At 61.8% G+C, this 56019-nt stretch carries 57 protein-coding genes and 2 tRNA genes (2 of these 59 only partly in view); 38 read left to right on the top strand and 21 right to left on the bottom strand.

Annotated features, from left to right (window positions below; all coding sequences use genetic code 11):
• Both ACP2YP_RS37055 and ACP2YP_RS37050 read right to left on the bottom strand, forming a co-directional pair.
• On the bottom strand, positions 1-455 hold the 5' end (the start) of the coding sequence (locus tag ACP2YP_RS37055; RefSeq protein WP_426421237.1) for an O-acetylhomoserine aminocarboxypropyltransferase. 841 nt of this gene lie to the left of the window's left edge; only the first 455 of its 1296 coding nucleotides appear in the window; it begins with the start codon at positions 453-455; its stop codon lies off the left edge, out of view.
• A gap of 140 nt (positions 456-595) precedes the next feature.
• Positions 596-1603, bottom strand: a complete 1008-nt coding sequence (locus ACP2YP_RS37050; RefSeq protein ID WP_426421236.1) for an LLM class flavin-dependent oxidoreductase — start codon at positions 1601-1603, stop codon at positions 596-598.
• A gap of 278 nt (positions 1604-1881) precedes the next feature.
• Between ACP2YP_RS37050 and ACP2YP_RS37045 the strand changes: the two genes are divergently transcribed.
• From ACP2YP_RS37045 to ACP2YP_RS37030, 4 genes are all read left to right on the top strand, one after another.
• Positions 1882-2385 (top strand): Twin-arginine translocation pathway signal, encoded by a 504-nt coding sequence (locus tag ACP2YP_RS37045; protein ID WP_426421235.1) that lies wholly within the window; start codon positions 1882-1884, stop codon positions 2383-2385.
• Positions 2386-2396: 11 nt separating this feature from the next.
• Entirely contained in the window at positions 2397-3017 is a 621-nt protein-coding gene (locus ACP2YP_RS37040; RefSeq protein ID WP_426421234.1) for a ferric reductase-like transmembrane domain-containing protein, read from the top strand.
• Positions 3018-3150: 133 nt separating this feature from the next.
• Positions 3151-3636, top strand: coding sequence for a Crp/Fnr family transcriptional regulator (locus ACP2YP_RS37035; protein ID WP_426421233.1), 486 nt, complete (start codon positions 3151-3153; stop codon positions 3634-3636).
• An 801-nt stretch (positions 3637-4437) separates the two neighbouring features.
• Positions 4438-4872, top strand: a complete 435-nt coding sequence (locus ACP2YP_RS37030) for a DUF4279 domain-containing protein (RefSeq protein WP_426421232.1) — start codon at positions 4438-4440, stop codon at positions 4870-4872.
• A 140-nt stretch (positions 4873-5012) separates the two neighbouring features.
• Here the strand turns inward: ACP2YP_RS37030 and ACP2YP_RS37025 are convergent, their stop codons facing one another.
• The gene (locus tag ACP2YP_RS37025) at positions 5013-5891 is read right to left on the bottom strand and encodes a DUF2971 domain-containing protein (RefSeq protein ID WP_426426407.1); all 879 of its coding nucleotides are present in this window, start codon (positions 5889-5891) and stop codon (positions 5013-5015) included.
• 777 nt (positions 5892-6668) lie between these two features.
• Positions 6669-6743: transfer RNA gene (locus tag ACP2YP_RS37020), tRNA-Thr, on the bottom strand.
• A gap of 330 nt (positions 6744-7073) precedes the next feature.
• On the opposite strand from ACP2YP_RS37020, the gene ACP2YP_RS37015 reads away from it, so the two are divergent.
• The 5 genes from ACP2YP_RS37015 (at position 7074) to ACP2YP_RS36995 (ending at position 11094) form a co-directional block, all read left to right on the top strand.
• Positions 7074-7259, top strand: a complete 186-nt coding sequence (locus ACP2YP_RS37015; protein WP_426421231.1) for a hypothetical protein — start codon at positions 7074-7076, stop codon at positions 7257-7259.
• Positions 7260-7316: 57 nt separating this feature from the next.
• Positions 7317-9023 (top strand): FAD-dependent oxidoreductase, encoded by a 1707-nt coding sequence (locus ACP2YP_RS37010; RefSeq protein WP_426426406.1) that lies wholly within the window; start codon positions 7317-7319, stop codon positions 9021-9023.
• Positions 9024-9234: 211 nt separating this feature from the next.
• Complete coding sequence (locus ACP2YP_RS37005) at positions 9235-9543, top strand: EthD family reductase (RefSeq protein WP_426421230.1); 309 nt, start codon at positions 9235-9237, stop codon at positions 9541-9543.
• A gap of 191 nt (positions 9544-9734) precedes the next feature.
• Positions 9735-10244, top strand: coding sequence for a hypothetical protein (locus tag ACP2YP_RS37000; protein WP_426421229.1), 510 nt, complete (start codon positions 9735-9737; stop codon positions 10242-10244).
• Between the two features lie 25 nt (positions 10245-10269).
• The gene (locus tag ACP2YP_RS36995; protein ID WP_426421228.1) at positions 10270-11094 is read left to right on the top strand and encodes an alpha/beta fold hydrolase; all 825 of its coding nucleotides are present in this window, start codon (positions 10270-10272) and stop codon (positions 11092-11094) included.
• Between the two features lie 12 nt (positions 11095-11106).
• On the opposite strand, the gene ACP2YP_RS36990 is transcribed toward ACP2YP_RS36995, so the two are convergent.
• On the bottom strand, positions 11107-11760 hold the full coding sequence (locus ACP2YP_RS36990) for a TetR/AcrR family transcriptional regulator (RefSeq protein ID WP_426421227.1): 654 nt from the start codon (positions 11758-11760) through the stop codon (positions 11107-11109).
• Positions 11761-11843: 83 nt separating this feature from the next.
• Here ACP2YP_RS36990 and ACP2YP_RS36985 point away from each other — a divergent pair, with 83 nt between their 5' ends.
• The 9 genes from ACP2YP_RS36985 to ACP2YP_RS36945 all read left to right on the top strand — a co-directional run bounded on the left by ACP2YP_RS36985 (position 11844) and on the right by ACP2YP_RS36945 (position 17918).
• On the top strand, positions 11844-12782 hold the full coding sequence (locus ACP2YP_RS36985) for an SDR family oxidoreductase (protein WP_426421226.1): 939 nt from the start codon (positions 11844-11846) through the stop codon (positions 12780-12782).
• Positions 12783-12808: 26 nt separating this feature from the next.
• Positions 12809-13468 (top strand): NAD-dependent epimerase/dehydratase family protein, encoded by a 660-nt coding sequence (locus tag ACP2YP_RS36980; protein ID WP_426421225.1) that lies wholly within the window; start codon positions 12809-12811, stop codon positions 13466-13468.
• 82 nt (positions 13469-13550) lie between these two features.
• On the top strand, positions 13551-14000 hold the full coding sequence (locus tag ACP2YP_RS36975) for a DUF2948 family protein (RefSeq protein ID WP_426421224.1): 450 nt from the start codon (positions 13551-13553) through the stop codon (positions 13998-14000).
• A 188-nt stretch (positions 14001-14188) separates the two neighbouring features.
• Positions 14189-15484: a histidinol dehydrogenase gene (hisD, locus tag ACP2YP_RS36970; protein ID WP_426421223.1), complete on the top strand. Its 1296-nt coding sequence runs from the start codon at positions 14189-14191 to the stop codon at positions 15482-15484.
• Positions 15481-15978 (top strand): UPF0262 family protein, encoded by a 498-nt coding sequence (locus tag ACP2YP_RS36965; protein ID WP_027530339.1) that lies wholly within the window; start codon positions 15481-15483, stop codon positions 15976-15978. Before hisD ends, ACP2YP_RS36965 begins: the two co-directional genes overlap by 4 nt.
• A gap of 71 nt (positions 15979-16049) precedes the next feature.
• Positions 16050-16517, top strand: coding sequence for a low molecular weight phosphatase family protein (locus ACP2YP_RS36960; protein ID WP_426421222.1), 468 nt, complete (start codon positions 16050-16052; stop codon positions 16515-16517).
• A gap of 158 nt (positions 16518-16675) precedes the next feature.
• On the top strand, positions 16676-17305 hold the full coding sequence (locus tag ACP2YP_RS36955) for a Maf-like protein (RefSeq protein ID WP_426421221.1): 630 nt from the start codon (positions 16676-16678) through the stop codon (positions 17303-17305).
• Between the two features lie 157 nt (positions 17306-17462).
• Positions 17463-17645 (top strand): DNA gyrase inhibitor YacG, encoded by a 183-nt coding sequence (gene yacG / locus ACP2YP_RS36950; RefSeq protein ID WP_426426404.1) that lies wholly within the window; start codon positions 17463-17465, stop codon positions 17643-17645.
• Positions 17646-17842: 197 nt separating this feature from the next.
• A tRNA-Phe gene (locus ACP2YP_RS36945) sits at positions 17843-17918 on the top strand.
• A 124-nt stretch (positions 17919-18042) separates the two neighbouring features.
• Here ACP2YP_RS36945 and ACP2YP_RS36940 read toward each other — a convergent pair.
• From ACP2YP_RS36940 to ACP2YP_RS36920, 5 genes are all read right to left on the bottom strand, one after another.
• Positions 18043-20040 (bottom strand): alpha-glucosidase, encoded by a 1998-nt coding sequence (locus ACP2YP_RS36940; protein ID WP_426421220.1) that lies wholly within the window; start codon positions 20038-20040, stop codon positions 18043-18045.
• Between the two features lie 11 nt (positions 20041-20051).
• On the bottom strand, positions 20052-20807 hold the full coding sequence (locus ACP2YP_RS36935) for an SDR family NAD(P)-dependent oxidoreductase (RefSeq protein WP_426421219.1): 756 nt from the start codon (positions 20805-20807) through the stop codon (positions 20052-20054).
• Between the two features lie 37 nt (positions 20808-20844).
• The gene (locus tag ACP2YP_RS36930) at positions 20845-21699 is read right to left on the bottom strand and encodes a carbohydrate ABC transporter permease (protein WP_426421218.1); all 855 of its coding nucleotides are present in this window, start codon (positions 21697-21699) and stop codon (positions 20845-20847) included.
• Positions 21696-22643, bottom strand: a complete 948-nt coding sequence (locus ACP2YP_RS36925; protein WP_426421217.1) for a carbohydrate ABC transporter permease — start codon at positions 22641-22643, stop codon at positions 21696-21698. The genes ACP2YP_RS36930 and ACP2YP_RS36925 overlap by 4 nt, the downstream gene beginning before the upstream one ends.
• Before the next feature lie 82 nt (positions 22644-22725).
• Positions 22726-23958, bottom strand: a complete 1233-nt coding sequence (locus tag ACP2YP_RS36920; protein WP_426421216.1) for an ABC transporter substrate-binding protein — start codon at positions 23956-23958, stop codon at positions 22726-22728.
• 125 nt (positions 23959-24083) lie between these two features.
• On the opposite strand from ACP2YP_RS36920, the gene ACP2YP_RS36915 reads away from it, so the two are divergent.
• The 5 genes from ACP2YP_RS36915 to ACP2YP_RS36895 all read left to right on the top strand — a co-directional run bounded on the left by ACP2YP_RS36915 (position 24084) and on the right by ACP2YP_RS36895 (position 30534).
• Positions 24084-25331, top strand: coding sequence for a LacI family DNA-binding transcriptional regulator (locus ACP2YP_RS36915; protein WP_426421215.1), 1248 nt, complete (start codon positions 24084-24086; stop codon positions 25329-25331).
• A 467-nt stretch (positions 25332-25798) separates the two neighbouring features.
• Complete coding sequence (locus ACP2YP_RS36910; protein WP_426421214.1) at positions 25799-26431, top strand: DUF1326 domain-containing protein; 633 nt, start codon at positions 25799-25801, stop codon at positions 26429-26431.
• Between the two features lie 68 nt (positions 26432-26499).
• A complete protein-coding gene (locus ACP2YP_RS36905) occupies positions 26500-27264 on the top strand; it encodes a DUF2182 domain-containing protein (RefSeq protein WP_426421213.1) in 765 nt (254 codons plus the stop codon).
• A gap of 289 nt (positions 27265-27553) precedes the next feature.
• The gene (locus ACP2YP_RS36900; protein ID WP_426421212.1) at positions 27554-30190 is read left to right on the top strand and encodes a bifunctional diguanylate cyclase/phosphodiesterase; all 2637 of its coding nucleotides are present in this window, start codon (positions 27554-27556) and stop codon (positions 30188-30190) included.
• A 164-nt stretch (positions 30191-30354) separates the two neighbouring features.
• A complete protein-coding gene (locus ACP2YP_RS36895) occupies positions 30355-30534 on the top strand; it encodes a DUF2182 domain-containing protein (protein ID WP_426421211.1) in 180 nt (59 codons plus the stop codon).
• 195 nt (positions 30535-30729) lie between these two features.
• Here ACP2YP_RS36895 and ACP2YP_RS36890 read toward each other — a convergent pair whose 3' ends face one another.
• Entirely contained in the window at positions 30730-31641 is a 912-nt protein-coding gene (locus ACP2YP_RS36890; RefSeq protein ID WP_426421210.1) for a sigma-70 family RNA polymerase sigma factor, read from the bottom strand.
• A 483-nt stretch (positions 31642-32124) separates the two neighbouring features.
• The gene (locus tag ACP2YP_RS36885; protein ID WP_426421209.1) at positions 32125-32757 is read right to left on the bottom strand and encodes a glutathione S-transferase family protein; all 633 of its coding nucleotides are present in this window, start codon (positions 32755-32757) and stop codon (positions 32125-32127) included.
• A gap of 312 nt (positions 32758-33069) precedes the next feature.
• Here ACP2YP_RS36885 and ACP2YP_RS36880 point away from each other — a divergent pair, with 312 nt between their 5' ends.
• The 6 genes from ACP2YP_RS36880 to ACP2YP_RS36855 all read left to right on the top strand — a co-directional run bounded on the left by ACP2YP_RS36880 (position 33070) and on the right by ACP2YP_RS36855 (position 38323).
• Positions 33070-33369 (top strand): hypothetical protein, encoded by a 300-nt coding sequence (locus ACP2YP_RS36880; protein ID WP_426421208.1) that lies wholly within the window; start codon positions 33070-33072, stop codon positions 33367-33369.
• 56 nt (positions 33370-33425) lie between these two features.
• Positions 33426-34304 carry an SDR family oxidoreductase gene (locus ACP2YP_RS36875; RefSeq protein ID WP_426421207.1) on the top strand — a complete coding sequence of 293 codons (879 nt, stop codon included), beginning with the start codon at positions 33426-33428 and terminating at the stop codon, positions 34302-34304.
• A gap of 29 nt (positions 34305-34333) precedes the next feature.
• The gene (locus tag ACP2YP_RS36870; protein WP_426421206.1) at positions 34334-35545 is read left to right on the top strand and encodes a serine hydrolase domain-containing protein; all 1212 of its coding nucleotides are present in this window, start codon (positions 34334-34336) and stop codon (positions 35543-35545) included.
• Positions 35546-35685: 140 nt separating this feature from the next.
• The gene (locus ACP2YP_RS36865) at positions 35686-36012 is read left to right on the top strand and encodes a YciI family protein (protein ID WP_426421205.1); all 327 of its coding nucleotides are present in this window, start codon (positions 35686-35688) and stop codon (positions 36010-36012) included.
• Positions 36013-36131: 119 nt separating this feature from the next.
• On the top strand, positions 36132-36782 hold the full coding sequence (locus ACP2YP_RS36860) for a glutathione S-transferase family protein (RefSeq protein ID WP_426421204.1): 651 nt from the start codon (positions 36132-36134) through the stop codon (positions 36780-36782).
• A 134-nt stretch (positions 36783-36916) separates the two neighbouring features.
• Positions 36917-38323, top strand: a complete 1407-nt coding sequence (locus tag ACP2YP_RS36855; RefSeq protein ID WP_426421203.1) for an MFS transporter — start codon at positions 36917-36919, stop codon at positions 38321-38323.
• Between the two features lie 245 nt (positions 38324-38568).
• On the opposite strand, the gene ACP2YP_RS36850 is transcribed toward ACP2YP_RS36855, so the two are convergent.
• From ACP2YP_RS36850 to ACP2YP_RS36840, 3 genes are all read right to left on the bottom strand, one after another.
• On the bottom strand, positions 38569-40104 hold the full coding sequence (locus ACP2YP_RS36850) for a sensor domain-containing diguanylate cyclase (protein ID WP_426421202.1): 1536 nt from the start codon (positions 40102-40104) through the stop codon (positions 38569-38571).
• Between the two features lie 383 nt (positions 40105-40487).
• Positions 40488-41402 (bottom strand): complex I NDUFA9 subunit family protein, encoded by a 915-nt coding sequence (locus ACP2YP_RS36845; protein WP_426421201.1) that lies wholly within the window; start codon positions 41400-41402, stop codon positions 40488-40490.
• A gap of 32 nt (positions 41403-41434) precedes the next feature.
• Positions 41435-42331 carry a DUF2189 domain-containing protein gene (locus ACP2YP_RS36840; protein WP_426426403.1) on the bottom strand — a complete coding sequence of 299 codons (897 nt, stop codon included), beginning with the start codon at positions 42329-42331 and terminating at the stop codon, positions 41435-41437.
• Between the two features lie 339 nt (positions 42332-42670).
• Here ACP2YP_RS36840 and ACP2YP_RS36835 point away from each other — a divergent pair, with 339 nt between their 5' ends.
• The 7 genes from ACP2YP_RS36835 (at position 42671) to ACP2YP_RS36805 (ending at position 47665) form a co-directional block, all read left to right on the top strand.
• The gene (locus tag ACP2YP_RS36835) at positions 42671-42883 is read left to right on the top strand and encodes a hypothetical protein (protein ID WP_426421200.1); all 213 of its coding nucleotides are present in this window, start codon (positions 42671-42673) and stop codon (positions 42881-42883) included.
• 38 nt (positions 42884-42921) lie between these two features.
• Complete coding sequence (gene coxB / locus ACP2YP_RS36830) at positions 42922-43755, top strand: cytochrome c oxidase subunit II (protein ID WP_426421199.1); 834 nt, start codon at positions 42922-42924, stop codon at positions 43753-43755.
• A gap of 73 nt (positions 43756-43828) precedes the next feature.
• Complete coding sequence (locus tag ACP2YP_RS36825; RefSeq protein WP_426421198.1) at positions 43829-45604, top strand: cbb3-type cytochrome c oxidase subunit I; 1776 nt, start codon at positions 43829-43831, stop codon at positions 45602-45604.
• On the top strand, positions 45601-46305 hold the full coding sequence (locus ACP2YP_RS36820; RefSeq protein WP_426421197.1) for a cytochrome c oxidase subunit 3: 705 nt from the start codon (positions 45601-45603) through the stop codon (positions 46303-46305). Before ACP2YP_RS36825 ends, ACP2YP_RS36820 begins: the two co-directional genes overlap by 4 nt.
• A 16-nt stretch (positions 46306-46321) precedes the next feature.
• Positions 46322-47044 (top strand): heme-copper oxidase subunit III family protein, encoded by a 723-nt coding sequence (locus ACP2YP_RS36815; protein WP_426421196.1) that lies wholly within the window; start codon positions 46322-46324, stop codon positions 47042-47044.
• A gap of 9 nt (positions 47045-47053) precedes the next feature.
• Positions 47054-47455, top strand: coding sequence for a cytochrome C oxidase subunit IV family protein (locus ACP2YP_RS36810; RefSeq protein WP_426421195.1), 402 nt, complete (start codon positions 47054-47056; stop codon positions 47453-47455).
• A gap of 15 nt (positions 47456-47470) precedes the next feature.
• Positions 47471-47665 (top strand): hypothetical protein, encoded by a 195-nt coding sequence (locus ACP2YP_RS36805; protein ID WP_426421194.1) that lies wholly within the window; start codon positions 47471-47473, stop codon positions 47663-47665.
• 177 nt (positions 47666-47842) lie between these two features.
• On the opposite strand, the gene ACP2YP_RS36800 is transcribed toward ACP2YP_RS36805, so the two are convergent.
• Positions 47843-48655: an SDR family oxidoreductase gene (locus tag ACP2YP_RS36800; RefSeq protein WP_426421193.1), complete on the bottom strand. Its 813-nt coding sequence runs from the start codon at positions 48653-48655 to the stop codon at positions 47843-47845.
• Between the two features lie 89 nt (positions 48656-48744).
• Here ACP2YP_RS36800 and ACP2YP_RS36795 point away from each other — a divergent pair, with 89 nt between their 5' ends.
• Positions 48745-49632 carry a LysR family transcriptional regulator gene (locus ACP2YP_RS36795; protein WP_426421192.1) on the top strand — a complete coding sequence of 296 codons (888 nt, stop codon included), beginning with the start codon at positions 48745-48747 and terminating at the stop codon, positions 49630-49632.
• Positions 49633-49710: 78 nt separating this feature from the next.
• Here ACP2YP_RS36795 and ACP2YP_RS36790 read toward each other — a convergent pair whose 3' ends face one another.
• Positions 49711-50463, bottom strand: coding sequence for an alpha/beta fold hydrolase (locus ACP2YP_RS36790; protein ID WP_426421191.1), 753 nt, complete (start codon positions 50461-50463; stop codon positions 49711-49713).
• Between the two features lie 110 nt (positions 50464-50573).
• Positions 50574-51104: a hypothetical protein gene (locus tag ACP2YP_RS36785; protein ID WP_426421190.1), complete on the bottom strand. Its 531-nt coding sequence runs from the start codon at positions 51102-51104 to the stop codon at positions 50574-50576.
• A gap of 200 nt (positions 51105-51304) precedes the next feature.
• Here ACP2YP_RS36785 and ACP2YP_RS36780 point away from each other — a divergent pair, with 200 nt between their 5' ends.
• Positions 51305-51901, top strand: coding sequence for a TetR/AcrR family transcriptional regulator (locus tag ACP2YP_RS36780; protein WP_426421189.1), 597 nt, complete (start codon positions 51305-51307; stop codon positions 51899-51901).
• 146 nt (positions 51902-52047) lie between these two features.
• Here ACP2YP_RS36780 and ACP2YP_RS36775 read toward each other — a convergent pair whose 3' ends face one another.
• The 3 genes in view from ACP2YP_RS36775 to ACP2YP_RS36765 are tightly spaced (at most 21 nt apart) and all read right to left on the bottom strand, a layout consistent with a single transcriptional unit that may run on beyond the window.
• Positions 52048-54360, bottom strand: coding sequence for a TIM-barrel domain-containing protein (locus ACP2YP_RS36775; protein WP_426421188.1), 2313 nt, complete (start codon positions 54358-54360; stop codon positions 52048-52050).
• 21 nt (positions 54361-54381) lie between these two features.
• A complete protein-coding gene (locus ACP2YP_RS36770) occupies positions 54382-55461 on the bottom strand; it encodes an ABC transporter ATP-binding protein (protein WP_426421187.1) in 1080 nt (359 codons plus the stop codon).
• Between the two features lie 18 nt (positions 55462-55479).
• Positions 55480-56019, bottom strand: the 3' portion of a protein-coding gene (locus tag ACP2YP_RS36765; protein ID WP_426421186.1) for a carbohydrate ABC transporter permease. 516 nt of this gene lie beyond the right edge of the window; 540 of the gene's 1056 nt are visible here — the last part of the coding sequence; its start codon lies beyond the right edge, outside the window — the gene reads right to left on this strand; it ends in the stop codon at positions 55480-55482.

Genomic DNA, 56019 nt, shown 5'->3' with positions numbered 1-56019 from the left:
AGTTTTGTGTTCGGCTTGATCGCTTTCCGGAACGCATCGAGATCGCGCGGCTTCACGAAAGTCGTGGTGATGCCGAAGCGCGGCAGCGTGTGCGCCAGCAGATTGATGGTGCCGCCATAGAGCGAGCTCGACGCTACGATGTGGTCGCCGGCATTCAAGAGCGTGGCGATGGCGAGATGCAGCGCGGCCATGCCGCTCGCAGTGCAGATTGCGCCGACGCCGCCTTCCAGCGCCGCGAGCCGCTCTTCCAGCACGCCGGTGGTGGGGTTGGAGATGCGCGTATAGATGTGGCCGGCGCGCTCCAGATTGAACAGCGCCGCCGCGTGATCGGAATCCTGGAACACGTAGGACGTGGTTTGGTAGATCGGCACTGCGCGGGCGCCGGTCGCGGGATCCGGATGCTGGCCCGCATGCAGGCTCAGGGTCTCGAAGGCAGGCGGTTTTGGCGCGGGCATGCGTGGCCTCGTTGGTCGATCGGCGATGGCGGCCCTTGTGCCACAAAAACGCGCGCCACGTCAGCCCATTGACAGCGTCGCGTGACGGCTCGCAGCGATGACGTGTGATGCGGGTATGAAAGCCGAGCGCCCAGCGCTTCTCACACCGCCGTCCGCCTCGCCAGCCGATCCCGCACCTCGGCCGCGATCTCGAACGAGCGCAGCCGCGCGGCGTGGTCGTAGATCTGTCCTGTGGTCATCAGCTCGTCCGCGGCAGTGTCGGCGATGATTGCCTTCAGCTTCTCTTCGACCACTGACGGCGTACCGACGGCGGAGATCGCCAGCGATTGCGCGACGCCGGCCTTCTCGGCCGGCGACCACAGCGCGTCCATGTCGTCGACCGGCGGCGGCAGCTGGCCGGGCGTGCCGCGGCGCAGATTGATGAACTGCTGCTGCAGCGAGGTGAACATGCGCTGCGCTTCGACATAGCTGTCGGCGGCGAACACATTGACGCCGATCATCGCATAGGGCTTGTCGAGCTGCGCCGACGGCTCAAACCGCGCGCGGTATTCGCGCAGCGCCGGCATCATCATCTGCGGCGCGAAATGCGAGGCGAACGCGAACGGCAGCCCGAGCATGGCCGCGAGCTGCGCGCCGAACATGCTGGAGCCGAGGATCCACAGCGGCACCTTCGTGCCCATGCCGGGCACGGCGCGGATGGCCTGGTTCGGTTGCGCGTCGCCAAGCAGCGCCTGCAATTCCAGCACGTCATGCGGAAAATTCTCGGCGGCAGTCGCGAGATCGCGGCGCATCGCCCGCGCGGTGAACTGGTCGGTGCCCGGCGCGCGACCGAGCCCGAGATCGATCCGCCCGGGATAGAGCGACTCCAGCGTGCCGAACTGCTCGGCGATCACCAGCGGCGAATGGTTCGGCAGCATCACGCCGCCCGAGCCAACGCGGATCGTCTTGGTCCCGCCCGCGACATGCCCGATCACCACCGACGTCGCCGCGCTCGCAATGCCCGTCATGTTGTGATGCTCGGCCAGCCAGAACCGCTTGAAGCCCCAGGTTTCCGCATGTTGGGCGAGATCAACCGAATTGCGAAACGCCTGCGCGGCGTCGGAGCCCTGCTTGATGGGAGCGAGGTCGAGCACGGAGAAGGGGATCATAGGTGGGGCACCGGAATGGAGGACTGCGCGTCAGAGAGGATGACATGTAATGTCACCGCGTAGGATGGGTAGAGCGCTTGCGAAACCCATCATGCTTCGTCATCGAAAGGTCCTGATGGGTTTCGCTTCGCTCTACCCATCCTACGAAGCTGTTCGAGCTCCACCCCCGTTCACAACCCTGTTATTCCAGGCTGTTGCGCCCTTCGTCTCAACTGGGCGTTTCGCTCGTGTTGTTGTATCCTCCGTAGAACCACCGCACCGCGCCAGGAGGAACCGACATGACCAACGTCGTACTCAGCCGCCGCAACCTCCTCGCCGCCAGCGGCTCCGTCCTTGTATCAGGCGTTCTGACCGCCGGGGCTTCCGGCCTGCTGCTGCCGGTCCGTGCGGATGGCCTTGCGCCGACCGAGTCGATGACGGGCGGGGCGAACAACTACCGCAAGGGTGCGCCGATCGTGGAGCGGATCGGCAAGGGCGGCTTCTTGATGAGCGGCACCGTGCGCCGCGCCGGCGACGGGGCGCCGCTTGCCGGTCAGCGCATCCAGATCTGGGCGCACACGGTCGAAGGGCAGGAGCACGAGCCGCAGAGTCACGGCGCGACGCTCACCGACAAGGACGGCGCATTCCGGCTCGAGATGCCGCAGATCATTCCCATCTTCGGCCAGCCGCACGGTCACCTCGCCTATGACAGCGGTGAGTTCAAAACCGTCTTTCTGCGGCCGATCATGCGGAGCGCAAAGGAAACCAGCCTCGAGGCGCACTTCGTGCTTCAGCCGGCCTGACCGCGTTGCAAGTGAAGGGGTGGAGATCGGCGCGGGTGCCCCTGATCTGGGCCGCCCTTGTTCTGGCCATTGGCGTGCCGATCGCGCTCGCAGCAGGAAGCGAGCAGCTCGCATGGCGCGGTCCGGTCTACATCCTCGCCGGATTCACCGGCATCATTGCCCTCGGCCTCGTGCTGGTTCAGCCCCTGCTGATCGGCGGATATCTGCCGGGGCTGTCGGCCTATCGTGGACGGCGCGCGCATCACTGGATCGGCGGCGCGCTGGCCATCGCGGTGGTGATCCACGTCGCCGGCCTCTGGATCACCAGTCCGCCCGACATGATCGACGCGCTCACCTTCTCGTCGCCGACACCGTTCTCCCCCTTTGGCGTGATCGCCATGTGGGCCATCTTCGCGGTCGCGCTTCTGGCTGCATTGCGCCGGCGGTTGGGACTGCGACTGCGAACCTGGCGCATCGCTCATATTCCGCTCGCGATCGTCATCGTCGCCTGCAGCGTGGCCCATTGCCTGCTGATCGAGGGCACGATGGAGACGATCTCGAAGGCGGTGCTTTGTGCGCTTGTCCTCGCGGCAACCATCAAGCTCATGGTTGACCTCTGGCAAAAGCGGATGGTGCGCGGCGAGAGGGCGTAGGTAGAGCGCAGCGAAACCCATCATCGCTCCACCAGGAAGCCGATGGGTTTCGCTTCGCTCTACCCATCCTACAGGCTTGAACTCATCCTGCGGGCTGATTGCCGCTGATGGCGACGGCAGGTATGTTTGTATGATGACCACGAGTTCCCCCGATCTGAAAACGTTCCTGCTCGCGACGCCTTTCTTCGGTGGTCTCACGGATGCGAGTCTCGACCTGCTGATCTCGATGCTGGTCGAGTGCCGCTTCGATGCCGGCGCGACCGTGGTGGCGGAGGGCGAACCGGGACGCTCGATGTTCATCGTCAAATCCGGTCGCCTCGCGGTGAGCAAACGGGCGAATTCCGGAAGCGCTGTCCCGATTTCCGTTCTGGAGCCCGGCGATTTCTTCGGCGAGATGACGCTGATCGAAATGCAAAACCGCTCCGCCACGGTGATCGCGGAGAGCCCGACGCTGCTCTACGAGTTGACAGCCCAAAAGCTCTACGCCTGCTACAAGGCCGACATCCACGCCTATGTGATCGTCCTGCAGAACATCAACCGCGAGCTGTGCCGCCGGCTGCGGCGGGCGGACGAGCGGCTTGCCGGGCATCAGGTGGGCGACACAATTGATCGTACGTAGTGCGTAGGATGGGTAGAGCGCAGCGAAACCCATCATGCTTCGGCACCGAACAAGCTCCCGATGGGTTTCGCTTCGCTCTACCCATCCTACGAGTTGCGAAATGCTGTTGCTCCTGACCTTAGCTTTCGCTCGCGCGATGTCAGTGACCCACAACAGACTTTACGTTTAACAACCGCGCCTGTATCCCTCGGGCCATGTCGACGCTCTTAACCGGCTCATTCATTTTCGTCGGGCTCGCTGTGGCAGCGTTTTGCCTCGGGCAAAGTGCCAAACGGCGCTTCCCAAAGACCTATGCGACCGTTGACAAGATTTTGTACAGTATCGACCTCATTTTAATAGCGGCGTTTTTTATGCTGCTTTATCTCACACATTAATGAGCAAGCTTCGGTCCTATCCACTTCGCTATTTGGCCGCTGGAAGGCTGCTACTGCTACAGCAACGCCATAGAGTGCAGCGAGTTTCGATGAAAGCCGAAGGCAACCAAGCCGGAGAGAAGCAGCGCAGTCCCAGTCACGATCAGGCAAAACGCAATCACTATTGGAGCCCCTTGTTCGTCACGAATGACAAAGACGATAATAGATAAAATTTTACCGACAATCGAAAGGAAGAATTAACCTTACTTACGCGACCCGAGGGGTGGTGCGTAGGACGGTTGAGCGCAGCGAAACCCATCGTGCCTAGTCACTGAACGAGCCCTCGATGGGTTTCGCCGTGCTCTGCCATCCCACGAATACGAGCCGCAACCGGAAATTGACGTTTGAGTGATCGTCCACTAAGCACGACTAAATTGTGGAGCTTGCGGTGACCCATCGCTCATCAGGAGATGCAAAGACGCAACGATTTCATCTCGCACTGTTCGTTGTGCATCCAACATTGGTTCCTGAAGAAATCAGCAAGGCCCTCGGAATGGAGACTCATCACGCCCATTGCGTTGGCACCCCCCGAAAAACTCCCAAGGGCACCCCTCTTTCGGGAAACTATGCTGATACTCGATGGAGGCATAGCGTCGAACACATCGTCGCAAATCAATGGTTCGTGCCGGAAGTGACGAGGCTGGTCGACAGGCTTGAACCTCACAAAGCATTTTTCGCCGATATCAAGTCGACCGGCGGAACGGCGACCATCGTCATTCAATTTATGGACGGCTTCCTCGCGGATGAGATTCCTTGTGCGACGCTCGCAAAGCTTGCGGACTTAAATTTATCGCTTGGGATCGAGTGTTTCGCTGGTCTTTAGAGAAAGTTCAGCCCGCGGGTAGAGCGCAGCGAAACCTATCATGCCTCATCACCGAACGGGCCCCCGATGGGTTTCGCTTCGCTCTACCCATCCTACGCGCTAACAAGCGAAGCTGGACGGCGGCGCGGAAGCGCTACGGGCTACGCCACACGGATTTTGCAGTTAGAATCTGTGATTTCATATCTAACAAATCCGTGCGACCTCAGAGCTGCATCGACTTCGTCTCGCGTCAACGTACAGTCCGGCCCCAAAATCACGCGCTCAATTGCTCCGTTGTGCTCGACTGAGCCGTTTAGGCGTCGTCCAAACGGAAATGCCACATAGCAAACATCGCCGGAAATGCCGCGACGTTCTAGAGGCTTTCTCCAAGACAATCCTGTGCCGTCTTCAAAGTAGTCCATCGGGATCGAGGCCGCTTCGCCTTCCGGTGCATCCTTGACCTGTAAGTAAACTAGCCGCACCTCCCGTTCGTAGTTCCATGTACTGTGTTTTAATGCTGTGACTGCTGCGAAGACTGAAGCAGCCGAATTGATCCAATAAATTTCGTCTTCGGCTTCTGGATCAATCTCTGTTGCTATGGTCCGAACGAGGTCCCGAAATCCTTCGCCGGTGTTCTCATCTAAGTACGTTACTCGTTGCAGGCGACCAGGCATCGGCAGAATTGCTGTGGGACGAAATCCGATAGCTAGACCCGAGTGGTTGCCGCCGTAGGCTCCCCACATTGGTAGCTCATCTTTTGCCAAAGAAAAGCAGCAGCAAAATGCGTGCTGCTCCTGCCGAGCACGAGATAGCTCCTCGCTGAGTTTCTCTAACGCGCGACGGAGGCTACCTTTGGATTCGTTGCTGACGGATTTAATAGCCTCAAGGACGTGCTCATAGCCAAGGTGAATTTCGCGGGGGTCATTCGCGCCGGCGAGGTCGGTATACCAAAGGGTCTTCGATTGCAGAATGCCATTGAATGCCGCTGCCGAGCAGTATTGGTACAAGGTAGTTCGTGGATAGAACTCCATAAATGGCATGATCTGCAAACCCTGTCTCGAGGAATGAAGGTAGTGATATTGCGTCGATTCGCGAGCTGTGACGAGCGTTAGGATTGCTAACCCGCCGGGCAAAACACCCACCTCCCCGCAAAACCCCGTCAACCCTTTCCCGCAAAAATATTCCACTTTACCGAAATTCGGATTTGCGGCATGATCCCGCCATCCCGACCCGGGGAGAGGGGCGATCGTACGTCGTCACGAACGTGGGTTGGGGTGCGGTGGACGCGGCAGCGCCGGCGCGGATGTGGGAGCAGGGCGGGCAGAGGATTGAGCCGAACCCCGTGAGCTCGCCGCAAGCCGTGTCGAACGAACGGCGCCTGTATCCGACGACGCTTTGGGCTTGAGTCGGGCTTGTCCCGGCGAAGCCCGCAGGGCGGAGACGGAATCGCTGCGTACGGCTAAACCGTGTGGTCCTGGCTGTCGTTGCTACAGCCAAGCTTCCGCGACGACGTATCGCCCCAACCGGGCGCGGTGCGTCACCTGGTCGCGAAGTGACGGTGACAACAGGAACTCGTCGCCGGGGAGAGCGCGGCATACGCCGTCAACCCATCGCGCAGGGAAGGCCGAGTGTTCGGCGTCACCTGTATGCTGCTGTGCGGTTTCCTTGCGCTACATTTTCGCGCAGCGGACCGCGGGTGCCCGTCGGCACCCGGTCTTCCCTGCGCCCTCTTCACAGAGGAGGGCGAAACAGGAAAGCAAAACTCGGGCGTTTCTTGCCGCGAGAACGCTGATCCATGTGCATTTCTAGAGATGGAATGGTGCTGCCAGACAGGATTGAACTGTCGACCTCTCCATTACCAATGGAGTGCTCTACCACTGAGCTACGGCAGCATGTGCTGGGATAAGAATCGGCCGCCCGAGGGGCCTACCAAGCGGGCCGATATCTGCCACAGGCCTCCCCGCTGTGCAAGCTTGCCGGACCCGCCAATACGAGAAAATCGGGGCGATATCGGGGGTATAATACGGCTGTTTGGGCCCGAAACGACCGACTTCCCGTCGATTTTGCCGTCGATTTTGGTTCCGCTTCCCCGGCCAACTGGCCAGTTGGCCCGTGAAGCGGATTCCAGCCATTTTGAGTTTCGCACGATCGGGACCGCGCGGGCCTCTTGAGCTGCCGCATTCTCCGGGCATGTTATCGCCAACCGCTGGATGGACCCGGAAATGGCTGACGAGACCGACAAGAGCGCAAGGCAGACGAGGGCATCGCGGGACGACCGCCTGAAATCGGCGCTGCGAGAAAACCTGAAGCGGCGCAAGATGCAGGCGCGCGAACGCGCCGCAAGCGCCGACCCCTCGCAAGTCGACGATGGTTCCCTAGATGAGGGGACCGCCGGCAAGACCGATTAGATAAGACCGACGACCAGAAGACGAGCGGCTAGAATTTTTGGAGTGCATGCAGTGACCATGGGGCAAGACGATTCCCACCGAACCGATCGCGACGCGGTGATGTCGCGTTTCACCCGGCCCGAGCAGACTTTTCCCGCGCTGACATCCGCCGAAATCGAGCGCATGAGGCAGTTCGGCGAGCTCCGCACCTATAGAGACGGCGAGCTGCTGTTCGAAACCGGCAAGCCGGGGCCGGGCATGTTCGTGGTGCTGAAGGGCCATGTCGCCATCACCCAGCGCGATGGGCTCGGCAATATCACGCCCTTGATCGACCAGGGGCCGGGACAATTTCTGGCCGAGCTGAGCCAGCTCTCCGGCCGTCCGGCGCTGGTAGACGGCCGCGCCGAAGGCGAAGTCGAGACGCTGCTGCTGCCGCCGGAGCGGCTGCGCGCGCTGCTGGTTGCCGAGGCCGAGCTCGGCGAGCGCATCATGCGCGCGCTGATCCTGCGCCGGGTCAATCTGCTTCAGGCCGGGGTCGGCGGCATCGTGCTGATCGGTCCCTCGCATTCGGCCGGCGTCGTGCGCTTGCAGGGCTTCCTCACCCGCAACGGCCAGCCGCATCATCTGCTCGATCCGGAAAGAGATCGCGACGCCGCAGAAATGATTACGCGCTATTCGCCCAAGCCCGAGGACTGGCCGCTGGTCGTTACCTCCGATGGCGCGGTGCTGCGCAATCCCGGCGAGACCGAGCTGGCGCGCGCGATCGGCATGATCGGCGGCCCGCGCAATGACCGCATCTACGACGTCGCGATCGTCGGCTGCGGGCCGGCCGGGCTCGCCACCGCCGTGTATGCGGCGTCCGAAGGCTTGTCGGTTGCCGTGCTCGACACCCGCGCCTTCGGCGGCCAGGCCGGCGCCAGCGCGCGCATCGAAAATTATCTGGGGTTTCCGACCGGTATTTCCGGCTTGGCGCTGACGGCGCGCGCCTTCAACCAGGCCCAGAAATTCGGCGCCGAGATCATGATTCCCGTGACGGTGAAGTCGCTCGACTGCACGCGCAAGGATGGTGCGTTTGCAGTGGCGCTCGAGGGCTGCGAGCCCTTGCGCTCGCGCGCGGTCGTGGTCGCGAGCGGTGCGCGCTATCGCCGGCCTGACATCGAGAACCTCGACAAGTTCGAGGGACGCGGCGTCTGGTACTGGGCCTCGCCGGTCGAGGCGAAGCTGTGCGCCGGCGAGGAAGTGGCGCTCGTGGGCGCCGGCAATTCGGCGGGGCAGGCGGCCGTGTTCCTGTCCGGCCACGCCAGACGTGTGCTGATGATCATCCGCGGCGGCGGCTTGGGGGCCAGCATGTCGCGCTATCTGATCGAGCGCATCGAGGCGACGCCGAACATCGAATTGCTGTTCAACACCGAGATCTCGGCGCTCGAAGGCGACGAGGCCTCGCTGCTGCGGCGGATTCGGCTGAAGAGCCGGCTGTCGAACGACGAGGAGGTTGCCGACATCAAGAATCTCTTCCTGTTCGTCGGCGCCGATCCCGCCACCACCTGGCTCGACGGCTGCGGCGTCACGCTCGATCGCGGCGGCTTTGTCGTCACCGGCGCGCAGTCTGAGCTGAACCAGGGTAAGCTGGTGGCGCCGCTCGAGACCTCCGTGCCCGGCGTCTACGCCGTCGGCGACGTCCGCTCCGGCTCGGTCAAACGCGTCGGCGGCGCCATCGGCGAAGGCGCGCAGGTCGTGGCCTCCCTGCACGGCTATCTCGGCGACGCCGCAAAACCGGCGCTTTAGTCAAGCAGAAGACAAGCAGACGGCAAGTCGATTGTGACTTGCCATTGCGCATTCTGGTGCAGACTATCCCCTCATCCAGAGGAGCCGCGACAGCGGCGTCTCGAAGGATGAAGGCCCGACTGCCAAAGCCGGGCCTCTATGGTTCGAGACGGCGCTCGCGCGCCTCCTCACCATGAGGGTCTAAAGACAACAAATTTAACGGGAGGATTAAATGGCCGAACTCGTCGTGCTCTACAAGACGCCCAAAGACGCCGCCGCCTTCGACAAGCATTATGCCGAGACCCACATTCCGCTTGCCAAGAAACTTCCCGGCCTGAAAAAATATGCCGTCAGCACAGGGGCGGTCGGCTCGCCCGCCGGACCATCAGGCGTTCACCTCGTCGCCATTCTCAGCTTCGACAGCGTGGGCGACATCCAAAAGGCATTCGGCAGCGAGGCGGGCAAGGCCGCCGCAGGCGACGTGCCGAAATTCGCCAGCGGCGGTGCCGACATGCTGATCTTCGACACCAAGGAAGTGTGACGTCCCGCTTCAACTTTCGTCGAAAGCTGCCGTCGTTTATGACAGCGCTGCAAAAAATTCAGCCATGCGTTTGTCGATTCGCACGATGACGCATGGCTGCGTGCGCATGTGGGACATCAGCGCAGGTAGCAATCCGATGAGGAGCGTAATATCAATCACCTGATCTCAATGCAGAGAATAGGAGAGATGTCATGGTTCTTGGGTTGAGCCTGCCCGCCTTCACACTGGTCCATGTCATCATCAGCCTGATCGCCATCGCCGCCGGCCTCGTCGTGATGTTCGGCTTGCTCGGCTCGAAGCCGATGCCCGCCCTCACGGCGATCTTCCTCATCTTCACCATCCTGACCAATGCGACCGGCTTCCTGTTTCCGTTCAAGGAGCTGCTGCCCTCGTACATCATCGCCGGCATCTCGCTGGTGCTGCTCGCGATCGCCTGCATCGCGCTCTATGGCATGAAGCTAGCGGGTGCGTGGCGGCCGATCTACATCGTGACCGCGATGATCTCGCTCTATTTCAACGTCTTCGTGCTGATCATCCAGTCGTTCCTGAAAGTGCCGGCGCTGGCCGCGCTCGCGCCGGCCGTGCCGCCGGCGCCGCCGTCGGGTCCCGTGTTCGCCGTGGTGCAGGGCATCGTGCTGCTGTTCTTCGTGCTGGTGACCATCGGTGCCTGGCGCCGCTACAAGCCGATGGCGTTCGCCTGATCGTTCTTAACTAAAGGAGTCCCCCATGCCCACCATCACCACCAAAGACGGCGTCGAGATTTTCTACAAGGATTGGGGCTCGGGCCAGCCGATCGTGTTCAGCCATGGCTGGCCGCTGTCGTCCGACGACTGGGACGCGCAGATGATGTTCTTTGTCACCCGCGGCTATCGCGTCGTCGCCCATGACCGCCGCGGCCATGGCCGCTCGGCACAGGTCGCCGACGGCCACGACATGGATCATTATGCCGACGATCTCGCGGCGGTGACCGCGCATCTCGATCTCAAGAACGCCATTCATGTCGGCCATTCCACCGGCGGCGGCGAGGTCGTGCACTACATCGCGCGCCACGGCGAGTCTCGCGTGGCGAAGGCCGCGATCCTCTCGGCAGTGCCGCCGCTGATGGTGCAGACGGAAGCCAATCCCGGCGGCCTGCCGAAGAGCGTGTTCGACGGTCTTCAGGCCCAGCTTGCCGCCAGCCGGACGGACTTCTACCGCGACCTCCCCGCCGGTCCCTTTTATGGCTACAACCGCCCCGGCGCAAAGCCGTCGGAAGCGGTGATCCAGAATTGGTGGCGCCAGGGCATGATGGGCGGCGCGAAGGCGCATTACGACGGCATCGTCGCGTTCTCGCAGACCGATTTCACCGAGGATCTGAAGAAGATCAACGTGCCGGTGCTGGTGATGCACGGCGACGACGACCAGATCGTTCCTTACGCCGATTCCGGTCCGCTGTCGGCCAAGCTGCTCAAGAACGGCACGCTGAAGACCTACAAGGGCTTTCCGCACGGCATGCCGACCACGCACGCCGAAACCATCAACGCCGACCTGCTGGCGTTCTTCAAGGAGTGAGGTCGAAGGACCTCACTCCAATATCGCCCTGATCGCATCGAAGGTGCGTTTGACGAAAGCCTCCGGCCTGTCGCGCGTGCCTTCGCTGAGCCAGCTCTCGCCGCCGACGCGCATCGCGCCGGTGGCGATCATGGCGACGAGCCGGGCTTTCAGCCGGTCCGATTTGCGCCCCGAACGTTGCGCAAGCCCGTCCGCCAGCGCGCGCTCGAGCTTTTCGTATTTGAGCTGGTCGCGGGCCTGAAGCGTGGGATTGTCGCGCTTGAGCCGCGACATCGCGGCCGCCTCGGTCGGATCGATTCGTTTGACTGCGGCAGCGATCGCGTTCTCCGCCGCCGTCAGCATGGTTTCGTCCGCAGGCCGCGCGAGAATCTCGGCGACCAGCGCGGCGGCTGCATCCTCCTGCCAGGCGGCGACGACGTCCTCTTTGGACGCGAAATAATGAAAAAAGCTCCGCCGCGACATGTCGGCCGCCGCCGCGATGTCGTCGATGGTCGTGGCCTCGAAGCCGCGTTCAAGAAACAGCGCCATCGCCGCGCGCTTCAGCCGCTCGCGGGTTTCCTGCTGCTTGCGCTGGCGCAGGCCGGGGCTGGCAGCGAATTTTGCTCCTGTCGGCAATGACTTGGCGGCCTTCCTGACTGATTTCCCGGCGGACTTCGAAGCCTTCAAATTTTTCACCTCTTGCAAACTTGCACTCGGTGCACATTTAGACCCGTCGCGGGCCTCATTCCAGCCCCGAACGGAGATATGGCATGACCGACTGGACCACGGCAGACATCCCCTCTCTCAGCGGCAAGACTGTCGTCGTCACCGGGGCCACCGGCGGCCTCGGCTACGAGACCGCGCTGGCGCTGGCAGGCGCCGGAGCCATCGTCATACTCACCGGGCGCAACGACGCAAAGGGGCTGCGGGCGATCGAGGGCATCTGCGCGCAATTTCCTAACGCCCTGATCGCCTATGAGCGCCTCGACCTCGCCAGCCTGTCGTCGGTCGCCGATTTCGCCCGGCGTTTTGCCGCCAGCAACGACCAGCTCGACCTTCTCATCAACAATGCCGGGGTGATGGCGCTGCCGAAGCGGCAGCAGACCGAAGACGGTTTCGAGATGCAGCTCGGCACCAATTACCTCGGCCACTACGCTCTGACCGCCCGGCTCTTGCCGCAGCTTCGACGTGCGAAGGCTGCGCGCGTGGTCAATCTCTCGAGCCTCGCGCACCGGTCGGGCGCGATCAAGTTCGACGATCTTCAGAGCCAGCGGTCCTATCGTCCCTGGCGTGCCTACTGCCAGTCCAAGCTCGCGATGCTGATGTTCTCGCTCGAATTGCAGCGGCGCAGCGATGCGGCCGGTTGGGGCCTGCGTAGTGTGGCCGCCCATCCCGGCTACGCGCGCACCGATCTCATTCCGAACGGGCCTGGCATCAACACCTTGCAGTGGCGAGTGGGCCGGTTGCTCCAGCCTCTCATCAGCCAATCCGCGGCTGAAGGCGCGCTGCCCACGTTGTTCGTTGCGACCTCGGCGGGCGCCGAGCCCGGCAGCTATTACGGCCCGAACGGGTTCTACGAATTGAAGGGGGCACCGGCGCCGGCGCGGATCATGCCGCAGGCGAAGGATTTCGCGTCGGCTGCGAGGCTTTGGGATGTCTCGGCGACGCTGTCCGGTGTATCCTTCGACGAGATCGCGGCCGCCGCATGAGCCGCGACTTCGGTGGGGACGTCCCGATGCGTGTCATCATTTTTGGCGCGACCGGCATGGTTGGGCAGGGTGTGTTGCGCGAGTGCCTGGTCGATGCCGGCGTTGAGCACGTGCTCGTGGTCGGGCGCAGTTCGACCGGCGTGCGCAACGCCAAGCTGACCGAGATCATCCACGACGATTTCACCGACTATTCGGCGATCGAGGCGCAGCTCACCGGTTATGACGCCTGCTCCTTCTGCCTCGGCGTTTCCTCGATCGGCATGAGCGAAGAGCGCTACCGCCATCTCACCTACGACATCACGCTTGCCGCGACGACGACGCTGGCGCGGCTCAATCCGCAGATGACTTTCACCTATGTCACCGGCGCCGGCACCGATTCCACCGAGCAGGGCTCGCGGATGTGGGCGCGCGTCAAGGGCAAGACCGAGAACGATCTGCTCAAGCTGCCGTTCAAGGCGGCCTACATGTTCCGGCCCGGCGCGATCCAGCCGTTGCACGGGATCCGCTCGAAGACGGCCTGGGTGCAGGCGGTCTACGACGTGACCTGGCCGCTGTGGTCGGTGCTGCGCCGGATCTCGCCCGGGCTCGTGACCTCGACCGAGCAGATGGGCCGCGCCATGATCCATGTCGCCAGGGTCGGCTATCCCAAGAAGGTGCTGGAGATGAAGGATATCAATAGCCTCTAGTCCGTGCAGTCGCTAGTTTGCGCGGAAATTTCGGCAGCCCTGCGCGTTGAGCCGGATCAGCCCTCGAGAAGAAGTGTCGGTGATGTCTCCCCAGCTCAAACTGATCGCGCTCGACGCCGACGATCTCGCGGTGATCTCGACCCATGTGCAGGATGCCCACGTGCAGCCTTCCGACATCATCTGGCGGCAGGGCGAGAAGCGCCTGGTGGTCGGCATGAGCCGGCTGGACTGGGAGCAGACTCTGGCGGGCGAGACCGAGCCGCGCCGGCTGGTGTCAGCGCTTCGCTTCGACCGCGTGCTCGCCTGCAAGTCGCGCAATATCGATCTGGCGACATCCGAGGCGGTCCTGGACCTCGTCGGCATCGAGTTTCATCCCCAGGACGGCCGCGATGAGGAGCCCGGCGGCAGCGCGCTCTTGCTGTTTGCCCAGGGCGGCGCCATCCGCCTCGACCTCGAATGCCTTGAGTGCGAGCTGACCGATCTGGGGGCGGACGAACTGGGAACGGGGCTGAGAATCGAGGGAGAGGGGTAAGGTTGCCTGTATACCAGCCGAACCGGCTCAGGTCCTCGCCGGAACGGTAGCTTCCAAGCGTTGGCTTCCAAGGGTTGACTGTCAAGGGTTGACTGCCAAGGGTTGACGCAGCTTCCCCGCCGCGCCATTGAGCAGGGGGCCGGTGAGCCAGACTGCTCCCCCCTCAACCAGCAGAAGCCAAGCCCAAAATGCCCGTTCGTCTCGACCGCAGCAGCGCCGATTTTGACCAGCGATTCGCGGCCTTCCTCGCCGCCAAGCGCGAGGTCTCGGCTGATGTCGAGGCGGCCGCGCGCGCCATCGTCGATGATGTCGCCAAGCGCGGCGATGCCGCTCTGCTTGAGGCCACGGCAAAATTCGACCGGCTGACGCTGGATGCATCCGGCCTGCGCGTGTCGGCCGCTGAGATCGAAGCTGCGACAAAGGCCTGTGATGCCGCGACGCTGGATGCGCTGAAGCTCGCGCGCGACCGCATCGAGACTTACCATCGTCGCCAGCTGCCGAAGGACGAGCGCTTCATCGACCCGCTCGGGGTCGAGCTCGGCTGGCGCTACACCGCAATCGAATCCGCCGGCCTCTACGTGCCCGGCGGCACCGCGGCCTATCCGTCCTCAGTGCTGATGAACGCGGTGCCGGCCAAGGTCGCGGGCGTCTCGCGCCTGGTGATGGTGGTGCCTTCGCCCGACGGCAAGCTCAATCCGCTGGTGCTCGCGGCGGCCTCGCTTGGCGGCGTCTCCGAGATCTACCGCGTCGGCGGCGCGCAGGCCGTGGCGGCGCTCGCTTATGGCACCGCGACGATCGCGCCCGTCGCAAAGGTCGTCGGCCCCGGCAATGCCTATGTCGCCGCCGCGAAACGGCTGGTGTTCGGCAAGGTCGGTATCGACATGATCGCGGGCCCCTCCGAGGTGCTGGTGATCGCCGACGACACCGGCAATGCCGACTGGATCGCGGCTGATCTGATGGCGCAGGCCGAGCACGATGCCAGCGCGCAATCGATCCTGATCACCGACTCGGCGCGGCTTGCCGCCGATGTCGAGAAGGCGGTCGAAGCGCAATTGAAGACGCTGCCGCGTGCAGCAATCGCAGGTCGCTCCTGGGCCGATTTCGGCGCCATCATCATGGTGAAGACCCTCGCCTACGCCATTCCGCTCGCGGACGCGATCGCCGCCGAGCATCTCGAGATCATGACTGATGATCCCGACGCGCTCGCTGCAAAGATCCGCAATGCCGGCGCGGTCTTCCTCGGCGCGCATACGCCGGAGGCGATCGGCGATTATGTCGGCGGCTCCAACCACGTGCTGCCGACGGCGCGCTCGGCGCGATTTTCCTCAGGGCTCGGGGTCGCCGATTTCATGAAGCGCACCTCGATCCTGAAATGCGGCCCGGACCAGCTGCGTGCGCTGGGCCCGGCCGCGATGACGCTCGGACAAGCTGAAGGGCTGGACGCCCATTCGCGCTCGATTGGATTGCGCCTCAATCTGTCATGACAAAGCCGCCCGAACAGGACGACTCGACCAATCGCATCGTCGCGGTCACCCTCGACGAGGACTCGATCGGCCGTTCCGGGCCCGATATCGAGCACGAGCGCGCGATCGCGATCTACGATCTGATCGAGCAGAACCTGTTCGCGCCCGATGGCGCTGACGGCAAGGGGCCGTTCACGCTGCACATCGGCATCACCGGCAGCCGGCTGATGTTCGACATCCGCCGCGAGGATGGCACGCCCGTGGTCGCGCATCTGTTGTCGCTGACGCCGTTCCGGCGGATCGTGAAGGACTATTTCATGATCTGCGACAGCTACTATCAGGCGATCCGCACCGCGACCCCGGACAAGATCGAGGCCATCGACATGGGCCGCCGCGGCATCCATGACGAGGGATCGCGCACGCTGCAGGAGCGGCTCAAGGGCAAGGTGCGGGTCGATTTCGAGACCTCGCGCCGCCTGTTCACGCTCATCACTGTTCTTCACTGGAAGGGCTAGGGCATGGCCCGGAAAAGTGTGCAGCGGTTTTCCGACAAGGCCATGCCCTCTATCAAAAGGGCCTAACCGCGATGGCGGGTCCGCCACGCGCACGCGATCCGCAATCGGTGCTGTTCGCCTGCGCGATGAACAGCGTGCGCTCACCGATGGCCGAGAGCCTGCTGCAGCACATGTTTCCGCAGGGGCTCTACGTGAAATCGGCCGGCGCCCGAAAGGGTGAGCTCGATCCGTTCGCCATCGCCGTGATGGCCGAGCTCGGCCAGGATATCTCCACCCACAAGCCGCAAACCTTCGAGGAGCTGGAGGACTGGGAGGGGTTGAATTTCGATCTCATCATCACGCTCTCGCCGGAAGCGCACCACAAGGCGCTGGAACTGACCCGCACGCTCGCGGCCGACGTCGAGTACTGGCCGACGCAGGACCCCACCACCATCGAGGGCAGCCGCGACCAGAAGCTCGCCGCCTATCGCGAGGTCTGCGACCAGCTCCTGATGCGGATCCGCCGGCGTTTCGCCAAGGTGGGCGCCGCGAGCGGGTAGTATGGGGCAAGCGTAACACCTGCGTCACAGACTAAGGGCACACGCATGTTGGACGCCCCGAATCACCAAAGTCAGGGTTCCCGGGTTGTGAAACCAGCCCCCTTCCGATAGGTTCCGCGCGCAATTCACCCCCTGCCTCGTCTCCCAAAAATCACCTGATGCTCGGCCGCCCCAAATTCGTTCTTGCCTCCGGTTCGCCGCGGCGCCTGTCGCTGCTCAACCAGGCCGGCATCGACCCGGACGCGCTCCGGCCGGCAGATGTCGACGAGACGCCGAAGCGGGGCGAGCTGCCGCGCGCCTGCGCCAATCGCCTCGCGAGGGCCAAGGCCGATGCGGCGCTCAAATCGGTGCAGCTCGACGATGAGCTCCGCGGCGCCTTCATCCTGTCCGCCGATACGGTGGTGGCGGTCGGCCGCCGCATCCTGCCCAAGGCCAATCTCGTCGACGAAGCCGCCCAGTGCTTGCGGCTGCTATCGGGCCGCAACCACCGCGTCTACACCGCGATCTGCCTGGTGACGCCGCGCGAGGCTTTTCGCCAGCGCCTGGTCGAGACCCGCGTCCGCTTCAAGCGCCTGTCGGAAGACGACATCCAGGCCTATATCGGCTCGGGCGAATGGCGCGGCAAAGCCGGCGGCTACGCCGTGCAGGGCATCGCCGGCTCGTTCGTGGTGAAGATGGTGGGATCCTACAGCAACGTGGTCGGCCTGCCGCTCTACGAGACCTCCACGCTGCTCGGCGGCGAAGGCTTTCCGATCCGCTTCGGCTGGCTCAACGCCACCGCCGTGTGAGCCAAAAAAAACCACCTCAAAACCACTCCGACAAAAACCTCGAAAACAACCCCATGCACAGTAGAATCGGTCGGCGGGCATCCTGCGCCTCCGTCGGAGGAACCCGTTTGCCGAGAGGCTCTTGAACCTCGTCACCTCGTGTAGACTGCCGCCACCCATGAACGACCACGCCAAGAAGCCCGCCGGGCCGCTCAAAACCTGCCCGATCTGCGGCAAGCCGCAGGCGCAGGCCACCCGTCCGTTCTGCTCGTCGCGCTGCCGCGACGTCGACCTGAACCGATGGCTGAAAGGGTCCTACGTCATCCCCGGTCGCGACGACGAGGTGGATGACGTCGAATAATTAAATGATATCAGTCGCTTGCTCGCGCGGCCGTTGTGCCGCGCGCCGATCGCAGCAAGCCCGCCCCACCTTGTGCACAGCCGGGCCGCGCCCGGCGCAGCCTCTTGGCGAAGCCGGGTAGACAGGCCGCTGCGAGCCCACTATAAACCGCCCGCTCGATGGGCCTTGACCTTCTCTTTGGGTCCTTCCCTCAGCACGCCCAGGTAGCTCAGTTGGTAGAGCATGCGACTGAAAATCGCAGTGTCGGTGGTTCGATTCCGCCCCTGGGCACCATTCGTGCGATTTTCCACGCCAAATTACGATTTTGCGCGATTTCCTCCACGAGACGATGGCGCTCGTATTGCTACCGTTCGAATAGGTCCGACGCCGCGATGGCGATCCGTTCGATGCTAGAGCGCTACACGTCCCTCAGACCGCGGAACAGCGCGCCAAACGCGGAGTCCGCCCTGTAGAAGACCGCCGGCTGGCCCAGTGGAGCGCTGACCGTAATTTCCTCGCCGCCGGCGAACGACTGGCCTGACCAGACGTGGACCCAATCGGTTCCGGTTGGCAGATACAGCGTCCGTTCTCCCTCGGATGGCCGCCAGACTGGCGCCACCAGCAGGTCAGGACCGTACAGATAGCTGTCTTGAATGGTGTATGTCCGGCGATCGGCTTCGTGATGCAGGAACAAGGGGCGCTGCACTGGAAGGCCCCGGCGGGCCGCCTCCTGCGACAAGATCTCAAGGTATGGTGCGAGATGAACGTAGATTGCCGTCATCCTCGCAAAATGCCGCAACACCTCGCCATCGCCGTCGAGCTGCAAATTGTCATGCGGCCGATTGCCCTCATGACTGCGCATGACCGACGTGAATGCAGCCATCTCCGCCCAGCGCATGAGCAACTCGGGTGTACGGACATTGCCGAACAGGCTCGTATAACCGCCGATGTCGGAATGATGAAACGCGTTGCCGAGCAGGCCGGAGGACAAGGCGGCGCAGATCACCGTCACGAGCCCGTCGTGGCGCGAGAAGTCGACCGACTGGTCGCCGGCCCAAAGCAAGGGGCAGTGCTGCTGCACGCCTGTAAAACCGGACCGCATGAAGAACAGCGCTTCGCCGGTCTTGCCTCGGCTCGCCACCGCCTTTGCGTTCACCTCCGCCCAAAGTGTCGGCCATCGATTATGCATCAGCTTTGCATCCACGCCATTGGCGAGACGCACGTCGGTCGGCAGGTACTCACCAAAATCGGCCATCCAGCCGGATAGACCGTAGTCGAGCATGCCTGCGCCGATGATGTCTTCGCAGAACCATGCGGCCGCGTCCTTGTTGGTGAGATCGACAATGCCGCAGTGAAATTCACCGAAATCGATCAGCGCGGTTCGCCCCGAGCCGTCCTTGACGAAATAGCCCGCGGCTTCAGCCGCAGCGAACAAGGATCCATCGTTGCAAAGATAGGGGTTCACGTAGCCGAGAAAGCGTATGCCATCGCTGTTCAGTTCGGCGATGCGCTGGCGAAGGCCTGGATATCGCTGCTCGCTCGCCTGCCAGTTCCAGAACAGCCGCGCACCAAACGCAGTCGGCCGGATTCCAACCCAGTCTTCGCACCAGAGGCCTGCAACCTTGACGCCGGCTTCGCGCATCCGCTCAAGGCGCTTGAATGAGGCCGCCCCATCCTTCAATCCGACGATCGCGCCGTTGTAGATCCAGTCCGGCAGCGGCGGCTGACGCCCGAAGCGGCCCGACAGGATTTCGACCAATTCGATAAACGTTTCCGCCGCAAACAGCTCGATACGCTCCGGAACGGCCCAAACCTCGATCTCGTGAAACGCATCGTCGCGAAAATCGAAAGCGCAAAAGGCAGAGGTCGCGACGTGAAGTGCATAATGGGCAGAGGAAACATAGGTCGGCTGCGGATAGTAGGTGTGGAAATAGTCCCCGCCCGCCTTGTCGATGGCGTCCGCCTTGAATGTGATCTCCGTCGTCTTGTCACGCCCAACGCCGGGCTCGGAGCTCCACAGTGGAAACCGCCGGCCGCGCAGATCGAAATAGGAAAACTGCTCGCCGCCACCCCAGACGTGCTCGTCCTGATCAGCCGCGATCCGAATCCAAAACCTGTTCATGGACGGATCTGTCGCCTGCAGCACGAGCGCATTTTCCTCGAGCCAAAGGATCAACCGCGGCGCCTGCCCCTTGCCGGGCGCAAGCCGGATGCGCCCGCCGTCGATCTCGGCATGTGCCAGCGGACAGCGCTCGACGAGGCGGTCTTCGATCTCGAAACGACCGCGGTGCATCGCGATGCGATCATCACCGCGTCCGACAAAGATGCACGGTTTTGCGGCGCTATGCCTGAGAACCGGCCGGCGATTGATGGAGACTATGAAGCCCGCAGGGGTGGTTTCGAGTTTCGCGCTCATTCCTTCGGCTCTCAGGTTAGGCCTGCATCGACAATGAAGTTCGCCCCGGTGCATCCGGCGCTCTCGTCGGAGCCAAGAAACAACGCGACGCGCGCCACATGCGAGGCATCGAGCCGGAATTTGAGCGCCTGGCTGTCGATGAACTTTTGGTTGCTCGCGGGCGTCGCCCAGAGCCGCTGCTGCCGCTCGGTGACGATCGCGCCGGGCACGATGCAATTGACGCGGATGCCTGCCGGGCCGAGCTCCCGGGCCAGCGTCTTGGTCATGCCGTTGATCGCCGCCTTCGCCGTCGTATACCCCACCATTCCTGGTATCCCGCGCATCCAGGAGACCGAGCCGAACATGATGATTGCTCCTCTGCCTACCTCGATCATTCTCTTGCTCACCGCCTGGCTCGCGAAGAACTGGTGATCGAGGTTGAGCGACAGCACGCGCCGCCAAGTCTCAGCCTCGACATCGACCATGGCATGGCGATCATCGCGGGCGGCGTTGTTGACCAGCACCGAGACGGGGCCTCGCTTGTCTTCGACGCGCGCAACTGCGCTACGGAGCGCGGCGATATCGGTCACGTCGCAAACGATGAACTCCGCCCCGGTCGAGGCCGCTGTCGTGGCCCCGGCCTGCTCGTCGATGTCGATGAATGATACGATCGAACCCTGCGATGCAAACGCCTTGACCATCTCCGCGCCGATGCCCGCGGCCCCACCGGTGACCAGCACGTTGCGGCCGGCCAGCGAGCCATAGCGAACGGAATCATAGCTTGTCATCTCGGGAACCTCGGAATGCCTCTCGACACGTGACTCCTCACCCCTTGACGCCGCCGGCCGTCAGCCCTGAAACCACGCGTCCCTGGAAGATCACAATCAGGGCCGCAATCGGCACGATGCCCACGACGAGCGCGGCTGATATCACCGGCCAGGGGAATGCAAATTCACCCTGGTAGAGCTGGATTCCGACCGGCAGCGTGCGCAACGCCGGATTGGAATTGAACGACAGGGCCAGCAGAAACTCGTCCCACGAGTTGACAAAGGCGAGAATGCCGGCGGTGAAAACGCCGGGCGCCGACAACGGCACGACCACCCTGAACAGCGCGCCAAGTCGCGTGCAGCCGTCGATCATGGCGGCGTTTTCCAGATCGCGCGGAATACTCTCGAAAAACGACGTCAGCACCAAGATACAGACCGGCAGGCTCAGCACCGTGTAAGGCATGATCAGCGCCGTCCAGGTGTTGAGAAGATCGAGCGCCCGCATCGTCTCGAACAGCGGCACCAGGAGCGTGACCAGCGGAAAGGTCGAAACCGCGATGATCAGCGACATGATCAGGCCGCGAAATCTGAGATTGAGCCGGGCGAGCGCATAGGCGGCAAGGACGGAGACCAGCAGCGTCGACGCTGTCGACAGCAGCGCGACCATGAAGCTGTTGAACAGGAAGGTGAGCAGCGGCTGGTCGGAGAACGCCTGCATATAGTTCTGCAGCGTCGGCGCGCGGGGCAACCAGGTGATCGGCTTCAGGGTCAGTTCCGCCTCGGTCTTGAACGAGGTGATAAGAATCCACAGCGCCGGAAACAACCCGTTGACGATGAGGATGAGCGCCGCCAGCACGCGTAGCGGTTTGCCCGACAGGAGCGATCCGGGTCTTGAAATGGCGTCCGTGGTCATTCGACGCCCTCGCTGCCGCGGATCATGCGCAGATAGAGCGCCGTCACAGCCATGGAGAGAATGAACATCACCACGGCAAGCGCCGACCCGTAGCCGAGATCGAGAAACGAGACGGTGTTTTGATGGATATACATGGCGAGCGTCACGGTCGACGTGCCCGGTCCGCCGCCCGTCATCATATAGGGAATGTCGAAGGTCTGCAGCGCGGTGATGGTCCGAAAGATCAGCGCAACCACGATCGTCGGCTTGAGCAGCGGCAGCGTGATCAGAAGAAGCTTCCGCACGCGGCCTGCTCCATCGACATCCGCCGCCTCATAGAGCGATCGGGGAATGGTCTGCAGGCCAGCGAGAATGATCATCGCCATGAAAGACGACGTCTTCCAGATGATGGCGAGGCAGATCGCGGCAAATGCGAGCCGCGGCGAATTGAACCAGATGATGCCGGACAGGCCGAACCTCTGCAGCACGTCGTTGACGACGCCATATTCAGAATGAAAGAACCACGCGAAGATCAGGCCCGCGAAGGAAAGGGGTAGCGCCCACGGGACGAGCAGCGAAAGCCGCGCTGGCCAACGCATCTGAAACGGAAGGTTGGCGAGCAGCGCAAGGCCGAGCCCGACGATCAGCGCGCCGGGAACCGTGATCAGCGCAATGAGGATGGTGTTCCGGGCCGCCTGCCAGAACACCGGATCCTCGATCATCTCCTGGAAATTCGCGAGCCCGGCAAAGCGCGCCGGCACCCCCGACGTGAGCGACAGGTCGAGGAAGCTCGTATAAATGAGTCTGCAGATTGGATAGCCGATCACCACGGCGAGCAGAATGGCGGTCGGCGCAAGCAGCAGCGCGCCGAGCGTCGCCTCGTCGGGATCAAGCAGGCGCGACAACCGTGCGCGAAGCGGTTTGGCGCGACCCGTTGCCCGCGCGAGTGGGACTGATGTCGTCATGAAATCCGATCCGGGTTGCCGAAAAGCGCGGCGCAGCTTGTGGCGGCAGCATGCAATGTGTGAACGAAGGAACGAACCAGCCCTAATGGAAGATCCGCTTCAGGCGGCTCTCGATCTGGCTGGCGCCCTCCGCCGGTGTCGCCACGCCCGCCAGCACCGCGTTCACGGTGGTTCGGATCACCTCGCTGACTTCGTTGTAGCGGGGCGTGACCGGCCGCGCCCTCGCCGTCCCCACCACGGGCACGGCATCAGCAAACCAGGGAGCAGCCTTGGTGACCTCGGAATCCGTGTAGAGCGCCGGATAGGTCGGTAACAGCGAGCCGTTGATCGCCATGAATTTGGATATCTCAGGGCCGGACAGAAATTCAGCGAGCTTCTTGGCCTCATCCTGATGCTTGGAATAGGCGGAGACGCCCCATTCCCAACCACCGAGACAGGTCGACTGTTCGCCCCCGGTAACGGCGGGCAGCCGCGAGACTGCTACCTTGCCGACGACAGCCGACCCTTCGCCTTGGAAGAGAGCCCAGGCGTAGCCCCAGTTCACGGCAAAGACCACGTTGCCTGCCTGAAACTCCTTGCGGGTGTCGTCGGTTGCGACTTCGGAGATGCTCTTCTTGGCAATCCCCTTGTCGACAAAGCTCTTCCACAGCGCCAGCGCCTTGATCGCCGCGTCGCGATCGAAGATCAGCTTGCCGTTTTCGACGACCGTCTTGCCTTGACTCCAATAGGGAAGCAGGAACGTACAGACCGCCCCCTCGATCGCTTTGCCCTGGAAAGAAAGCCCCTGCAAATTCTGATTGTGCTCGCCGTCCGTGATCTTTTGCGCCGCAACGGCCAGTTCTTCCCACGTCTTCGGCGGCGGGATGTCGTATTTGTCGAGCAGATCCTTCCGATAGTAGAGGAACATGGCGTCGGCAAAAGCGGGCAACGCGACCACCTTGCCCTCGACGGTATTGGCCTCGGCATAAGGGCGAAGGTAAGCGAGCAGGTCCTTCTCAGGGAATGGGGAAAGCCAACCGGCGGCTGCGAATTGGGCCGGACGAATGACATCGAGAATCAGGACGTCCAGCGACGGGTCCTTCGCCGACATCACCGTGTTGAGATACTGCGCCTGCAGGTCGGACGTCGCGCCGCCGAGTTCGATCATGACCTTGATGCCAGGATTGCGCACTTCGAATTGATCCAGCGCTTTCCGCCAGACAGCAGGCTGACCCTGACTGGAGAGATAGACCTTCAACTGCGTTTCAGCGGATGCCGGGCCCGAGGCCAGCGCAGCGCTCAACAACAGCAGACTTGCAAGCCTCGCAAGGTTCATCGTTTCCTCCCGGCTGATATTTTGCCGCTTTTCCGCGTGCAATATCCTGGCGCCACTCACTGAACAATGCGCTCGGTCGAAGCATCGAAAGGCGAAGCTTCTTCGGATCGCGCGCAGATCCTGTCATGACTGCGCTGTCTCAGCTACCTTCGCAGCGCTATGATTTTCAAGGTTACACAGATCGCTGTCAAGCCGATTCCCATTGCAGACTCCAACTGCACAAACGATCGATATTTGCACCATTTTCCGCTGGTACCATGAGATCAGATTGCTTTCTGACAGCCGATCACCTACGCTTCGTCGCTGATAATAGCGCTACTATTTCAGGGTCGATGCCTTCATCAAAGCCCACACGTGCCCGGCGCAAGATGCAGCGGGTCACGATCATGGATGTGGCGGCGCGCGCCGAGCTCTCGCCATCCACCGTGTCTCTCTACTTCCGGAAGCCCGGCGCGGTTTCGGCCGCGGCAAGCCGGTCGATCGCACGTGCCATCGAGGCGCTCGACTATGTGCCGAACCTGATGGCAGGCGGACTCGCCGCGGCCTCATCGCGCGTCGCGAGCATCATTGTCCCCTCGGTCCGCAACGCGTTCTTTGCCGAGACCGTTGCCGCGATACAGTCCGAGCTCGGCAAGCAACGGTTCCAGGTGATGCTCGGGCATACCGAATATGACGAGCGCGACGAGGAAGACCTGGTGCGGACGGCCCTGTCCTGGGCGCCCGCTGCGATCATCCTGACCGGCCTCTCGCACAGCGCCGTCACACGACGGCTGTTGCGCGACAGCAGGGTGCCGGTTGTCGAGATCTGGGAGCTCGGCCGCCAGCCGATGGATATGGCCGTAGGCTTCCATCACACTCAGGTCGGGAGCACCGCTGCGTCACACCTCATGCAGCGCGGGCGCAAACGGCTGCTGTTTCTTGGGGCTCGCCTGCAAGAGGATCAGCGCGCTGCGCAGCGTGCGCAGGGTTTCATCGAGACCGCACGGAGCGTGCTGAATGTCAGTGCGGAGATCATCCGGCATCCGGCGCCTGCAACCGCCGAGGTGGGCGCCATGCTGCTTGCGGAGGCCTTGCGGCGCTTCCCCGACGTCAACGGCATTGCCTGTTCCAATGATCATATCGCGCTGGGCGCGATTTTCGAATGCCAGCGCCTCGGCGTCGCGATCCCCGAGCGTTTGTCGGTGGTCGGTTTCGGCGATTTGAGCTTCAGCGCAGCATGCAATCCGTCAATGACCACGATCCGTCCGCCGGGCGATCTCATCGGTAAGGAAGCAGCCCGGCTCATCATCGCAAGGATTGCAAGCACTGACGGCGAGACCGAGCGGGCTGTGATCGACACTCGTTTCTCTCTGCTCCACAGGCAAAGCAGCTGATCTGGCATCACCTCTCCGCGAGAGCCGAGGCCGAGCATCACTCGGGCGCGGCTGCAAACCCTCACGCGAAGGATCGAAGGAGATATCGCTGGTTTGTAGGGTGTGCGGAAAGGCGGCAGCGCTCCTCCGCCACCATGCCAAACGCTCACGCCGCCATACTAAGGACAAACAGCGGTTCGTCGTGTCGGTGGTTGGGTATGATTCCCTCCCTGGGCACCATTCCTCTCAGTGTCGAACGTCCTGCAGACCCGCTTGCTCCGCCGCAATCATTCGCTGTACGTGCCCGGCCACGGCTGATATGCTTTTCGCCATTGGGACGGTAAACGGCAGCTCGCCAACCGACTTTTCTGCGAGGCGGCCTTCTGATCGGATCTCGATCCCGCTCGCGGTTCTACGCATTGCTTCGACATAACGCTAAAAAAATCGTCCATGGCTGCCGCGTCCCCCCTCACATTGGGAGATGTGCCATGGCTGCATCGGACTGGCGTCTCGAAGGCGAATGGATGAAGAATTGCACTTGCGCATTCGGCTGCCCCTGCGATTTCAACGCGCCGCCGACCCAAGGCTATTGCAAGGGGCTGGTCGCTATGCGCATCGCCAAGGGACATTTCGAGGGGACCAGGCTTGACGGTCTCTGCTTCGCGATCACGGTCGATTTCCCCGGAGCGCTGCATGAGGGCAACGGGACGATCCAACCCATCATCGACGAACGCGCCACGCCGGAGCAGCGCCAGGCGTTGTTCGATATCTTTTCGGGCAAGCATTCTGCCGAGGGCACGCTATTCCAGATCGTCAGCCTGATCGTCACCAAGATCCACGATCCGGTGTTTGCACCGTTCGAGTTCTCCTTTGACAAGGACGGGCGCGTCGCCCGGCTTGTCGCCGGGGGCGTGCTCGAGACCGACGTCGAGCCGATCAAGAACCCGGTGACGGGTACTCCGCACCGCATTCAGGTCGTGATGCCCGAGGGCTTCGAGCATAGGGCGGCCGAGATCGCGTCCGCCAGCATCCGCTCGACCGGCGCGATTCCGTTCGAAACCCGGGACACGCACAGCTCGCTTGCTACCGTCGTGCAAACGCCCGACGGCGTCGCGGCGTGATGCTGCGCTGAAATCGAGAGGTCAACTCGGCCACCTCAGCGGCGGGCAAGCCCATGCGCGGGCACTTCATGCTGGAACACCTGCTTCACCGCGACCGCCTGATCGTTGCGATCGGGACCGCTGCCGTGGCGGCGCTCGCCTGGGCCTATCTCGCCAGCGGCGCCGGCATGGACACCGAAATGATGGCCGACATGCCGGACATGGCGCCGATGCCGTGGACGCCGCTCTATGCCGCGCTGCTGTTCGTGATGTGGTGGGTGATGATGATCGCGATGATGGCGCCGAGCGCGGCGCCCACCGTCCTCTTGTATGCGACGGTCAAGCGCAAGCAGGAGACTGCATCCTGCGCCGCAATGGACGCCTGGATATTTCTCGCCGGTTATCTCGTGACATGGGCGGCGTTCAGTGTCGTTGCGGTCCTGGTGCAATGGGCGCTCGAACGCTTCGGGTTGCTGTCGATGGCGATGGCAAGCACCAGCTCGATTTTGGGCGGCCTCATTTTGCTCGCCGCAGGGCTTTACCAATTCACGCCGTTCAAACGTTCCTGTCTGCGTTACTGCGAGAGCCCGCTGATGTTTCTCAGTCAGCATTGGCGGCCCGGTACGAGAGGGGCACTCCACATGGGATTTCGCCACGGCAGCTATTGCGTCGGCTGCTGCTGGTTCTTGATGGCACTGCTGTTCGTCAGCGGAGTGATGAATCTCGTCTGGATCATCGCCATCGCGCTCTATGTCGCCGGTGAGAAACTGCTGCCGTTCGGCCCAAGGCTGAGCCATGCGGCAGGCGCGGCTCTCATCCTGTCCGGCACGATCATGCTCGCGCGCGCGGTGTGAGAAACGCCCGTGGCTCGACAGGCGCTGCGAAAATGCCATTTTCAAATACGCCGATACCGCCAAGCTGCTCAAACCAGCCGGCTTCCGTGGTCTTACGGAGGCCGTTAGCTGGACAATTGAGCCTTTTCCCAACCGAACCTTAAGGCTGTCGCTTCTAGGCTCGCGCTCCGGGATGACGACAGTGCCGGCTTGCGGCCGTGGCGTCCCCGCAATCAAGGCGGAGAGAGGCGATGCCATTCTGGACGACCAGCACTGTTCTGCCCCCGCGGCCGATGCGGGAGCGCGCCTCGTGATTTTCGCCAGACCATTTCGCAAGGTGGCGATGTCAATTCTGCGCAATGCTCCGCTGCAGATTGCATCGTTCGTCCTGCCCTTGGTCTGGATCGGGTACTTCGCGATCACGTCGTCCGAGCGGGCGGATGCCGTCCAGCAGGCGAGGTCGCACGGCGACAGCGTCGCCGAATTGTTCGAGGAAAACACCGAACGCATCTTCGAGCGCGTCGATCAGTCGTTGCTGGTGGTGCGCGCGCTCTACGCCCAGGATCCGGTCACATTCAGCCTGAAGTTCTGGTCCGACAAGACCCGCATGGCGACCGGCGATGTGGTTCAGTTCTCCCTGATCGGACTGGACGGCTACATGCTCGATACGACCTCGGGCTATTCCGGTGCGCCGCTCTATCTCGGCGATCGCGAGCACTTCATCAACGTGATGGCGCAGGCCGACGATCGCCTCTACGTGGCGAAGCCGGTGTTGGGTCGGGCCTCGAACAAATGGACCATCCAGCTCGCGAGAAAGATGTTCGACCTTGCCAGGAATCCGGCGGGCGTAATCGTCGGCTCGATCAGTGTCGACGTCGTCGGCAGGTTCTATGACACCACAAAGCTCGGCGCCGGAGGAACGCTGGTGCTCAGAAATGCGAACCATGTCGTGCTCGCCGCGCGCGGCATCGACCAGGGCACCGTGCTGGGGCAGCGCGCGCCGAACCGCGTCGAAAGCGAGCTGCGGGACAGTTTCCATGCACAATATTGGAACGAGAACCGGCCGAACCGTAGCGACAGGCTGATCACCGCGCGCAGGTCGCGCGCCTTTCCGCTGATCTTCACCGTCGGCATTTCGGAGCAGGAGATCTATTCCCGCTCCGATTTCAGGCAGAAGGTCTATCTCGGCGGCGCGCTGCTGCTCACCTTAGTCATCCTGACCGCGACGATGTTCTACTGGCGGCGACAATTGGCGCTCGACCGCGCCCAGCGTGAGCTGCGTGATTTTGCCAGCAAGTTCGAGGATGCGCTCAGAAACCTGCCCCAGGGGTTGAGCATGTTCGACGGCCGCGACCGCCTGATTGCGTTCAACCGTCAATGGCTCGAACTCTATGGTCTGGTACCGGAGGAGATTCGGATCGGCATGGATTTCTGCGAGGTATTTGCAAAACAAACCGCCGTGCGCGACGTCGAGGCCTATCTCATCGATCTGAAGAACCGGCTTGTCCAGTCGGAGCACATCTCGAACACCGTGCAGTTTCCGGATGGGCGCGTCGTCTATATCTCCTACGGACGGCGCGAGGGCGGCGGCTGGGTCGCCACGCATGAGGATATCACCGAGCGCAAGGCCTCCGAGGTCCGGATCGAGAGGCTCGCGCATTACGACAGCCTGACCGGCCTTGCCAACCGCAATCTGTTCAAGGAGCACATCGACGAAGCGCTCGCCAGGTCTCCCGGCACGGAGGCGGCGTTCGCCGCGCTCCTGCTGGACCTCGACAGGTTCAAATCCGTCAATGACGCGCTCGGTCACCAATGCGGCGACGCGCTGCTGAAGCAGGTTGCCAGCCGGATCAAGGCGCAGATCCGTGACGTCGATACTGCGGCGCGGATCGGCGGTGACGAGTTTGCGGTGATCGTGGCACCGGACCAGGCCTCGACGCAGGATGTCGCAACGCTCGCTGCGCGGCTGGTTCGGGCCATCTCCGAGCCCTATCACATCGACGGCCATCCCGTCGTGATCGGCTGCAGCATCGGCGTCGCCATGGCGCCCGAGCATGGCATGCGGGTCGATGAGATCCTTCGCAACGCCGATCTTGCGCTCTACAAGTCGAAGAACGCGGGCCGAAACTGCTTCCATATCTACTCGGCGGAGCTCAAGGCTGAAGCGGATCAGCGCAACGTCCTCGAGATCGAGCTTCGTGAGGCGATCTGGCGCGAGGAGATCGACGTGTTTTATCAGCCCGTGATCGAGCTCGGCACGGGCCGTGCGAAATCGGTCGAGGCTCTGGCGCGCTGGCATCACAGCACCAAAGGCTTCATTCCTCCCGCCGAGTTCATTGCGGTTGCGGAGGCGAGCGGACTGATCGTTGAACTCGGCAATCAGGTGCTGGCCAAGGCGTGTCGCGACGCGGTGACCATGCCGGGCGATGTCAAGGTCGCTGTCAACCTCTCCGCCCTGCAATTTGCCGGCACGAACCTTATCGACTCCGTGACGTCCGCGCTGGCGGAGAGCGGACTTCCGGAATCCCGGCTTGAGCTCGAGATCACCGAGAGCGTGTTTCTCGCCGATACCCAGGAAAACCTCAAGACCCTCGAGCGCCTCAAGGCGCTTGGCGTATCCATTGCACTTGATGATTTCGGTGTCGGTTATTCATCATTGTCCTATCTGACGGCCTTTCCGTTCGACAAGGTCAAGATCGACAAGTCCTTCATCGACAGGATCGACCGCTGCGAGACCGTCGCTGTGCTGAAATCCATCGTGCAGCTCGCGAAGACGTTGAAGCTTTCCATCGTCGCCGAGGGTGTCGAGACCTCCGAACAGGTGGCAAGGGTGCATTCGCTCGGAATCGCGCTCGGCCAGGGTTACTTCTTCAGCAGGCCCGCGCCGCTGGCCGACCTGTCATTGCAAAGCCCGGTCCCGCGGCGGCGACGCCAGGCCGTGGCGTGAGGCGAGCATCAGAACGTCGTGCTTGTCCACGATGTCGCGCCCGCCGCTGCCTGGCGCCGGGCGTGGCTGGCACGCTGCTGAAGATCGACGCACTGGCAGGACGTCATCGCCGACCTGGCGGGAGCGCTCCGCATGGGGATTGAGCACGGCGGCTATTGCGTCGGATGCTGCTGTCTCTGATGGCGTTGCTGTTCGTCACCGGTGTCATGAACATTGTCTGGATTGCTGGCATCGCCGTCTATGTGGCCTGCGAGAAACTGCTCCCGCTCGGCCGACGGCTCAGCCACGCGGTCGGAGTCGCCCTCATCGTATTCGGAGCGATCGTTCTTGCGCGCGCGGCATGAGATGCGCATTGGTCGGACAACCTGGAAATGCGGTGACAGCGCGTTCGCGCAAAACAAACCACGGTAACGCATCGCGGCAACCCCACTGTCACCGCAATTACCGTGTCTCACTTACGGGGTGCAGTCTAGCACTGTCACCGTAACTCGGAAAATATTGAGCTATCGCGGGGACGCTCGATCCCGCCACTGAGAAGTTCATTGATCGCTGCGGTCGAGCGCGATCTCCGCTCCATCGATCACATGGCGAGCGTGTGAGAAATCACGAATCTCCCCGATCAAGCTGCCGGTCCATTCAAGAAGAATGAAATAAGCGGGCTTCTCCGAGAGCTCGGCAACGTTCATGACCAGAACTGCGGGGCGGTCATCAACAATCCCGGGGGCGAGCCGCCAGTCGTTTCGGCGGCCGTAGTTCCCAAAGTAAGTCTCCGTAATCTGATCGCGGCCGTTCAAACGAGCTGTGGCAACCATTTCGAGCCGCACTTCTTCGGCGAGCATCTCACGCACGGCTGCAAAATCACGCGCGTTGAATCGGCTTGTGTATGTGGCAAGCCGAGCTCGGTCCGGCTCGGAAAGGCTTGGCGGGACGTAATCATCAGGCTCGCGCGAAATCTCTCGAAGCCTCGCCCTCCCACGATGCAGTGCCGCCTTGATGGCAGGTATGGTCATTCCGGTCATCTCTTCAATTTCCTGAAGAGAATAACCGAGCACGTCCATCAAGACCACGCTGCTTCGTTGAGCCACCGGCAATCGAATGAAGCTGCGCAAGCTCGCAGCTGCAATTTGGGATCGATCCGCAGCAGCAACGGGGTCAGCGATCATCTCCAGCACCTCGTCCCTATCGTCATGGCGTGCCGCCTCGCGGGTACGCCGGCGTAGAAAGTCGACCGCCGTGTTGTGCGCGATTCGAACCAACCAGCGTTCGGGCTCGGTAATTTCGGGCTTGCCAGCAATCGCCTCGACCGCCCTCAACATGGCCTCCTGGACGACATCCTCACCATCGATTACCGATCCCACCATTCGCGCGCAGTACTTGTGCAGCCTCGGTCGCAGGTCCGCGAGGAGTCGTTGAATGGACCCAGGGCGCTCGATTTCTTCGTGCTTGTTCATGCCATCTCCGAATTTTGCGCCGATTTTTCCCGACCGGCTTGAGGCAGTTACGTCCCACTTGGTCAGGCCTGGCAGCGCAATGGCAGTTGCCGCGGGATAAGACCTCCCGGTCAATCGATTGTCGGAAGCCCTCTATACTGACGTTCCAGCATCCGTTGGATTAACATAGAATTGGAACTCGTCGAAGAGTCCCTCTGCGATGAACGATGAGGCAAGTTCTCGCCGCCGAAAGCGGCGATCGTCTTGCCAGACGCGCCCTTGGGCTGATGGACGAACGGCGCGAGAGGTTGGTCCGCAACTTCGACGTTGGGCGTCACACGAGCGTCAGGGCCAGCTCTCGAAAAGGCTATTTTTTTGGCCTTCCCGATCTGCCGCGAAAACGCAAACCCTGGGCGTGCGCCGCTCAGTCGTCACGACGCCAACCAACACACCGGGCGCCGATGGCTGGCCCAGGCAGTAGTGACTTTTCAATACCGCTTTGTTTCATGACCAAGGGTCCGTCTTTATGAAGCTCGGCCGCTCAGCGTGCAGCTGGAAATACCGTGAGAGAGATGGCGCGCGCTCCATTGCGCTGGCGCCTTCCGGGAATCTGCGGACAGCTGCGAGGGTCGAAAGCAGCAACGCGTCCGCAAAGGTGAAGCGGTCGGCGGCGATGAAACTTGCTTCGGAGACTGCCTTGTCGAGGAGAGCGATATGGGCTTCGAGCGCTGGCACGACCGCCTTTACAGCCTCTCCATCCACCGCCCCGTCCGGGTCTTTCGGAAAGATATAGGCGAAGACGTACTGGCGAATGAGGATCGGATCCGTCGCCGACATGATGATCGAAAGCCATTGCTCGGCTTCGCTAGCGGCTCCCGGCGGGCCGATCGCGATGAGCGGACTTTCGGGAAACATGCCGTCGAGGTAGCCCATGATGGCGCGGGATTCGCCCAACGTCAGCTCCCCATGGCGTAGGCCAGGAATCTTTCCCAACGGATGGATGGCGGCAACTTCCGGCGAATGCGGCGCCAACGGATGATACACGTAGTCGATGGCCTTTTCTTCGCAGGCAATTCTGATAGCGCGTGTGAAATTGCTTTGTGGAGCTCCGAATATCTCAATTGGCGACTGATCCACGACAGGCTCTCCGGTGTTGGACGATGAGGTCGATCCCTCGCGGCTTCCCGCGTTGGGCTGGTGATGTCCGAGGGTTCACCTTCTATACTGACGTTTCAGCAGGGCCCGAGGATTCACCCGAGAACCCTCAAATTCGGTATTGCTGCGAGGATCACCCGCAAAGCCAAAGTCACCGCAACAGAAAATAAAGTCGTCGACCACGGAATCCTTCCGATCCGAGCGAACGTCTTCTTCCATTGAGAGGGCGAATTCGACCGCGCGCCCGCTTGGAGACGCGAGAGGAACGTAAAACGTGCGTTCCGGGAGACCAACATGAGAACTGTCGTAGTCCGATACAAAGTCAAACCGGAGAAGGTTGAAGAAAATCAGCGCCTGATCGAGGGGGTTTTCGTGGAGCTGCATGCCAAGAGCCCGGGCGGGCTCCAATATCTGGCGCTTCGACTGGAAGACGGTAGTTTCGTCCACTTGGCGTCGATGGCGGACAATGCTCCGTCGCTTGCGACCTTCACCGCTTTTCAGGAATTCCGAAGACATGCGGACGACAGGCGATTAACCGCGCCAGAGTCCCAACGCGCAATGATCATTGGCAATTGCCTGTCCAGCGGTCGGTAAAGTGCCGAATATCAGAAGTCATGTGATCGCGCCTATCAATGAGAGGAGAGTTCGAGATGATATTGCTCACGGGGGCCACAGGGCTCGCAGGTTCCTTTGTCATGGAGGAGATCGTTCGTACTCAGCGACCTGTCAGGATTCTTGTGAGGAATAGGCGCAAGGTTGCGCATCTTGAGCAGGTTCCGACCGCCGAGATCGTAGAGGGCGATATGTCCAAGAGGGAGAGCTTGCGGGCCGCTCTTGAGGGCGTCACCCGAGTCCTCATGATTTCCGGACCCGATACACAGATGGTCGAAAAGCAGTGCACTTTTATCGACGCGTGCAAAGAAGCTGGTGTTCGCCATGTGATCAAGTTCTCCGGCCTGGATGCTCGCGCCGATTCTGCGTTCCGGTTCGTTCGCATGCACAAACAGATCGAGGCTCATCTCGAAAATTCAGGACTTGCGTGGACGCACTTTCGTCCAAGCGGTTTCATGCAGGTCTATCTTCGTGAAATCCGCGATATCGTTGGAGCCGGCGAATTGCGCCTGCCCTTGGGGGAGACGAGACTCAATCCGGTAGATCTGGTCGATGTAGGAAAGGTCGGGTTCTGCCTGCTTCGTGATGGCGGTCATGAGGGGGCGAAATTGGACATGACCGGTCCCGAAGCTTTGACCATTTCCGAAATTGCAGATCGTCTCTCGCAAGCGAGCGGAAGACCCATCCGCTATGTCAGCGTAGCTCCCGCCGAGCGGCGTCGAGCCCTGCTTGCCCGGGGCATATCCTCCGAATTCGCTGACGCGCTGGATGAACAGCTGGAGGAGCGCCTCAAGGGAGGTGCCGAGTCCAGAGTCGATCTTTCCACGCATGAGCTATTCGGCATTCGGCCTTCGACGTTTCTGCAATTTGCGAAACGGAGTTCCGCGATCCTCTCGGGCAAGCCTGCTGCGGCGTGAAACCGCTCTGTTGGACGTAGGGTAAAGACATGCTCTCGCTACGAACTCTGGTCTGCCTATCCGCTGTTCTCTTGGGACTTGCTTCCGGCACCGCTTGCGCCGACGAATTGTCGCTCCGAGTAGACGGTGCTATCGAGCGCGCGCTGGCCCAAAAGCGCATCGTCGGTACGGTCGTCATAATCGCAAGGGATGGAAAGATCGTCTATCGGCGTGCGGCGGGATACTTCGATCGCGAAGCCGGAACACCAATGCCGGTTGACGCTCTGTTTCGATTAGCTTCGCTGTCAAAGCCCATTGTGACCGCCGCTGCGCTTGCTCTTGTCGACAAGGGTGTACTCGGTCTCGACGATCCAGTTGTGCGTTGGCTCCCGTCATTTCATCCAAAGCTGGCAGATGGCAGCTCGCCTGTGATTACGATCCGCGAGTTGCTCACGCATACAGCCGGGCTAACCTACGGCTTCCTTGAGCCGACAGTTGGCCCATATCACCGCGCGGGGGTTTCGGATGGGATGGACCGGCCCGGGCTTCGAATGGACGACGAACTGCGTCGCGTTAGCAACGCAGGCCTACGATATGCGCCTGGCGAAGATTGGGGCTACTCTGTCGCGATTGATATCCTGGGCGCTGCGATATCGAAAGCATCAAGCCAGCAACTGCCACAGCTCGTACAACGTTTGGTAACGGAACCGCTCGCCATGGCTGACACGAGCTTCGCGGTTGCCGATGCTCGGCGATTGGCAATACCTTATGTTGACGGAAAGCCCGAACCAGCCAAGATGGCAGACCCAGATACTGTTCCGTTCGCGGGGCTGGCCGGTATCAGCTTGTCACCCAGTCGCGCGCTCGTCCCCGAGTCCTTTGCGTCTGGAGGGAGCGGGATGATCGGCAGTGCTGATGACTACATCCGCTTTTTGGAGACTTTGCGCAGCGGCGGAGCACCCATACTCAAGTCGCCCACTGTGAGGGCCATGATGAGTAACCAGATCGGCAGCCTTAGGGTGAAGAATCGACCAGGCTGGGGCTTTGGGTATGGAGCTGCGGTAATTCTCGATCCGCAAACAGCAAGCTCGCCGCAATCCCCCGGAACGTGGACGTGGAGTGGCGTGTATGGCCACTATTTCTTCGTTGATCCGCTACAGAATCTTTCGGTCGTCGCTCTCACGAACACCGCTGTTGAAGGAATGAACGGTTCATTCACCATCGATATTCGAGACGCTGTCTACGGCGCTCCTGCTCGGTGAGCGCCCTTGGCAACCGGAGCCGAATTTATCTGAACCACGCCAATAGCTGTAGGCGAGAGATCGTCTCGATCCCCTGGCTTATGGATTGCCGAAAGAGCGCCAAGCTTGATGATTTCCTCTAACTCGGTTGAGAATGCCACGTGCAATATTCCATCCTTTACTTCGATGATGAAATAGAAACGTGGGCTCGCCCGTGGGAGCTGCGGCTGTCCGCTGGGAAAGGTGTCAAGTCGCGGGCTTCGATTCAGTTGCTACCCACCGCCGCGGCTCTAACACTTCGTAAGCGACACTCGGGTGGCAGCATCGTGCTTGATGGGCCTTATGCCGAGACCCGTAGACAATTGCTAGGGATCTACCTTATCGACTGCGTCTCCCTGGCCGAGGCGATCGATGTCGCCAAGGAATGCCCTTGGGCCCGTCGCGGTGCCTCTTTCGAAATTCGTCCGACCGTCGAAGTATTCCTGTGATGGGCGAGATTGGCTTTGAGGCCAAAGGCGTTATCGCACGGGAAAAATGCCAAGCCGCTACGCTTGCGAAAAGCATGACGCCACGCGCTAAAGCGTCAGGCTACCGAGGAGGATCCCTTATGGCAACTGAAGTCTCGGCCTTCCGTTGGGTGCCACCGTTCGCCCAAGGCTATGTGAGGGATCTCAGGGTTCGCTGGGCGCTGGAAGAAGCCGGGCTGCCTTACCATGCGACTTTGATCGCCTCGCAGGTCCAACCGTCTGAATGTTATCGCCAATGGCAGCCTTTCGGCCAGGTTCCCGCCTACCGGGACAGCGAAGTCGAAATGTTCGAGTCCGGCGCAATCGTGCTGTACATCGCGGCCAAGTCCGAGAAGTTGGCGCCGAGGGATGAGCCCGGTCGGGCTCGGATGACCAGCTGGGTGATCGCTGCCCTCAATTCGATTGAGCCGCACGCGCAGAATCTGATTCAGTTCGACGGTAGTGGTGCTGGCGAGACGTGGGCAGGAGAATACGGAGCGCGTCTTCGGGCGATGCTAGACAGGCGGCTCGCGGCGCTGTCCGCCTGGCTGGGCCGTAAGGAATATCTTGAGGGCTGCTTCAGCGCCGGCGATCTGATGATGACGACCGTGCTGCGCGAACTCGTAGACTCGGGCGTCCTATCGCAATTCCCAATTCTCGATGCCTTTCGCCAGCGGTGCGAAGCCCGTCCCGCGTTTGGCCGCGCAATGGAGGCACAGATGCAGCCGTTTCGGGAAAACGCACCGACGTAGGCCAGCGATAGGAGCTTTTGAAAAAAGGTTTTCGGGGGAATCCTCTGGGCATCCTGTACCGTCCTTAGATCTGCATCGGTGTCGCGGCAAGCGACCTTGGGAGACTAACCGCTGTTCATCATGACGAGGACGCAATGAAAGAGCCAAACGAGAAGGCCATCAAGGGTTGGGTACTAGCGCTGACGTCGGTGGCATCCTTCATGGCCGCACTGGATTCGTTGGTGGTCACGACGGCCCTAAGCACGATCCGCCGGGACCTTGGCGTCTCGATCGAGGTGCTGCAGTGGACGGTGAACGCCTACAATCTCAGCTTCGCGGTGCTGTTGTTGACCGGGGCAGCGTTCGGCGACCGCTTTGGTCGTCGCCGTATGTTCGCGACGGGCTTGGGACTTTTCGTTGCCGCCTCGATGGTGTGCGGGATGGCAGGCAACGCCACGTTGCTGATCACCGGACGAGCCTTGCAGGGCGCTGGAGCGGCGCTGCTGATGCCGCTGGGGATGGCGCTGTTGAGTGTGGCGTACCCACGCGAAGAGCGCGCCAAGGCGCTGGGAATCTTCGGCGGCGTAACTGGGCTTGCCCTTATTGCCGGGCCCGTCGTCGGTGGCGCGATCGCCGAAGGCCTTTCTTGGCAGTGGATTTTCTGGATTAACGTCCCGATCAGCCTCGCGACAATTCCGTTCGTGTTTGCCCGCATCCAAGAAAGCCACGGACCCGACACTGCGCTTGATATCGGTGGCCTCGTGCTGGTCAGCTCTGCTGCTTTCTGCGTGGTGTGGGGGTTGATGCGTGGTAACAGCGCTGGCTGGGGAAATCCCGAAGTCGCTACGGCCCTGATTGCTGGGCTTCTGCTAGCGACTACCTTCGTCGCCTTCGAGTTGCGCGCGTCGGAGCCGATGTTGCCGATGCGGCTGTTTCGTGTCCGCGCCTTCTCGTCCGCCATTGCGGCGAGCCTGTTGTTCTATGCCGCGATGTATGGCGTCTTGTTCTTTATCCCGCAGTTCCTACAAACCGCGCAAGGATACGGGCCGCTCGGCGCCGGCCTGCGCATGGTGCCCTGGACGGCGACGCTGTTCGTGTTCGCACCGCTTGGCGGACGCCTCGTCAACCGGATCGGCGAGCGCCGTCTTGTTGTCGGCGGCCTGCTGCTTCAAGCCCTTGGAATGTTATCGATCGCAATGATTGCGGCCCCCGACGGTGATTACTTCCGACTTGTCCTGCCGATGATTGTCGCCGGTGCTGGCGTCTCATTAGCCATGCCAGCCGCTCAGAATGCAGTCATGAGCTCTGTCGTTGCAGCCGACGTCGGCAAGGCATCCGGCGCGTTCAACATGTTCCGCTTTCTCGGCGGAGCGCTCGGCATAGCCCTTATCGTCACAGTGTTCGACCGCACCGGAAGCCTGAGTTCGCCTCAGGCGTTTAGCTCGGGCTTTGTCGCGGCTATGAACGTTGCCGCAGGCCTGTCGACCATCGGCGCAGTAGCGGGACTTGCGTTGCCGGCCCGGCGCGAAGCCGCCGTCGTGGCCGTGAGCGCTGAGAGTTGAACCCAGTCATTCGCGGTGTAGCGGACTACCGCTACCATGCCAAGCGTGTCACCTATGTCTCGGGCCGCTCAGCGCTCACGCCACCATACTAAGGACAAACAATGGTTCGGCGTGTCGGTGGTTGCGTATGATTCTCTCCCTGGGCACCATCCCAAACCAAATCCATGAACGAAGCGCGAAGCGCATAGCACGCGCGCGGGCGTGGGCCCCGTCACGGCGGCGACCTATCCCCGTGTGCGCAAGGCTCAGGCGACCAGTCTGGCCCGAACGTTCTTCGCGTTCGGCGCGGCGACGGTTCGGTCGCGCCCCTGGCATTTGGCCTCGTAAAGGGCGACGTCAGCTGATTTGATGAGATCATGCGGCGCGAGACCTGTGCCTGGAGCGACGCAGGCAACGCCGATGCTGACGGTCGGCGCCATGTCGGGTCGGCCCTGTTGCTGCTCGCGCAGGGATGCGACGCTGGTCCGGATGGATTCCGCGATCTGCACCGCGCCTTCAATGGTCTCGCCCGCCAGCAGCACCGCGAACTCCTCGCCGCCGTAGCGTGCGACGAGGTCGGAGGCGCGCTTCGCTCCGCCCGCGATGCATTCGGCGATGGATGCGAGCGCGGTGTCGCCGGCCTGATGCCCGTGGGTGTCATTGAAAGCCTTGAAATGGTCGACGTCGATCATCAGCAGCGAGATCGGACTGCGCGAGCGCTGGGCGCGGCGCCACTCGTTGTCGAGCGTCTCATCGAAGTGGCGGCGGTTGCTCACCCCGGTCAGGCCGTCGGTAGCGGCGAGCTTGGCCAGTTGTCGTTCGACGGCGGAGCGACGTTTGAGTGCATTCGCCAGCAGGACGCTCAGCGCCATCGTGGCGACGCTAAGCGCCAGCAGGAACGATCCGATGAGCCAGACCTCCTGCCACCAGTCGGCATAGATTGTCTCGAACGAGACACCGTCGATGATCAGGAGCGGACGATTGCCGATCTGCTGAAACACGAACAGGCGCTTGACCTGGTCCAGCATCGAGGCCTTGGTGTACGTTCCAGCCGCTACGGGCGGAAATTGCCTGAAGACATCGGAGCCCTTGAGGCTCTGTCCGATGGTGTCGATGTTGAACGGCGCCCGCATCAGGATTGTGCCGTCCGCGTGCAGCAGCGTCATGGAGTCCTTGTCGCCGAACCGCAGTTTCCTGAACAGGTTGTGGAAGTAGGTGAGGTGCATACTGCCGGCGACCACGCCGCCAAACGACCCGTCCGCTCGGCTGATGCGGCGGCTGAGACTGATGAAGTATTGTCCATCTTGCGCCACCCAGGGGCGGCTGATGAAGAGCCCGGCATCTGCATGGGCGAGATGGATCTTGAAGAAATCGCGATCGGCGAAATTGGTTCGGGCCGGTGTCAGCGATCGGGAATCCAGCCTGACGTCGCCGGCAGCATCCAGGACCAGGATCGATCCCAGGTCTCTGGCCGAGGCCGCGCGATCGAACAGCACGACCTGCCGCAGTTCCGGCCTGATCGTATCGATATCGGGAATCTTGATTCCGTCGACGACCGCCTGGAGCGATAAGTCGTAGAGTTCAATGTTCCGGTCGATCTCGCTGGCGATGCTGGCGATGAGATTGGTCGCCGCGTTTTGCTGATGCCGATAGTCGGCGTCGCCCATTCTCCACAATTCGAGGCCGCAAATGCCGGAGAAGCTCAATGTCGCCGTGAGGCCGAGCACCAGCAGCAGCCTCGTTGAAACCCCATTTGATCGCGTGATGCGGTTCGTCATGCCGTGTCCCAGCGGTCCCCCCACGGCCCGCTCCTTCCCCTCCTTCTTCCTAGCGATCCCGTCTTGAAGAAAGCGCCGAAGTTCGCGTGCAACTTGGCGGTCTTTGATATTCAAATCTTAACTATGGGAAGGGCGCAGTCTGGCCGTCTGCTCGTCTGGTTGACGGTCGGCGCTAACGGCGCTCGCGGATTTCTCTCCCCAGGGGTCGTTAAGTTCACGTACGTTTAAATCCTGCCTCGTAACACCCGGATTCTTGCGATATCGGCGCAGACGACCCGTGAGGGGCGCCTTTCGCGTTTTGGCGACCACTTCGCAGAGATCGGGTGTTGCGCTCCCCGCAACCAAGTTAGAAAACCCCGGCAATCTCAATCGATTGTCGTGCACGAACCGTCTGCCGTTAAAGCGGTCTAGTCTAGCCGAGCAGTCTCATCTCGACTCGGTAACATCCTCTGGAGGATTTCCTCGATCGAAAGTGGCGAAATGCCAAGCTCGGCAAATCCAGGCATCTCCGGCGACGGCACGGTGTCGATCTGCATCAACTCCACCTGATTACGAGTAAGGGGCAGGCCAGGGGGTATTATTTCGGCGGCCCGCACCAGCGCGTGCCAAACGGCAAACGGGATCGGAATCAGGACAGGCGCGAGGTCAGCTTGATGCGCAATCGCTGTGAGCAATTGCTCGTAAGAGTAGGCGGTCGGGCCGCCGAACTCAAAGACCGTCGGGTGAGTCTCGGCTCGCTCCATGATTCGGGCAATCGCCTCTGCAACATCTTCGACATAGGCCGGTTGCAATCTGGTCCGGCCGCGGCCGAACATCGGATAGATCGGAAGCCGACGAAGGAGCTTGAGGACGGTGCTGAGAAGCGCGTCGTCCGATCCGAACATCACGGCCGGGCGGACGATAAACGCATCGGCGAATTCCGCACGGACCGCCTGTTCGCCTTCGCCGCGCTTTCGGATGTAGCAGGACGGCGAGGCGACATCGGCACCGATCCCCGAAACGTGAACAAGCCGCTCGACTCCCGCCCGGTGGGCCAGGACTGCTACCCGTTGCGCCGCTTCGACGTGAACGGAGTGAAAAGTGTCCAGTCCGCGCTCGCTATAAAGGCTGACCGCGTTTATGACGCCGTAGGCGCCAACCAGCGCATCCGCGACCGATCGCTCATCGTGAATGTTGGCCTCTACAAATTGAACTTGCGGATTCTCGGGACCCGACTGGCTGTGTCCCCTGTCCGGATGCCTTGACGCGATCCGGACGGGAAATTGGTGATTGCGCAGATGGCGAACGATGCGGTTGCCGAGAAAGCCGGTTCCGCCGAACACGGTGATGGTGCGCCCGTTCGTTGCTGCCCCGGCTAGCGTTCGCGGCTCCACGGGAAGAGCGAGGCCGGGAAATCCGCCGCATAGCGGTGACCTATCGGTGGGCGGGGCTGTTCTTCCGGCGGATTCGGGTCAGGCTCGACCACCTTCCGATAAAGATGCCAGGTTGCATGACCGAGCACCGGCAGAACGACGGCGAGACCGACGAAGAACGGCAGCGAGCCGATCGCCAGCAGTGTCGCGACAACCAGACCCCATGCCGCCATCGGAATTGGATTTTCTCTCACGGCCCGCAGCGACGTCCGGATTGCGTCGATCGCAGTTGCGTGCCGGTCGAGCATCAGTGGAAACGACACAACGCTGATGCACAGGGCCATGACGGCGAACAGGAAGCCGACGCCGCAGCCGACGATGATGAGCGACCATCCTTCCGGTGTCGTCAAAACACGCGTTGCGAAGTCAGGGATGCTTGCAGCCGGAGCATAGCCGAAGGTCGCAACGTAGATCGCGTCCGCGGCGCCGATCCAGACGCCGAACAGAACGAACAGGAGGACGCCGAGTTCGAGCATGGCGCCGAAGGACGGTGCACGCAGCACCTCCATTGCATCCCACGCCGCGGCTTCCTCTCCGCGCTCGCGGCGGCGGCTGAGCTCATAGAGGCCGAGCCCGGCAAAAGGACCGATCAGGGTAAAACCGGCGGCGAGCGGAAAGAGCAGCGGCAGCACCGAATAGCCGATGACAAGTCTGAACAGGACAAGTCCGAGAACAGGATAAATCACGCACAGGACGATGGCGTGAGTCGGGATAGCCTTGAAGTCTTCCCAGCCCAGGCGCAGCGCGTTGCCCAAATCGGAAAGGCTGATCTTGCGAACGACAAAGGGGGTAGAGACGCCAAACACGTGCAGTTTGGGTCTTGCGAATACTGTGGCCATGGCTCCCGTCTCCTTGCCTGTGATCGCAGGGGAGCGGAGCGCACTCAAATCGCACGCATCCGTCTCGTGCGCGAAATTCGCGATCGAGCCCGGCAAATCAGGTTCAACGTGAAGGAGCTTTGCCGGACAACATCTGTCGCGACCGGTACAGTGAAATTAGTCCGATATGCGAAAGAAGCAAGATAGCGCTCGTCGTTGGGTGAATTGTGCATCCGCACAAATCGATTTGCTGCATCGCGCCATCGAATGGTGGCGCCGGCAGGTGTCCGTCGGCTGCATTGCATCCGGGCCAGTCCGCACCCGGACTGAGGCGGGCATACTCCTCTATTGACTCTATTGATGACTCTATTGACGCCGGGCTCGACGGGGACCATCTTAAAAGCACTGAACGGCCCCGGCTCCTGTGAGATGACCGGTTTTGACGTGCAGTTCGTGTCGACCTTTTACGTGTCGACCTTTTACGTCGCGACCGGCCGAATGGGCGAGACAAGAGGCATGATGATGGCGAAGATGATATTCGCCATTGCCACAGACGTGAGCTCCGCCCTCTAGCTCGTATCCGCAGCCTTAATTGGCAAGGATGCATAAGGATGGCTGTAGCGATCATACTGCTTTTGGTTGCACTGGCCTCGGTGCTGTTTCACATTTTCAGCCCGTGGTGGTGGACCCCGCTCGCCTCAAACTGGCGCTACATCGACGATACGATTACCCTGACATTCTGGATCACTGGGGCGGTTTTCTTCGCGGTCGTCGCTTTCATGGCCTATTGCGTCTTCCGCTTTCGACACACGGAGGGAAGGCGGGCAGCCTACAATCCCGAAAACAAGAAGCTCGAATGGTGGCTCAGCGTCGGGACCGCAATCGGCGTCGCAGCAATGCTCGCACCGGGCCTGGTTGTCTGGCACCAGTTCGTCACGGTTCCGGCCGATGCGACCGAGGTCGAGGTCATGGGACAGCAGTGGCAATGGAGCTATCGGCTTCCCGGGAAGGACGGCCGGCTCGGGACTTCCGATGCGCGCAATATCAGTGCCGAAAATCCCATGGGGCTGAATCCCGGCGATCCCGCCGGACAGGACGATGTCGTCATTCAAAATGACGACTTGCACCTGCCGCTTGGGAAGCCGGTGAAGATATTGCTCCGCTCGATTGATGTCCTGCATGATTTCTATGTGCCCGAGTTTCGGGCGAAGATGGATATGATCCCGGGTTCGGTCACATATTACTGGTTCACGCCTACCCGCACCGGAACATTCGAGGTTCTCTGCGCCGAACTCTGCGGTGCCGCGCACGCGCAGATGCGGGGCAAGGTCGTCGTAGAGGAAGAGCAAGAATATCACGCGTGGCTGGAGAAGCAGCACACGTTCGCCGAGCTTTCGGGGCAGCGCGACGTCGCGAAAGCGGCTTACAAGTCAGGAAGCGAATGAAAACACCGACGAGGAGATCTCACCTGTCGTAGGGCGAACTCCTCACTGAAGCGAGACCAAGGAGGGTATTCCGATGGTCGATGTCCCGTTTGACACAGTTGCAGGCATTCCACCGGCTGAAGTGGGCGAGGTCGAGCTCTATCATCCGAGAAGTTGGTGGACGAGGTACGTTTTTTCGCAGGACGCCAAGGTCATCGCCATCCAGTACTCGATCACGGCGATGTCCATTGGAATGGTTGCGCTGGTGCTGTCATGGCTGATGCGGCTGCAACTCGGATTCCCCGGCACGTTCTCATTCATCGATCCGAACCAGTATCTCCAGTTTATCACCATGCACGGCATGATCATGGTGATCTATCTTCTCACCGCGCTGTTTCTGGGAGGTTTTGGCAACTACCTTATCCCGCTGATGGTCGGAGCCCGGGACATGGTGTTCCCCTATGTGAATATGCTGAGCTACTGGGTCTACCTGCTCGCGGTCGTGGTGCTGGCCTCGACCTTTTTCGTGCCCGGCGGGCCCACCGGCGCCGGCTGGACGCTGTACCCGCCGCAGGCGATTCTCTCCGGTACTCCCGGGCAGGATTGGGGCATCATTTTCATGCTGGCTTCCCTGATCCTGTTCATCATTGGCTTCACCATGGGCGGGCTGAATTACGTGGTGACGGTGCTGCAGGCGCGCACGCGTGGCATGACATTGATGCGGTTGCCCTTGACAGTGTGGGGCATCTTCACGGCCACCGTCATGGCGCTGCTGGCCTTCCCGGCGCTATTCGTCGCCTCGGTGATGTTGTTGCTCGACCGCGTTTTGGGAACCAGCTTCTTCATGCCTACGCTGGTCGAGATGGGGCAGCTGACGAAGTATGGCGGCGGCAGCCCGATCCTGTTCCAGCACCTGTTCTGGTTCTTCGGCCATCCCGAAGTCTACATCGTCGCCTTGCCGGCCTTCGGCATCATTTCCGATCTGATCAGCGTCCACGCGCGAAAGAACATCTTCGGCTATCGCATGATGGTCTGGGCGATCGTGGCAATCGGTGCCCTCAGCTTCGTCGTGTGGGCGCACCACATGTATGTAAGCGGCATGCACCCGTATTTCGGGTTCTTCTTCGCCACGACGACACTCATCATCGCCATCCCGACCGCGATCAAGGTTTACAATTGGGTGCTGACCCTTTGGCGCGGCGACATTCATCTCACCATCCCGATGCTGTTCGCGCTGGCTTTCATCGTCACCTTCGTCAACGGCGGCCTCACCGGCCTGTTTCTCGGCAACGTGGTCGTAGACGTTCCGTTGTCGGACACGATGTTCGTTGTCGCCCACTTTCACATGGTGATGGGTATTGCGCCGATCATGGCCGTGTTCGGCGGAATCTATCATTGGTATCCGAAAGTCACCGGACGCATGCTCAATGAGGCGCTCGGACGATTCCACTTCTGGGTCTCGTTCCTCGGGGCCTATGCGGTCTTCTTCCCGATGCACTATCTGGGCCTGTTGGGCATGCCCCGCCGCTATCACGACATCGGCGAAACGGCCTTCGTTCCGGCATCCGCCCATGACCTCAATGCGTTCATGAGCGTGGCGGCCCTGATCGTCGGCTTCGCCCAGCTCGTGTTCCTGTTCAATCTGATCTGGAGCCTGTTCAAGGGAAAGGAGGCAGGCGGCAATCCCTGGGGAGCCGCGTCGCTGGAATGGCAGACGCCAGAGACCCCGCCGGGACATGGCAACTGGGGCAAGGACCTCCCGATCGTCTATCGCTGGGCCTACGATTACAGCGTGCCCGGCGCCACCGGGGATTTCGTGCCGCAGAATGAACCGCCAGCCGGAATGCTGGCACAGGAGGCCCACCCGTGAGCGCCATTATCCTGTTCATGGCTGGAATAGCGGCAATTGCGGGTTGGTGGCTCTCCCATCAACGGTTGACGGCCAAGCCATGGCTAGAGGAAGGAGTAATGGTCGATCTTCGCGAGGAGCGCACGTCGTCCGTTCCGCCGGCGAAAATCGGATTGGGCGTGTTTCTCGCGGTTGTCGGTTCGTTGTTCGCACTCTTCATCAGCGCTTACTCCATGCGCATGAACATGGTGGACTGGCGGGCGCTGCCGATGCCGGGGCTGCTATGGTTCAACACGGTCGTCCTGGTCCTGAGCAGTGTGGTGCTGCAAGGCGCACACGCGGCCGCGCGTCGGAACAATATCGACGGCGTCATCGTCGGTCTGTGCGCAGGCGGAGCAACCGCCATTACATTCCTTATTGGGCAGCTCCTGGCGTGGCGCGAACTGAGCCTTGCGGGGTATTTCCTCGCGTCCAATCCAGCCAACTCGTTCTTCTACCTGATCACTGCCGTGCATGGGTTGCATCTGATGGGCGGTCTGGTGGCCCTCGGCAGAACGACTGCCAAAGTGTGGCACGGCGCGGCGGTGACCGACGTGCGCCTGAGCGTGGAGCTATGCGCCATCTATTGGCACTTCCTGCTGTTGGTCTGGCTGGTCCTGCTCGGCCTGCTGACGGGCTGGACAGACGATTTCGTCGACATCTGTCGCCAGTTGTTGAGCTAGGGAAGGCAAGGACCAGATGGCAGAAACGGCGCTGATAAACAACGTAGAACCGCCGGCGCGACCTGCAGGTTGGCGAGGCATCGCCGCCGACTGGTCCTCGGATCAGCGCGCCTTCAAGAACGTTTCCTGGGGGAAGGCCATGATGTGGATCTTCCTCCTCAGCGACACCTTCATCTTCAGTTGTTTTCTGCTGTCGTACATGACGACGCGAATGACCACGACCGTGCCGTGGCCCAACCCCAGCGAAGTCTTCGCCCTCACGATCGGAGATAAGAAAATCCCGCTCATCCTGATCGCGATCATGACCTTCATCCTGATCAGCAGCAGCGGGACGATGGCGATGGCCGTCAACTTCGGTTATCGCCGCGATCGCGCCAAAACTGCAGCCTTGATGCTGGCGACAGCGGCATTCGGTGCGACGTTCGTCGGGATGCAGGCGTTCGAATGGACCAAGCTGATCATGGAGGGCGTCCGGCCCTGGGGCAATCCGTGGGGTGCGGAGCAGTTTGGATCAAGCTTCTTCATGATCACCGGCTTCCACGGCACCCATGTGACGATCGGTGTGATTTTCCTGATCGCCATCGCGCGAAAAGTTTGGCGGGGAGATTTCGATGTCGGAAGGCGCGGCTTTTTCACGAGCCGGAAGGGGTATTACGAGATCGTCGAAATCACCGGCCTGTACTGGCACTTCGTCGATCTCGTGTGGGTGTTCATCTTTGCGCTCTTTTATCTCTGGTGAGGTCGCAGCATGACAAACGTCGCGGTACATCTGGAAGCGCAGCAACCTTCGCTGCAAGCTCACGCGCATGACGCACTCGCATCAGGAACCACACACACAAAGGGGCAGCAGCATCCGATCAAGCTTTATCTCGTGGTCTGGGGATGGTTGTTCGTTCTCAGCACCTGCTCCTATCTCGTCGACTACTTTGGCCTCCATGGCCATCTACGATGGTCGCTGATCCTGCTGTTCATGGTGTTGAAGGCTGGCCTGATCGTCGCGGTCTTCATGCACATGGCCTGGGAGCGGCTGGCTCTTGCCTACGCGATCCTGCTGCCGCCGGTGCTGGTGTTGGTATTCGTGGCGATCATGGTGTTCGAATCCGACTACACGCATCTGCTCCGGGTCATGTTCTTCGCGCCAACGGCGTAGTTGGGAGGTTCGTGGATGCAATTTACCGTTGGGCTCAAGCTGAATGGAAAAGCAGACCATGTCGTCTTGGACGCGCAGGACGCGCTCGCCGCCGCGCTGAAGGTGAAGACGGAGTTTCCGGAAGCCGTCATCATATACGTGCGCCCACAAAACCGGCGTGGCGATACACGCCATCCGTCACATCCGCTCGCCGAAGACGTTGTTCGGTGAGAGAGGCCGGCGGAACCGAGATAGCGACATAAAAGATGAACCGGAAATCTCCGTCAGGCCCATGATGGATCGAACCAGGAGCGGAGCTTTTTCGATCGGCTAGCGGCAGGTAACCTGGCTAGATCGGAGCCATCAGCGAATGTCGGTATCGGTGGTTGCGCCTCTCTGCACCTTCCTTTACTTGCTCGGGCCGCTTCGGCGCAGGCCGAACGCGCGTGTCAGAGTAGATCGGAGCATCTTGTCGGGAACAAACCTCTTGATCCTAGGGAGGAGGCTATCTGCTCCGACGACATAGCGTAGCCGGTCGGAACGAGAGCACGCGATGCGCAATATCTCCTCGGCAACCGTTTCAGGAGGTGCAGCTGATGACAGCCCCTCACGCAGGCGCTGCTCCACCACTGCAGCCTCCGGCTCATATGCCTCATGGGAGAGAATTGGCTGCTTGAATTGTGTGCGACTTCCGGTCAATTCAACTAGCTTCACCCTGATGCCATAAGGGGCAAGCTCATACCGCATGGCCTCGCTTAGCCCAGCTAGCGCAAATTTGCTGGCGCAGTAGGGTGCCAAATATGGAAGGCCGACGGCTCCTGCCAGCGATCCAATGTTGATGATCATGCCCCTGCGGTTTTCCCGCATGCCGGGCAGGAGCGCTTTTGTAACAAGGGCTGCGCCAACCAAATTTACGTCCAGGAGGGCGTGAAATTTCTCACGGCTCAACGCTTCTACAGGTCCACCCAAGCCGATGCCCGCATTGTTCAGCAAAACGTCGACCGAGCCGAACCGGGCGATCGCGTCGGCCGCGGTTGCCGAGATCGAGGCGTCATTCCCCACGTCCAGCTGCGCCGTGGCCAGTCGCTCGGTGAAGGCGATGTCGATCTTCTCAGGGTCTCGTGCGGTGGCATAAACATTCCAGCCGGCGGCAAGGAACGCCACCGCACAAGCGTGGCCGACACCGCGTGACGCGCCGGTGATGAAAACGGTAGAGGTCATCGAAATCTCCGGTCGCCCTTTTTGATTTGAACTTGGACGACATGCCGTATATGTTATGGACAGCATTGTCCATAATAGTATGACCCTCGATGAATCTGAGGCAGCTCGCTTATTTCCGGGCCGTGGTCGAACACGGCTCGCTGGCTGCCGCAGCAGACGTCCTACGAGTCGCCCAGCCCAATCTGAGTGTGGCGATCAAGCAACTGGAGGAGGAGTGGGGCGTATCGCTGTTCGAACGTGCCGGCCGGGGGCTTGCCGTCACCGACACCGGGAGAGCGCTTTACGAGCGGGCCGCCGAGCTGCTCAGCGGTGCGTCGGCGCTGGATCAGGAAATGCGTGCAATCGGACGCGGCTTTACTACCCGCTTGCGCGTCGGGTTCACGCAGGTATCGATCGAGATCATCACGAGCATGGTCGCCCGAATTCGCGAAGAGGGCGCGGCCGTCAGTTTTTCACTCCAGCAAGGCGACCCTCAGCTTCTTGAAACTATGGTCGAGCTCAGGCAACTGGATTTCGCATTGACCCATATGCCGGTCGCGAATTTCGGGCTAGGCGTCGAGCCGCTGGCGCCGATGACCATCATCCTGTTGTGCCGTGAAGGCGACGACCGCTGGCCTATCGATGGCGAGATCGGGCCCGATGCTCTGGCCCATGTGCCGCTTATCTTGCTTCGCCGGCGGTCGGGCGGAGGCATCTACCAGCGGATCATGGAGGCATTTGCAGCTGCCGGCGTTTCCTGCTCCGCGGTCGTGGACTGCACCGACATCTCGGCGATCTACACGCTTGTCGAACGAAATGTGGGTCTGGGGTTGCTACCGATCCATGCTTTTCATGCACCGCGTCCGGGGTTTTCGATGCATCCGGTATCGCTATTGCCTGCGCCTGAACGGCTTGCGCTGATCTATCCGCGGGGTCGCCAGCAGCTTCCGGCCGTGCAGCGGGCGATGGACTTATGCCGGACGATGCTGCGGACGTGATAGGGAGGTTGTGCCACCTTGTGGCATCTGCGCCGCGCTCTCGCAGGAGGCGGCGCAGATGGGAGGTTGGAAAGTCCGCTATTTTGCCTCTTTGGCCGCCTGCTCGATCAGCTTGGCGACGGTTTGGGGTTGAGACATGTAGATAGAGTGGCTTCCCTTCACCTCGATCGTTGTGCTGCCGGCGCGTTTGGCCATGAAGCGCTCCAGGTCTGGATTGATCATGCGGTCTTCCGTTGCGACCGCATACCAGCTCGGCTTGTTGTGCCAAGCCGCATTGGTGATCGGGGTGCCGAACACGGTGACGCTCACCGGCACTTGGGAGATCGCCATGAAGCCGGCTTCCTTCGCCGGAAGATCCTCCGCAAAATCGTTGTGGAATGACTTCGGGTCGACGATCACGTAGCCCTCGCCGGCAGGAACCGCGCTGTTCGAAGCCGGCGGCTTCTGCTTCTGCAGGGCTCCGAGGACCTCGCCGCTGTCCGGCTGGAAGGCTGCGATATAAACCAGGCCGCGCACCTGTGGCTCATTGCCTGCTTGGGTGATGACGGCACCTCCGTAGCTATGGCCGACGAGGATCAGCGGTGCGTTCACGCGCTCGATGATGCGTTTGGTGGCCGCGGCGTCGTCCGCCAGCGAGGTCTCGGGCTCCTGCACGATCGAAACCGAATATCCATCGCGTTCGAGGATATCGGCGACCCCGCGCCATCCCGAGCCGTCGGCGAACGCACCATGGACCAGGACGACATTCTTGATTGGTTCGGCTGCAGCGATGCCAGACATGCCGATGGTGAGGGCGGCGGCTGTGACTGAAGCGGTGAGAAGACGTTTCATTTTGACTTCCTTTGATATCTCGCTGAGGGGATCAGCTGGTTGGGACAAAAATCTCCCCGGCCTGCCAAGACGGAGCAGACGGAATGGCCAGAGGAGTGGTTGATGTGCCGCTAGGGGGTAAAAGTTAGTCCAGGCGGCGGGTGTTCCCCGTCTTGTCCGACGGGAAATGCATCAAACAACGCGAGACGGGTTTCGTCCGCGCGGTGTTGGCTATCTCTTGTATGGTGCGCGCCTCTGGTGTCACCGACAGCGCGTGCGGCATGTCCATCTTGAATCTCAATCGGCTTCAGCAGAAAGCTGGAAAGAGGTCGAGACGTCACCAGACTGGCATTGGCCACGACGATACAGCGAATTTCCCACATATCGTCTCCCTCTGGCACGAGCAGCGTGGCACGACGCGTACCCAGCAGCGTCGAGCAGGATTTCGAGGCACTCCACAGGGCCAGCCGAACAAGGCCGTCGTCGCCGAGTGCAATCTCATCAACGCTTAGGCTGGCCAGCTCGGGCCAATTCTGCGCCGAAGCCGCGACAATCCGGAGTTTCCCATCATCGCCAGCAAGCGCTCGGCCGGCGAGACAGTGCCGAACCTGATCGGGGAGCAACATTGAAGCTTGCGGTTGGTTGAAAGCGTTGTTTTCCATGGCGGTAGAATTGCGCCGCCAACGGTCGTAAAACCAATATTGTTTCCATCATCACTCTGACGATGTTCGTAAGGATGGAATTCGTGATCGGGCCGCCCACTCTCCTGGAGATGAGCCGGCGGCAGCGGGTGGCAGCTGCAAATGTGCCCGGAGCCGCCGATATGGACGTTCTTTGGATATCGACTGCGAAGGAGTAAATCGTGGCGAGGCCTCGGCAATTCGATCATGAAGCCGCTTTAAACGAAGCGATCAAAGTCTTCTGGGCCAAGGGATTCGCAGGGACGTCGACGGATGATTTGAGAAATGCGATGGGGCTCGGCCGGCAGAGCCTTTACAATGCCTTTGGCGACAAGCGGCAGCTCTACCTTGAAGCCCTGTCAGCTTATCATCGGCGTACCATCACTTCCCATATCAACCATCTCAATTCATCTTCGTCGCCGTTGGCAGGTATTCGCGCAATGTTGTTGGGCGTGATCGCGAAAGACCGGACAGAGCGCGAGTTGGGATGCATGGGCGTCGCTGCAGCGAGCGAATTCGGCACGCGTGACCCCGAGCTCACCGAGCTTCAAGGCAAAGCTGGTGCCGTATTGCAGGCGCGGCTGGTCGAAAGAGTAGGCGAGGCGCTGGCCAGTGGAGAAATCGATCCACTGGTCGAGGCAGAGGAGGGCGCATTCTTCATCCAGATGACCATGAACGGATTACAGCTTGCGGCCCGGGCTGGTGCTCCCGCGGATATGCTGCGCGCTATGGCGCGGTTCGCTATCGATCGTTTGCAAGCACGGCTAGCGCCCGAATAACTTGGCGACCGCCGATGGAGTCTGACCAACTAGGGCGGCCGAGCGCTTATGCCAACATATTCTCAAATGCTTTCAGACGATGGGCGCTGCACCGTGCTTATTGCGTGAGCGCCGGATGCGAACACGACCGATTTCGGCGGCGCGGCTCACCCTGTCGTGCCGGCAAGCGACAGATTCGGGACGCCCACGCCGCGGACGCGGATGGGGGCGGCCAACTTTCCTCCACTGACATCGAGAACGAAGCCCGTCGCGTCGGGGCGCAGGCGGAATTCGACGGCCATGCCGGCGTTGCGCCAATCCGAGGTCTCTCCATCGTCGACATAGAGAAGGCCGGAGCCACCATGATCGGGTGCCCCGAACACGACCACCGTCAGTCCCGTCCCGTCTTCGATCGGAACGATCGCGCCCGCGCGTGCGAACACCGGTAGCCGGCCCAGAGGCGCTGCGACGGTGATGGTTTGCCCACCCTCGAACCGCGTCCCGTCATGCCAGTCGTACCAGCCGCCGGGATGGGCGGGCAGATAGACCTCGCGCGTCGTCGCCCGCTCGTCCAGCACCGGAGCGACCAGGAGATCTGGGCCAAGCATGAACGCGTCCTCGACGGTCGCTGCGATCGCGTCCGAAGCGAAATCCCACAACAGCGGCCGCACCGGCGGCACGTCCTCCAGCGCCGCACGCCACATCTGCGTGTAGAGATAGGGGATGAGGCTGTGGCGAAGCTCCATGGCGGATCGGACCTGTGGAAGCACGCCGGGATGCATCCAGGGGGTGTTGACGATGCCGCTCGTCTTCCAGGAATTCATCACCATGCGCGGCCACAGCGCGCAGAACTCGACGAAGCGGCAAAACAGTTCCGGGCCCGGCGAATCTCCATGGAAGCCGCCGACGTCGTGGCCGATGTTGTAAAGCCCCGACAGGCTCATGTTCAGGCCCTGGATCAGATTGTAGCGCAGCGTCTTCCAGGCGGTTTCGTTGTCGCCGCTCCAGGTCTGGCCGTAGCGTGCGATGCCGGCGCCGCCGGCGCGCGTGATCGTATAGGGGCGCTTGCTAGGCGCCTGCGCGGCCTGGGTCTCGTAGGCGAGCTTGTGCATCAGGAGCGCTTGCGCGGGTCGGGCGAGTGCCTGCGGGAACGGCCGGCCGTCGCCGTTGCAGATCGCATCCTCGTCCCAGATCTCGTATTCGTTATTGTCGCTCCAGACCGCCGTCACGCCAAAGGCGAGCAGCGCGTCGCGGATGCCGTCCGCCCACCACCGCCGGCCCTCGGGATTGGTAAAGTCGACATGGAAGCCGAGGCCGTCCCAGAATTGCGCGACCGCCGGCTCGCCGGTGTCGCCGTCAGCGACCAGGATGCCGCGCGCCTTCGCTTCATCGAGCCGTGGATGATCATCGAGCAGGCAGGGCTTGATGTTGGTGACCGGTTGCATGCCGGCCGCCTTAAGTCGCGCCATCGTCGCCGCCGGATCGGGGAACTTGTCACGATTCCAATTGAAGACGTAGCGGCGGTTGCCGATCGAGGTGTAGCCGGAGCCGAAGTGAAAGCTGTCGCAACGGATGCCGTTCCGCCTGCAATCCTCGATGAAGGCGGTGATGCGCGCGTCCGCGTCCGGCGCGTCGGCGATGGTCATGGTCGTCATCGCGAAGCCGAGCGTCCAGCGGGGCGCGAAGGCCTGTCCGCCGGTCAGCCAGGAAAACCGCCGCGTGACCTCGGGCGCCGTCGGTCCGGCGAGCACGTAATAGTCGAGGTCGCCATCCTCGGCACGATAGCTGCGGAACAGGCCGTGGTAGTTGTCGATGGTGCAGCCGAGGTCGACCGAGCCGAGCGCGAGATTGTCGTAGAAGATACCGTGCGCGCCGCGTGCGCCGTCGACGATGAAGAACGGGAGCATCTTGTAGAGCGGATCGGACAACTCGGCGTCGTAGCCGCAGGGATCGACGGCATCGATCGCGAAGCGCCGGCCGGTCCGATCGAGCGGACCGGCCTTGTCTCCGAGGCCGTAATGGCGTTCGCCTTCGTGCCGTTCCATCGCATGCAGCAGCGCCGTGGTCTTGCGCGACAGGAGATAGGCCTGGGTCGGCCGGTCCTGCAGGAATGGCTGCCGCTCGCCGGCGCGGTACCACGCGATGCCGAACGGATCGAGCCGGATTTGAGCACGAAGACCCGTGGCGGCGAGCGTGAAAATGCCGCCATCCTCCGACACGGTCGTCGCCGGATTGGCAAAGCCGGAAATGTCGTCGCGCCGCCGGCCCTCGAACGGCGGCTCGGTGCGATCAGGGGCGATCGCCCAGCCGCGGTCGAGCCGATAGCCCTCCGGCCGGCGCAGGGTGACGCGGCCGATGTCGCTCTCGAGAATCGCGATGCGCAGCGTGGCGAGCGGGGCTGCCGCCGGTCCGGTCGCGAGGTCGAATAGCGCGGCGTGGCCGTCGAGGCCGCGGTAGCGGCCGTGGGTCAGGGCTTTCATTTGATCAGACTCCGGAGACGATCACGGCCGGGCGATAGCCGCGCCGGCCGCGTCGAAGATATGCAAATGGTCGGGGGCGAAGCGGATCGCGACGGCATCGCCGCGGTCAAACCGCGACTGGCCATCCTGGCGCAGCGTGATCTGCGGCAGGCCGGGAGCCGTGGCATAGATGTAGGTCTCGCCGCCAAGCTGCTCGACGAGATCGACGGTTCCGGCGAGCATGCCTGTGTCGGGCGCGACGTCGATATGTTCGGGGCGGATGCCGAGCGTTACGCGCGCGCCGGCGGTGAGGCCGGAAGCGGCGCGGGGCAATGCGACGTCACGCTCGCCAACGCTCACGCTGAGCATGCCGTCATCGGACATCACGGTCGCGGGCAGGAAGTTCATGCGGGGAGAGCCGATGAAGCCCGCAACGAAGGCGTTCACGGGCCGGTTGTAGAGCTCGAGCGGCGTGCCGACCTGCTCGATCCGACCGGCGTTGAGCACCACGATCCGGTCTGCAAGCGTCATGGCTTCGACCTGATCGTGCGTGACATAGATCATGGTGCCGCCGATATTGGTATGCAGAGCGGCAAGTTCCTTGCGCGTCGCGACGCGGAGTTCAGCGTCGAGGTTCGACAGCGGCTCGTCGAACAGAAAAATCTTCGGATCGCGCACGATGGCCCGGCCGATGGCGACGCGCTGGCGCTGGCCGCCGGAGAGCGCCTTGGGTTTGCGGTCGAGATAGTCCGCAAGACGCAGCATGCCGGCGGCGCGAGCGACTCGCGCCTCGATCTCCGCCGGCTTCAGCCCCATGTTCTCGAGCGCAAAGGCCATGTTCCTGCGCACGCTCATATGCGGATAAAGGGCATAGGACTGGAACACCATGGCCAGCCCCCGCTCGGAGGCGGGCAGGTGGGTGACCCGCTCGCCGTCGATATGGACCTCGCCGCTCGTGACGTTTTCGAGGCCGGCGATGACACGCAGGAGCGTCGACTTTCCGCAGCCCGACGGGCCGACAAAGACGACGAACTCGCCATCCTTCACCGCGAGATCAATGCCGTGCAGCACGTCGATAGTGCCGAAGGATTTTCGCGCGGCCGTGAGTTTCAATTCAGCCATGGTTGATAGCCCGATCGGTCATTTCATCCCCGTCGAGCCGATGCCCGTCGTGATGAAACGCTGGAGGAACACGAAGACGAGGGCGACGGGAGCGAGCGTCACGACCGTCATCGCAAGGAGATAGTGCCACTGGGTCTGGAGTTCGCCCTGGAACGCATTGAGCGCGATCTGCAACGTGTAGACCTCGGTCTTGGTCAGAACCGCGAGCGGCCACAGGAATTCGTTCCAGCGCCACATGATCGAGAAGATCGCCAGAACTGCCAGCGCCGGCAGGGTCAGCGGCATGACGATGCGCCAGTAGATCTGCCACTCGGATGCCTTGTCCATGCGCGCAGCCTCGATCAGATCCTTCGGCAATGTCAGCATGTATTGCCGCAGCAGGAACACGCCCGTTGGCGTCGCGGCACCGGGCAGAATCACCGCCCAAAGCGAATTGGCGAGCCCGAGCTCGGTCACCACCAGATAGACCGGCACGAGAATGATGGTCATCGGGATCATCAGCGTCCCGATCACCGCCAGCGTAGCCGCCTGCTTGCCGGGGAACGCGTAGACAGCGAG

Source organism: Bradyrhizobium genosp. A, assembly GCF_049949275.1.
Classification (GTDB): domain Bacteria; phylum Pseudomonadota; class Alphaproteobacteria; order Rhizobiales; family Xanthobacteraceae; genus Bradyrhizobium.
This window is presented reverse-complemented; position numbering and strand designations above follow the sequence as displayed.

Bases quoted from the DNA above. Each gene is read 5' to 3' on its own strand.
- ACP2YP_RS36860 (WP_426421204.1), top strand. From the start codon at position 36,132: ATGGCAACTGAAGTCTCGGCCTTCCGTTGGGTGCCACCGTTCGCCCAA.
- ACP2YP_RS36905 (WP_426421213.1), top strand. From the start codon at position 26,500: ATGCTGGAACACCTGCTTCACCGCGACCGCCTGATCGTTGCGATCGGG.
- ACP2YP_RS37015 (WP_426421231.1), top strand. From the start codon at position 7,074: ATGGCTGACGAGACCGACAAGAGCGCAAGGCAGACGAGGGCATCGCGG.
- ACP2YP_RS36985 (WP_426421226.1), top strand. From the start codon at position 11,844: ATGACCGACTGGACCACGGCAGACATCCCCTCTCTCAGCGGCAAGACT.
- ACP2YP_RS36965 (WP_027530339.1), top strand. From the start codon at position 15,481: ATGACAAAGCCGCCCGAACAGGACGACTCGACCAATCGCATCGTCGCG.
- ACP2YP_RS36925 (WP_426421217.1), bottom strand. From the start codon at position 22,643: ATGACGACATCAGTCCCACTCGCGCGGGCAACGGGTCGCGCCAAACCG.
- ACP2YP_RS36795 (WP_426421192.1), top strand. From the start codon at position 48,745: ATGAATCTGAGGCAGCTCGCTTATTTCCGGGCCGTGGTCGAACACGGC.
- ACP2YP_RS36800 (WP_426421193.1), bottom strand. From the start codon at position 48,655: ATGACCTCTACCGTTTTCATCACCGGCGCGTCACGCGGTGTCGGCCAC.
- yacG (WP_426426404.1), top strand. From the start codon at position 17,463: ATGAACGACCACGCCAAGAAGCCCGCCGGGCCGCTCAAAACCTGCCCG.
- ACP2YP_RS36895 (WP_426421211.1), top strand. From the start codon at position 30,355: ATGCTGCTGTCTCTGATGGCGTTGCTGTTCGTCACCGGTGTCATGAAC.
- ACP2YP_RS36880 (WP_426421208.1), top strand. From the start codon at position 33,070: ATGAGAACTGTCGTAGTCCGATACAAAGTCAAACCGGAGAAGGTTGAA.
- ACP2YP_RS37025 (WP_426426407.1), bottom strand. From the start codon at position 5,891: ATGCCATTTATGGAGTTCTATCCACGAACTACCTTGTACCAATACTGC.
- ACP2YP_RS36805 (WP_426421194.1), top strand. From the start codon at position 47,471: ATGCAATTTACCGTTGGGCTCAAGCTGAATGGAAAAGCAGACCATGTC.
- ACP2YP_RS37050 (WP_426421236.1), bottom strand. From the start codon at position 1,603: ATGATCCCCTTCTCCGTGCTCGACCTCGCTCCCATCAAGCAGGGCTCC.
- ACP2YP_RS36930 (WP_426421218.1), bottom strand. From the start codon at position 21,699: ATGACCACGGACGCCATTTCAAGACCCGGATCGCTCCTGTCGGGCAAA.
- ACP2YP_RS37000 (WP_426421229.1), top strand. From the start codon at position 9,735: ATGGTTCTTGGGTTGAGCCTGCCCGCCTTCACACTGGTCCATGTCATC.
- ACP2YP_RS36975 (WP_426421224.1), top strand. From the start codon at position 13,551: ATGTCTCCCCAGCTCAAACTGATCGCGCTCGACGCCGACGATCTCGCG.
- coxB (WP_426421199.1), top strand. From the start codon at position 42,922: ATGGCTGTAGCGATCATACTGCTTTTGGTTGCACTGGCCTCGGTGCTG.
- ACP2YP_RS36855 (WP_426421203.1), top strand. From the start codon at position 36,917: ATGAAAGAGCCAAACGAGAAGGCCATCAAGGGTTGGGTACTAGCGCTG.
- ACP2YP_RS36980 (WP_426421225.1), top strand. From the start codon at position 12,809: ATGCGTGTCATCATTTTTGGCGCGACCGGCATGGTTGGGCAGGGTGTG.
- ACP2YP_RS36920 (WP_426421216.1), bottom strand. From the start codon at position 23,958: ATGAACCTTGCGAGGCTTGCAAGTCTGCTGTTGTTGAGCGCTGCGCTG.
- ACP2YP_RS37010 (WP_426426406.1), top strand. From the start codon at position 7,317: ATGGGGCAAGACGATTCCCACCGAACCGATCGCGACGCGGTGATGTCG.
- ACP2YP_RS36915 (WP_426421215.1), top strand. From the start codon at position 24,084: ATGACTGCGCTGTCTCAGCTACCTTCGCAGCGCTATGATTTTCAAGGT.
- ACP2YP_RS36890 (WP_426421210.1), bottom strand. From the start codon at position 31,641: ATGAACAAGCACGAAGAAATCGAGCGCCCTGGGTCCATTCAACGACTC.
- ACP2YP_RS37035 (WP_426421233.1), top strand. From the start codon at position 3,151: ATGACCACGAGTTCCCCCGATCTGAAAACGTTCCTGCTCGCGACGCCT.
- ACP2YP_RS36955 (WP_426421221.1), top strand. From the start codon at position 16,676: ATGCTCGGCCGCCCCAAATTCGTTCTTGCCTCCGGTTCGCCGCGGCGC.
- ACP2YP_RS36935 (WP_426421219.1), bottom strand. From the start codon at position 20,807: ATGACAAGCTATGATTCCGTTCGCTATGGCTCGCTGGCCGGCCGCAAC.
- ACP2YP_RS36960 (WP_426421222.1), top strand. From the start codon at position 16,050: ATGGCGGGTCCGCCACGCGCACGCGATCCGCAATCGGTGCTGTTCGCC.
- ACP2YP_RS36840 (WP_426426403.1), bottom strand. From the start codon at position 42,331: ATGGCCACAGTATTCGCAAGACCCAAACTGCACGTGTTTGGCGTCTCT.
- ACP2YP_RS36825 (WP_426421198.1), top strand. From the start codon at position 43,829: ATGGTCGATGTCCCGTTTGACACAGTTGCAGGCATTCCACCGGCTGAA.
- ACP2YP_RS36940 (WP_426421220.1), bottom strand. From the start codon at position 20,040: ATGAGCGCGAAACTCGAAACCACCCCTGCGGGCTTCATAGTCTCCATC.
- ACP2YP_RS37005 (WP_426421230.1), top strand. From the start codon at position 9,235: ATGGCCGAACTCGTCGTGCTCTACAAGACGCCCAAAGACGCCGCCGCC.
- ACP2YP_RS36815 (WP_426421196.1), top strand. From the start codon at position 46,322: ATGGCAGAAACGGCGCTGATAAACAACGTAGAACCGCCGGCGCGACCT.
- ACP2YP_RS36875 (WP_426421207.1), top strand. From the start codon at position 33,426: ATGATATTGCTCACGGGGGCCACAGGGCTCGCAGGTTCCTTTGTCATG.
- ACP2YP_RS36995 (WP_426421228.1), top strand. From the start codon at position 10,270: ATGCCCACCATCACCACCAAAGACGGCGTCGAGATTTTCTACAAGGAT.
- ACP2YP_RS36835 (WP_426421200.1), top strand. From the start codon at position 42,671: ATGACTCTATTGACGCCGGGCTCGACGGGGACCATCTTAAAAGCACTG.
- ACP2YP_RS36790 (WP_426421191.1), bottom strand. From the start codon at position 50,463: ATGAAACGTCTTCTCACCGCTTCAGTCACAGCCGCCGCCCTCACCATC.
- ACP2YP_RS36810 (WP_426421195.1), top strand. From the start codon at position 47,054: ATGACAAACGTCGCGGTACATCTGGAAGCGCAGCAACCTTCGCTGCAA.
- ACP2YP_RS36770 (WP_426421187.1), bottom strand. From the start codon at position 55,461: ATGGCTGAATTGAAACTCACGGCCGCGCGAAAATCCTTCGGCACTATC.
- ACP2YP_RS37045 (WP_426421235.1), top strand. From the start codon at position 1,882: ATGACCAACGTCGTACTCAGCCGCCGCAACCTCCTCGCCGCCAGCGGC.
- ACP2YP_RS36870 (WP_426421206.1), top strand. From the start codon at position 34,334: ATGCTCTCGCTACGAACTCTGGTCTGCCTATCCGCTGTTCTCTTGGGA.
- ACP2YP_RS36775 (WP_426421188.1), bottom strand. From the start codon at position 54,360: ATGAAAGCCCTGACCCACGGCCGCTACCGCGGCCTCGACGGCCACGCC.
- ACP2YP_RS36910 (WP_426421214.1), top strand. From the start codon at position 25,799: ATGGCTGCATCGGACTGGCGTCTCGAAGGCGAATGGATGAAGAATTGC.
- hisD (WP_426421223.1), top strand. From the start codon at position 14,189: ATGCCCGTTCGTCTCGACCGCAGCAGCGCCGATTTTGACCAGCGATTC.
- ACP2YP_RS36785 (WP_426421190.1), bottom strand. From the start codon at position 51,104: ATGGAAAACAACGCTTTCAACCAACCGCAAGCTTCAATGTTGCTCCCC.